This is a genomic window from Streptomyces sp. TG1A-8 (genome assembly GCF_030499535.1).
Lineage (GTDB): Bacteria > Actinomycetota > Actinomycetes > Streptomycetales > Streptomycetaceae > Streptomyces.
In genome coordinates, this window is record NZ_JASTLB010000001.1 from 6468726 (window position 1) to 6525303 (window position 56578).

General features: G+C 74.3%; 47 protein-coding genes, 1 tRNA gene and 5 pseudogenes (1 of these 53 running past the window's edge). 27 read left to right on the plus strand and 26 right to left on the minus strand.

Annotated elements, in window-relative coordinates; genetic code table 11:
- From glgB to QQY24_RS28670, 5 genes are all read right to left on the minus strand, one after another.
- Positions 1-371 carry the 5' end (the start) of a 1,4-alpha-glucan branching enzyme gene (gene glgB / locus QQY24_RS28650; protein WP_301975609.1) on the minus strand. It extends 1837 nt beyond the left edge of the window, so 371 of the gene's 2208 nt are visible here — the first part of the coding sequence; the start codon lies at positions 369-371; the stop codon falls past the left edge of the window.
- Positions 372-375: 4 nt separating this feature from the next.
- A complete protein-coding gene (locus tag QQY24_RS28655) occupies positions 376-1740 on the minus strand; it encodes a maltokinase (protein ID WP_301975610.1) in 1365 nt (454 codons plus the stop codon).
- A gap of 31 nt (positions 1741-1771) precedes the next feature.
- The gene (gene treS / locus QQY24_RS28660) at positions 1772-3490 is read right to left on the minus strand and encodes a maltose alpha-D-glucosyltransferase (protein WP_301975611.1); all 1719 of its coding nucleotides are present in this window, start codon (positions 3488-3490) and stop codon (positions 1772-1774) included.
- Complete coding sequence (locus tag QQY24_RS28665; RefSeq protein ID WP_301975612.1) at positions 3487-5478, minus strand: alpha-1,4-glucan--maltose-1-phosphate maltosyltransferase; 1992 nt, start codon at positions 5476-5478, stop codon at positions 3487-3489. The genes treS and QQY24_RS28665 overlap by 4 nt, the downstream gene beginning before the upstream one ends.
- Before the next feature lie 95 nt (positions 5479-5573).
- Positions 5574-5873 carry a DUF5133 domain-containing protein gene (locus QQY24_RS28670; protein ID WP_301975613.1) on the minus strand — a complete coding sequence of 100 codons (300 nt, stop codon included), beginning with the start codon at positions 5871-5873 and terminating at the stop codon, positions 5574-5576.
- A 303-nt stretch (positions 5874-6176) separates the two neighbouring features.
- Here QQY24_RS28670 and QQY24_RS28675 point away from each other — a divergent pair, with 303 nt between their 5' ends.
- The gene (locus QQY24_RS28675; RefSeq protein WP_301975614.1) at positions 6177-6692 is read left to right on the plus strand and encodes a pep a2; all 516 of its coding nucleotides are present in this window, start codon (positions 6177-6179) and stop codon (positions 6690-6692) included.
- Positions 6689-8833 (plus strand): glycogen debranching protein GlgX, encoded by a 2145-nt coding sequence (gene glgX / locus QQY24_RS28680; protein WP_301975615.1) that lies wholly within the window; start codon positions 6689-6691, stop codon positions 8831-8833. The genes QQY24_RS28675 and glgX overlap by 4 nt, the downstream gene beginning before the upstream one ends.
- A 96-nt stretch (positions 8834-8929) precedes the next feature.
- Here glgX and QQY24_RS28685 read toward each other — a convergent pair whose 3' ends face one another.
- Together QQY24_RS28685 and QQY24_RS28690 are read right to left on the minus strand one after the other, a co-directional pair.
- Positions 8930-9736, minus strand: a complete 807-nt coding sequence (locus tag QQY24_RS28685; RefSeq protein ID WP_301975616.1) for a VOC family protein — start codon at positions 9734-9736, stop codon at positions 8930-8932.
- Positions 9737-9942: 206 nt separating this feature from the next.
- The gene (locus tag QQY24_RS28690) at positions 9943-10734 is read right to left on the minus strand and encodes an RNA polymerase sigma factor SigF (RefSeq protein WP_301975617.1); all 792 of its coding nucleotides are present in this window, start codon (positions 10732-10734) and stop codon (positions 9943-9945) included.
- A 250-nt stretch (positions 10735-10984) separates the two neighbouring features.
- Between QQY24_RS28690 and QQY24_RS28695 the strand changes: the two genes are divergently transcribed.
- From QQY24_RS28695 to QQY24_RS28710, 4 genes are all read left to right on the plus strand, one after another.
- Positions 10985-11437, plus strand: coding sequence for a MarR family winged helix-turn-helix transcriptional regulator (locus QQY24_RS28695; RefSeq protein ID WP_301975618.1), 453 nt, complete (start codon positions 10985-10987; stop codon positions 11435-11437).
- Entirely contained in the window at positions 11434-12279 is an 846-nt protein-coding gene (locus QQY24_RS28700; RefSeq protein WP_301975619.1) for an ABC transporter ATP-binding protein, read from the plus strand. Before QQY24_RS28695 ends, QQY24_RS28700 begins: the two co-directional genes overlap by 4 nt.
- Positions 12239-13084, plus strand: a complete 846-nt coding sequence (locus QQY24_RS28705; RefSeq protein ID WP_301975620.1) for an ABC transporter permease — start codon at positions 12239-12241, stop codon at positions 13082-13084. Before QQY24_RS28700 ends, QQY24_RS28705 begins: the two co-directional genes overlap by 41 nt.
- Positions 13085-13274: 190 nt before the next feature.
- Positions 13275-13799, plus strand: a complete 525-nt coding sequence (locus tag QQY24_RS28710) for a hypothetical protein (protein WP_301975621.1) — start codon at positions 13275-13277, stop codon at positions 13797-13799.
- Positions 13800-13814: 15 nt separating this feature from the next.
- On the opposite strand, the gene hemC is transcribed toward QQY24_RS28710, so the two are convergent.
- Together hemC and QQY24_RS28720 are read right to left on the minus strand one after the other, a co-directional pair.
- A complete protein-coding gene (hemC, locus tag QQY24_RS28715) occupies positions 13815-14750 on the minus strand; it encodes a hydroxymethylbilane synthase (protein ID WP_301975622.1) in 936 nt (311 codons plus the stop codon).
- Between the two features lie 95 nt (positions 14751-14845).
- Positions 14846-15610, minus strand: coding sequence for an NPP1 family protein (locus tag QQY24_RS28720; RefSeq protein WP_301975623.1), 765 nt, complete (start codon positions 15608-15610; stop codon positions 14846-14848).
- Between the two features lie 258 nt (positions 15611-15868).
- Here QQY24_RS28720 and QQY24_RS28725 point away from each other — a divergent pair, with 258 nt between their 5' ends.
- From QQY24_RS28725 to QQY24_RS28745, 5 genes and pseudogenes are all read left to right on the plus strand, one after another.
- Positions 15869-16618 (plus strand): GntR family transcriptional regulator, encoded by a 750-nt coding sequence (locus QQY24_RS28725; protein WP_301975624.1) that lies wholly within the window; start codon positions 15869-15871, stop codon positions 16616-16618.
- A gap of 87 nt (positions 16619-16705) precedes the next feature.
- Positions 16706-17095, plus strand: a pseudogene (locus QQY24_RS28730) (PIG-L family deacetylase); the annotation flags it as partial.
- A 556-nt stretch (positions 17096-17651) separates the two neighbouring features.
- Positions 17652-18179, plus strand: a complete 528-nt coding sequence (locus QQY24_RS28735; RefSeq protein WP_301975625.1) for a MarR family winged helix-turn-helix transcriptional regulator — start codon at positions 17652-17654, stop codon at positions 18177-18179.
- Between the two features lie 70 nt (positions 18180-18249).
- Positions 18250-18630, plus strand: a complete 381-nt coding sequence (locus QQY24_RS28740; protein WP_301975626.1) for a hypothetical protein — start codon at positions 18250-18252, stop codon at positions 18628-18630.
- Complete coding sequence (locus QQY24_RS28745; protein WP_301975627.1) at positions 18627-19094, plus strand: peroxiredoxin; 468 nt, start codon at positions 18627-18629, stop codon at positions 19092-19094. The genes QQY24_RS28740 and QQY24_RS28745 overlap by 4 nt, the downstream gene beginning before the upstream one ends.
- Positions 19095-19187: 93 nt before the next feature.
- On the opposite strand, the pseudogene QQY24_RS28750 reads toward QQY24_RS28745, so the two are convergent.
- Positions 19188-20038, minus strand: a pseudogene (locus tag QQY24_RS28750) (oxidoreductase).
- Positions 20039-20195: 157 nt separating this feature from the next.
- On the opposite strand from QQY24_RS28750, the gene QQY24_RS28755 reads away from it, so the two are divergent.
- Entirely contained in the window at positions 20196-21071 is an 876-nt protein-coding gene (locus QQY24_RS28755; RefSeq protein ID WP_301975628.1) for a helix-turn-helix domain-containing protein, read from the plus strand.
- Positions 21072-21267: 196 nt separating this feature from the next.
- On the plus strand, positions 21268-22263 hold the full coding sequence (locus tag QQY24_RS28760; protein WP_301975629.1) for a TauD/TfdA family dioxygenase: 996 nt from the start codon (positions 21268-21270) through the stop codon (positions 22261-22263).
- 61 nt (positions 22264-22324) lie between these two features.
- Here the strand turns inward: QQY24_RS28760 and QQY24_RS28765 are convergent, their stop codons facing one another.
- Positions 22325-23362 carry an LLM class flavin-dependent oxidoreductase gene (locus QQY24_RS28765; RefSeq protein ID WP_301975630.1) on the minus strand — a complete coding sequence of 346 codons (1038 nt, stop codon included), beginning with the start codon at positions 23360-23362 and terminating at the stop codon, positions 22325-22327.
- Positions 23363-23608: 246 nt separating this feature from the next.
- Here QQY24_RS28765 and QQY24_RS28770 point away from each other — a divergent pair.
- Positions 23609-23842 (plus strand): annotated as a pseudogene (locus tag QQY24_RS28770) (hypothetical protein); the annotation flags it as partial.
- 80 nt (positions 23843-23922) lie between these two features.
- On the opposite strand, the gene QQY24_RS28775 reads toward QQY24_RS28770, so the two are convergent.
- The 4 genes and pseudogenes from QQY24_RS28775 to QQY24_RS28790 all read right to left on the minus strand — a co-directional run bounded on the left by QQY24_RS28775 (position 23923) and on the right by QQY24_RS28790 (position 28719).
- Entirely contained in the window at positions 23923-25119 is a 1197-nt protein-coding gene (locus QQY24_RS28775) for a glycoside hydrolase family 64 protein (RefSeq protein ID WP_301976380.1), read from the minus strand.
- A gap of 151 nt (positions 25120-25270) precedes the next feature.
- Complete coding sequence (locus QQY24_RS28780; protein ID WP_301975631.1) at positions 25271-26026, minus strand: dienelactone hydrolase family protein; 756 nt, start codon at positions 26024-26026, stop codon at positions 25271-25273.
- A gap of 108 nt (positions 26027-26134) precedes the next feature.
- Positions 26135-26756, minus strand: a pseudogene (locus tag QQY24_RS28785) (L-threonylcarbamoyladenylate synthase).
- An 856-nt stretch (positions 26757-27612) separates the two neighbouring features.
- Positions 27613-28719, minus strand: coding sequence for a PP2C family protein-serine/threonine phosphatase (locus QQY24_RS28790; RefSeq protein WP_301975632.1), 1107 nt, complete (start codon positions 28717-28719; stop codon positions 27613-27615).
- 242 nt (positions 28720-28961) lie between these two features.
- Here QQY24_RS28790 and QQY24_RS28795 point away from each other — a divergent pair, with 242 nt between their 5' ends.
- On the plus strand, positions 28962-29858 hold the full coding sequence (locus QQY24_RS28795) for a GNAT family N-acetyltransferase (protein WP_301975633.1): 897 nt from the start codon (positions 28962-28964) through the stop codon (positions 29856-29858).
- Here QQY24_RS28795 and QQY24_RS28800 read toward each other — a convergent pair.
- The 6 genes from QQY24_RS28800 to QQY24_RS28825 form a co-directional block, all read right to left on the minus strand.
- Complete coding sequence (locus QQY24_RS28800) at positions 29837-30745, minus strand: Gfo/Idh/MocA family protein (protein ID WP_301975634.1); 909 nt, start codon at positions 30743-30745, stop codon at positions 29837-29839. The genes QQY24_RS28795 and QQY24_RS28800 overlap by 22 nt on opposite strands.
- A 35-nt stretch (positions 30746-30780) precedes the next feature.
- Entirely contained in the window at positions 30781-31767 is a 987-nt protein-coding gene (gene tgmB, locus QQY24_RS28805) for an ATP-grasp ribosomal peptide maturase (protein WP_301975635.1), read from the minus strand.
- A 17-nt stretch (positions 31768-31784) separates the two neighbouring features.
- Complete coding sequence (gene tgmA, locus QQY24_RS28810) at positions 31785-31976, minus strand: putative ATP-grasp-modified RiPP (RefSeq protein ID WP_301975636.1); 192 nt, start codon at positions 31974-31976, stop codon at positions 31785-31787.
- Positions 31977-32149: 173 nt separating this feature from the next.
- Positions 32150-33016, minus strand: coding sequence for a fructosamine kinase family protein (locus tag QQY24_RS28815; RefSeq protein ID WP_301975637.1), 867 nt, complete (start codon positions 33014-33016; stop codon positions 32150-32152).
- Positions 33017-33147: 131 nt separating this feature from the next.
- Entirely contained in the window at positions 33148-33669 is a 522-nt protein-coding gene (locus QQY24_RS28820) for a hypothetical protein (RefSeq protein ID WP_301975638.1), read from the minus strand.
- Positions 33666-33914 carry a hypothetical protein gene (locus QQY24_RS28825; protein ID WP_301975639.1) on the minus strand — a complete coding sequence of 83 codons (249 nt, stop codon included), beginning with the start codon at positions 33912-33914 and terminating at the stop codon, positions 33666-33668. The genes QQY24_RS28820 and QQY24_RS28825 overlap by 4 nt, the downstream gene beginning before the upstream one ends.
- 358 nt (positions 33915-34272) lie before the next feature.
- On the opposite strand from QQY24_RS28825, the gene QQY24_RS28830 reads away from it, so the two are divergent.
- Together QQY24_RS28830 and QQY24_RS28835 are read left to right on the plus strand one after the other, a co-directional pair.
- Positions 34273-35319, plus strand: coding sequence for a hypothetical protein (locus tag QQY24_RS28830; RefSeq protein ID WP_301975640.1), 1047 nt, complete (start codon positions 34273-34275; stop codon positions 35317-35319).
- 110 nt (positions 35320-35429) lie between these two features.
- On the plus strand, positions 35430-36104 hold the full coding sequence (locus tag QQY24_RS28835; RefSeq protein WP_301975641.1) for a class F sortase: 675 nt from the start codon (positions 35430-35432) through the stop codon (positions 36102-36104).
- Positions 36105-36129: 25 nt separating this feature from the next.
- Here the strand turns inward: QQY24_RS28835 and QQY24_RS28840 are convergent, their stop codons facing one another.
- Both QQY24_RS28840 and QQY24_RS28845 read right to left on the minus strand, forming a co-directional pair.
- Complete coding sequence (locus QQY24_RS28840) at positions 36130-37317, minus strand: SGNH/GDSL hydrolase family protein (RefSeq protein WP_301975642.1); 1188 nt, start codon at positions 37315-37317, stop codon at positions 36130-36132.
- A 5-nt stretch (positions 37318-37322) separates the two neighbouring features.
- Positions 37323-37910 (minus strand): TetR/AcrR family transcriptional regulator, encoded by a 588-nt coding sequence (locus QQY24_RS28845; protein ID WP_301976381.1) that lies wholly within the window; start codon positions 37908-37910, stop codon positions 37323-37325.
- 216 nt (positions 37911-38126) lie between these two features.
- Between QQY24_RS28845 and QQY24_RS28850 the strand changes: the two genes are divergently transcribed.
- A complete protein-coding gene (locus QQY24_RS28850) occupies positions 38127-39080 on the plus strand; it encodes a LysR family transcriptional regulator (protein ID WP_301975643.1) in 954 nt (317 codons plus the stop codon).
- A gap of 95 nt (positions 39081-39175) precedes the next feature.
- Here QQY24_RS28850 and QQY24_RS28855 read toward each other — a convergent pair whose 3' ends face one another.
- Entirely contained in the window at positions 39176-40621 is a 1446-nt protein-coding gene (locus QQY24_RS28855; protein ID WP_301975644.1) for a glyceraldehyde-3-phosphate dehydrogenase, read from the minus strand.
- A gap of 278 nt (positions 40622-40899) precedes the next feature.
- On the opposite strand from QQY24_RS28855, the gene QQY24_RS28860 reads away from it, so the two are divergent.
- The 6 genes and pseudogenes from QQY24_RS28860 to QQY24_RS28885 all read left to right on the plus strand — a co-directional run.
- A complete protein-coding gene (locus QQY24_RS28860) occupies positions 40900-41592 on the plus strand; it encodes an alpha/beta fold hydrolase (protein WP_301975645.1) in 693 nt (230 codons plus the stop codon).
- 68 nt (positions 41593-41660) lie between these two features.
- A complete protein-coding gene (locus QQY24_RS28865; RefSeq protein WP_301975646.1) occupies positions 41661-41981 on the plus strand; it encodes a hypothetical protein in 321 nt (106 codons plus the stop codon).
- 129 nt (positions 41982-42110) lie between these two features.
- Complete coding sequence (locus QQY24_RS28870; RefSeq protein ID WP_301975647.1) at positions 42111-42965, plus strand: PP2C family protein-serine/threonine phosphatase; 855 nt, start codon at positions 42111-42113, stop codon at positions 42963-42965.
- Between the two features lie 50 nt (positions 42966-43015).
- The gene (locus QQY24_RS28875) at positions 43016-44029 is read left to right on the plus strand and encodes an MASE1 domain-containing protein (protein ID WP_301975648.1); all 1014 of its coding nucleotides are present in this window, start codon (positions 43016-43018) and stop codon (positions 44027-44029) included.
- A 551-nt stretch (positions 44030-44580) separates the two neighbouring features.
- Positions 44581-45966 (plus strand): L-seryl-tRNA(Sec) selenium transferase, encoded by a 1386-nt coding sequence (selA, locus tag QQY24_RS28880; RefSeq protein ID WP_301975649.1) that lies wholly within the window; start codon positions 44581-44583, stop codon positions 45964-45966.
- A 5-nt stretch (positions 45967-45971) separates the two neighbouring features.
- Positions 45972-47714, plus strand: a pseudogene (locus QQY24_RS28885) (SelB C-terminal domain-containing protein); the annotation flags it as partial.
- Between the two features lie 35 nt (positions 47715-47749).
- Here the strand turns inward: QQY24_RS28885 and QQY24_RS28890 are convergent.
- Positions 47750-47842 (minus strand) — tRNA-Sec (locus QQY24_RS28890).
- Between the two features lie 34 nt (positions 47843-47876).
- Between QQY24_RS28890 and selD the strand changes: the two genes are divergently transcribed.
- From selD to QQY24_RS28905, 3 genes are all read left to right on the plus strand, one after another.
- Complete coding sequence (gene selD / locus QQY24_RS28895; protein ID WP_301975650.1) at positions 47877-48890, plus strand: selenide, water dikinase SelD; 1014 nt, start codon at positions 47877-47879, stop codon at positions 48888-48890.
- A 268-nt stretch (positions 48891-49158) separates the two neighbouring features.
- Positions 49159-53427: a HAMP domain-containing protein gene (locus QQY24_RS28900; RefSeq protein ID WP_301975651.1), complete on the plus strand. Its 4269-nt coding sequence runs from the start codon at positions 49159-49161 to the stop codon at positions 53425-53427.
- A 310-nt stretch (positions 53428-53737) separates the two neighbouring features.
- A complete protein-coding gene (locus QQY24_RS28905; RefSeq protein ID WP_301976382.1) occupies positions 53738-56074 on the plus strand; it encodes a SpoIIE family protein phosphatase in 2337 nt (778 codons plus the stop codon).
- Between the two features lie 26 nt (positions 56075-56100).
- Here the strand turns inward: QQY24_RS28905 and QQY24_RS28910 are convergent, their stop codons facing one another.
- Complete coding sequence (locus tag QQY24_RS28910) at positions 56101-56535, minus strand: ATP-binding protein (protein ID WP_301975652.1); 435 nt, start codon at positions 56533-56535, stop codon at positions 56101-56103.
- Positions 56536-56578: the final 43 nt, after the last annotated feature.

Genomic DNA, 56578 nt, shown 5'->3' on the forward strand with positions numbered 1-56578 from the left:
AGGTGGAGGTCCAGCTCGCCGAGGGCGGGCAGGAACCGGTACGGGTCCTCCACCTCCAGCTCGCCGTCGTCGTAGGACGCCACCAGCGTGTACGGCGGGACCCGCGGGTGGGGCAGGAGGGCGGCAAAGAGCCCGCCGCCCTCGGGCGCGAGGCGGTGGCGCGTGCCGTCGACGAGGACGTCCACCGCACGGGCGTTCGGCCGCAGCGCCCGCACTAGGGTGCCGCCCGGCGCCGGGTGGGCGCCCAGCAGGGCGTGCGGGTCGTGGTGGGCGCCGGCGAGCAGCCGGTCGCGGTCGGCGGGGTCGAGGGGCCCGGCCGGGGGCGGGAGGGGACCCGCCGGCTCGGGCGGTGACGTGTCGCGCAGTGCCACGACCTCAGCCTCCCCACACGGCGAGCCGCTCGATCGCGGCCATCGGGACCGGCAGCCAGTCCGGCCGGTGCCTCGCCTCGTACAGCACCTCGTACACCGCCCTGTCCGTCTCGTGCGCGCGCAGCAGCGCGTGCTTCTTGCGCGGGTCCCAGCCGGCCCGGGCCGCGTAGCCCGCGCAGAACGCCTCCCGGCAGCGGCGGGCCCACTCCGGCCGCCAGGGGCGGCGCTGCCGGGCCGCGTAGTCGAAGGAGCGCAGCATCCCGGCCACGTCCCGCACCGGTGACTGCGCGGCCCGCCGCTCGGCGAGCGGCCGGGAGGGCTCGCCCTCGAAGTCGATGACGAACCAGTCCCGCCCGGCCCGCAGCACCTGCCCGAGGTGCAGGTCGCCGTGGATGCGCTGGGCGGGCGGCCCGGTGTCGCAGGTGGCCAGCGCCCCGAACGCGGCGCGCAGCCCGGGGGCGAAGGGCCGCAGTGCGGGGACGGCGTGCACGGCCGCGTCCAGCCGCGCGCACATCGCCTCCGCCGTACGGCCGTTCCGGCCCTGTCCGGCTGGCGGGAACGCCTCGGCCAGCGCGAGGTGCACCTCGGCCGTGGTCCGGCCCAGTTCGCGGGCCTCGGCGGTGAAGTCGTCGCCCGCCGCGAGCGCCCGCAGCGCCAGCGTCCAGCCGTCGGCGGCGTCGGGCAGGAACGGCTGCAGGACGCCCAGGGTGGCCGGGCGCGGCGCGGCCGTGCTGAACCAGGCCACCGGCGCCGGCACCCGGGTGCAGCCCTGCGCGGCCAGTGCTCCCGGCACCTCCAGGTCCGGGTTGACGCCGGACTGGATGCGGCGGAACACCTTCAGGATGTACGCGTCGCCGTAGACGATCGAGGAGTTGGACTGTTCGGCGTCCAGCAGCCGCGGCGGCAGTCCGCCGGGCACGTGGGCGGCCGGGTCGGCCCCGAAGCGCAGCGGGCCCGCCGTGCCCGGCTGCCGCAGCCGTTCCAACAGCAGATGGGCCGAGCGCGGGTCCTGCAGGGCGTCGTAGACCGCGAGGCCGGCCAGCGGGCCCTCCTGCGCGCGGCCGAGGAACGCCCGCTCCAGCCGCGGCGCGGACCGCTCGCGCAGACCGAGCAGCAGCTGGTAGCAGTCGCCGGGCGGGGGAGCGCCGCCGGGGGCGGGCACCGGCGCGTGCCCGGCGTGGACCAGCAGGTGCAGACAGCCCGGGAACAGCTCCGTCACGGACAGCACCGACAGGTCCGTGACGGGCCGGTCCTTGCCCGCGAACCAGCGCTGCCGGGGCAGCCAGTCGCGCAGCAGCCCGCCCAGCGAGGCCAGGGGCCGGTCGACGCCGGCCGCGGCTCTCGGGCGGAGGGTGATGGTCTTCGGCATGGTGACGCGTCCTTCCCTCGGTGCCGGGCGCTCAGCGGCGGCGGCCGGTGCGGGATGCGACTCGGGTGAGCCGGAACCAGTAGAAGCCGTGGCCCGCGAGGGTCAGCAGGTAGGGCAGCTCGCCGATGGCGGGGAAGCGCACCCCGCCGATCAGCTCGACCGGGTGCCGGCCGTCGTAGGCCCGCAGATCGAGTTCGGTGGGCTGTGCGAAGCGTGAGAAGTTGTGCACGCACAGCACCAGGTCGTCGCCGTGCTCGCGCAGGAAGGCGATCACCGCGGGGTTGGAGGACTGCAGTTCGGTGTAGGAGCCCAGGCCGAAGGCGGGGTTCTGCTTGCGGATCTCGATCATGCGCCGTGTCCAGTGCAGGAGGCTGGAGGGGGAGGCCATGGAGGCCTCGACGTTGGTGACCTGGTAGCCGTAGACCGGGTCCATGATCGCGGGGAGGAAGAGGCGTCCGGGGTCGCAGGAGGAGAAGCCGGCGTTGCGGTCGGGCGTCCACTGCATGGGGGTGCGCACGGCGTCGCGGTCGCCGAGCCAGATGTTGTCGCCCATGCCGATCTCGTCGCCGTAGTAGAGGATCGGCGAGCCGGGCAGGGACAGCAGCAGGGCGGTGAACAGCTCGATCTGGTTGCGGTCGTTGTCCAGCAGGGGGGCGAGGCGGCGGCGGATGCCGATGTTGGCGCGCATCCGCGGGTCCTTGGCGTACTCGGCCCACATGTAGTCGCGTTCTTCGTCGGTGACCATTTCGAGGGTCAGCTCGTCGTGGTTGCGCAGGAAGATGCCCCACTGGCAGCTGGAGGGGATCGCGGGGGTCTTGGCGAGGATCTCCGAGACGGGGTAGCGGGACTCGCGGCGCACGGCCATGAAGATGCGCGGCATGACGGGGAAGTGGAAGGCCATGTGGCACTCGTCGCCGCCGGAGCGGTAGTCGCCGAAGTAGTCGACCACGTCCTCCGGCCACTGGTTGGCCTCCGCCAGCAGCACGGTGTCCGGGTACATCGCGTCGATCTCGCGGCGGACGCGTTTGAGGAAGGCGTGCGTGGCGGGCAGGTTCTCGCAGTTGGTGCCCTCCTGCGCGTAGAGGTAGGGGACCGCGTCGAGCCGGAACCCGTCGATGCCGAGGTCCAGCCAGAACCGCAGGGCGGCCAGGACCTCCTCCTGCACGGCCGGGTTCTCGTAGTTCAGGTCCGGCTGGTGGGAGAAGAAGCGGTGCCAGAAGTACTGCTTGCGCACCGGGTCGTACGTCCAGTTGGAGACCTCGGTGTCGACGAAGATGATCCGTGCGTCCTGGTACTGCTTGTCGTCGTCGGCCCAGACGTAGTAGTCGCCGTAGGGGCCCTCCGGGTCGCGCCGGGACTCCTGGAACCACGGGTGCTGGTCGCTGGTGTGGTTCATGACGAAGTCGATGATCACGCGCATGCCGCGCTGGTGGGCGGCGTCGACGAACTCCACGAAGTCGGCGAGGTCGCCGAACTCGGGCAGGACGGCGGTGTAGTCGGAGACGTCGTAGCCGCCGTCGCGCAGGGGGGACTGGAAGAAGGGCGGCAGCCACAGGCAGTCCACGCCCAGCCACTGCAGGTAGTCCAGCTTGGCGGTCAGGCCCCTGAGGTCGCCGACGCCGTCGCCGTCGCTGTCCTGGAAGGAGCGCACCAGGACCTCGTAGAAGACGGCGCGCTTGAACCAATCCGGGTCCCGGTCCTTGACGGGGGTGTCCTCGAACGTGTCCGGCACGGGGTCGTTGACAGTCATGGCGCTGAGGGCCCTCCGATCTGCGGCGTCGATCGCCGGACGTGGAGCACGTGCGCCGGCGCCCTGCCCGGGGTGAGGCGCACGTAATTGGTCCTGCCCCAGCGGTAGGTCTCACCGGTCAGTCCGTCGTGCACGGACAGGGCGGCGTCCGGGCCGAGGCCGAGCTGCGGCATGTCCAACGAGACCCAGGCTTCCCGGGTGTGGTGCGGGTCGAGGTTGACGACCACGATGACCGTGTCCGCTCCCGTGCTCTTGCTGTAGGCGAGCACGGCGTCGTTGTCGGTCGGGTGGAAACGGAGGTTCCGCAGGCGCTGCAGCGCCGGGTGCTGCCGGCGCAGGGCGTTGAGCCGGGTGATGAGGGGGGCGATGGTGCGGCCCTCGCGGGCGGCGGCTTCCCAGTCGCGGGGTTTGAGCTGGTACTTCTCGGAGTCGAGGTATTCCTCGCTGCCCTCGCGCAGCGGGGTGTTCTCGCACAGTTCGTAGCCGCTGTAGATGCCCCAGGCCGGGGAGAGGGTGGCGGCCAGTACGGCGCGGACCTCGAAGGCGGGCCGGCCGCCGTGCTGGAGGTAGGCGTGCAGGATGTCGGGGGTGTTGGGGAAGAGGTTCGGCCGCATGTAGGCCGCCGCCTCCCCGGACAGCTCGGTGAGGTACTCCGTCAGTTCCTGCTTGGTGTTGCGCCAGGTGAAGTAGGTGTAGGACTGCTGGAAGCCGATCTGGGCCAGGGTGTGCATCATCGCGGGCCGGGTGAAGGCCTCGGCCAGGAAGATCACGTCCGGGTCGGTGCGGTTGACCTCGCCGATGACCCGTTCCCAGAAGACCACCGGCTTGGTGTGGGGGTTGTCCACGCGGAAGATCCGCACCCCGTGCGCCATCCAGTGGCGCAGGATCCGCACCGTCTCGCGCACCAGGCCGTCCATGTCGGCGTCGAAGGCGACGGGGTAGATGTCCTGGTACTTCTTGGGCGGGTTCTCGGCGTGGGCGATGGTGCCGTCGCAGCGGTGGTGGAACCACTGGGGGTGCTTGTCCACCCAGGGGTGGTCGGGGGAGCACTGCAGGGCGAAGTCCAGGGCGATCTCCAGGCCCAGCTCGCGGGCGCGGGCGACGAAGCGGTCGAAGTCCTCCAGCGTGCCCAGCGCGGGGTGGACGGCGTCGTGGCCGCCCTCGGGGGAGCCGATCGCCCAGGGCACGCCGACGTCGTCGGGGCCGGCGGTGAGGGTGTTGTTCGGGCCCTTGCGGAAGGTGGTGCCGATGGGGTGGACGGGGGGCAGGTAGACGACGTCGAAGCCCATCCCGGCGATGGCCGGCAGCCGGCGGGCGGCGGTGCGGAAGGTGCCGTGGGGCTGCTCGGCGGTGCCCTCGGAACGGGGGAAGAACTCGTACCACGAGCCGTACAGCGCCCGCTCGCGCTCGACCAGCAGCGGCATCGGGTCGGAGGCGGTGACCAGCTCCCGCAGCGGGTGACGGGCCAGCACCTCCACCACCCCCGGCGCCAGCGCCGCCGCGAAACGCGCCGGCACCGGCAGCCGGTCGTCGCCGAGCGTCCGCGCGGCGGTGAGGACCAGGTCCCGTCCGGGCCCCTTCGGCACGCCGGCGGCCGCGCGCTCGTGGAGTTCGGCGCCCTCCTCCAGGACCAGGCCGGTGCCGGTCCCGGCCGGGACCTTGACCTCCGCGCGGTGCCGCCAGGTGGTGACCGGGTCCGACCACGCCTCCACCCGGAAGGTCCAGCGGCCGGTGGTGTCCGCGGTGACCTCCGCGCCCCAGACGTCGCTGCCCGGGGACAGCTCCCGCATCGGCGTCCAGGGGCCGCGCCGGCCCCCGGGATCCCGCAGGACGACGTTCGCGCCCACCGCGTCGTGCCCCTCCCGGAACACCGTGGCGGTGACCTGGAAGGCCTCCCCGGCCACCGCCTTCGCCGGACGCCTGCCGCACTCCACGGCGGGCCGGACGTCGCGTACCGGTACGCGTCCGATGGCCGGGGTCCTGCGCATGGATCTCACCTCCACCGTGCGCGGAGCCCGGCTCCGCGATCCGAGTGCACGGGCGGCGGCTGCCGTCCCGTGGGAAACGCGAGTGCGGTGCCGGGTCAGGGACTCGGCGCCGCGGACCGCCGTTCGGGTGGCGGGGCCCGCCTGGCCCTGCGGCTCGGCTGCGGCCGTCCGTCCTGCTCGCGCAGGTAGGTGACCGGGTTGGTACGCAGGTACCGCTCGGCGGCGTCGGCCGCCTCCCGGGCGCATCGCTTTCCCATCAGCACGCACAAGGTGTAGCCCGAGTCCTCGAAGGCGGCCCGGACCGTGCGGTCGCGGGGCGAGGCGAGCATCACGCGCTCCCACGCCCGGTAACGCCGCAACTGCCGGGCCACTTCGGCCTTGGCGGGGAGCAGCATGACCCTCTTCACCTTCCACGCTCTCGACTGGGCGCGTTCCCGACGGTCGGGTGGCGTCCGCGCACGGAAGGGCGCGGAACCGTTACGGCGATCGAGGCTTTCACCCATGGTGCACGGACGGCGACGCAACGTCCTGTTAGACCTTCAACCACCCGGCCATCCGGGTCCTCGTGTTGCACGAATGGCGTAGCTCCCGCACCGTGGAAGTGACGCAGAAGCGATCGACGCTCACGCTCGGTGTCCGGGATCCCTCCTGGACGGGGCGAGGGGAGCGGGAGCTTCGCCGGTGAGGAGCAAGCGACGATGAAGACCGCAGTGCCCTGCTGCTACCACCTCGACGTGGAAGTCAGTCCGGAACGGGTGGTACAGGTCAGCCGCATCCTGGGCGCCCACCTCCGCCACTGGGACCTCGACAGCCTCGTGGCCCCCGTCTGCCGCGGCGCCGAACTGCTGCTGCGAGCCATCGACCGGCACGCCACGGACAAGGCCACCTCGATCGAGATGTGGTGGAACGGCCAGCACCTCATCACCGCCGTCGGCGGGTGGGACCGCGACCTGCGCCCCGACCAGGACCTGCGGGCCTGTCTGGCGGACATCGCCGCCACGAGCGACGGCTGGGGGTGCTGCGCCTCGGAGACCGGCAGTAAGATCATCTGGTTCTCCCAGCGCGCCCGGGCCGGCCAGCGCGTCCCGCTGGTCCCGACCGTCCCGGAGCCGAGCCTGCGCACGGTGCTGCAGGTGCCGCGCACGGTGCGCGCGGCCTGCCTGGCCGCCTCCGCGGCCGCCGCGCACGGCGGCGTCCCGGAGGACGCCCGGTGACGGCCCGCACGTCCCGGCCGGGGGAGCCCGTGTGGAGCGGGCACCCCTATCCGCTGGGTGCCTCGTTCGACGGGCAGGGCACCAACTTCGCCCTGTTCAGCGAGGTCGCCGAGCGCGTCGAACTGATCCTCGTCGACGACGCCGGCACCGGGACCCCCGTCCGGCTGCACGAGGTCGACGGGTTCGTCTGGCACGCCCACCTGCCCGGTGTGGGCCCCGGGCAGCGCTACGGCTACCGCGTGCACGGCCCCTGGCAGCCCGCCGCCGGCCACCGGTGCAATCCGGCGAAGCTGCTGCTGGACCCCTACGCCCGGGCGGTGGACGGCCGGGTCGACAACGACGCCTCCCTCTACGAACGCGCGCCGGACGGACCGTCGCCCCTCGACAGCGCCGGGCACTGCATGCTCGGCGTCGTCACCGACCCCTACTTCGACTGGGGCGACGACCGCCCACCGCGGCGCCCGTACGCCGACTCGGTCGTCTACGAGGCCCACGTGCGCGGACTGACCCGCACCCACCCGGACGTCCCCGAGCAACTGCGCGGCACCTACGCGGGTCTCGCCCACCCCGCGGTCGTCGGCCACCTGACCTCGCTCGGGGTCACCGCCGTGGAGCTGATGCCGGTGCACCAGTTCGCGCAGGACGGCGTCCTGCAGGACCGGGGCCTGTCCAACTACTGGGGCTACAACACCATCGGCTTCTTCGCCCCGCACAACGCCTACGCCGCCCTCGGCTCGCGGGGCCAGCAGGTCAACGAGTTCAGGACCATGGTGAAGGCGCTGCACGCGGCCGGCCTCGAAGTGATCCTCGACGTCGTCTACAACCACACCGCCGAGGGCAACGAGAAGGGTCCCACCCTGTCGTTCCGGGGCATCGACAACGCCTCCTACTACCGGCTCGTCGACGGCGACTGGTCGCACTACTACGACACCACCGGCACCGGCAACAGCCTGCTGATGCGCCACCCCCACGTGCTGCAGCTCATCATGGACTCGCTGCGGTACTGGGTCACCGAGATGCACGTCGACGGCTTCCGTTTCGACCTCGCCGCCACCCTCGCCCGGCAGTTCCACGAGGTGGACCGGCTCTCGGCGTTCTTCGACCTGATCCAGCAGGACCCGGTGATCAGCCGGGTCAAGCTGATCGCCGAGCCCTGGGACGTGGGGGAGGGCGGTTACCAGGTGGGCAACTTCCCGCCGCTGTGGTCGGAGTGGAACGGCCCCTACCGGGACGCCGTACGGGACTTCTGGCGGGCCGGGCCCGGCTCCCTCGGCGAGTTCGCCTCCCGGCTGACCGGCTCCTCCGACCTGTACGGGCACAGCCGGCGCCGGCCGCGCGCCAGCGTCAACTTCGTCACCGCGCACGACGGCTTCACGCTGCGCGACCTCGTGTCGTACAACGACAAGCACAACGAGGCCAACGGCGAGGACAACCGGGACGGCGAGAGCCACAACCGGTCCTGGAACTGCGGCGCGGAGGGCGACACCGACGACCCGGCCGTGCTCGGACTGCGCGCCCGCCAGCAGCGCAACCTGCTGGCCACGCTGCTGCTGTCGCAGGGCATCCCCATGCTCTGCCACGGCGACGAACTCGGCCGCACCCAGCGCGGCAACAACAACGCCTACTGCCAGGACAACGAGGTCTCCTGGGTGGACTGGGAGCCGACCGGCGAGCGGCGGGCCCTCACGGACTTCACCCGCCGCCTCATCGCCCTGCGCGCCGCCCATCCCGTACTGCGCCGGCGCCGCTTCTTCCGCGGTGAGGACCCGACCAACGCCGGACAGCCGCTGCCCGACCTGATGTGGCTGCGGCCCGACGCCCGCGAGATGACCGACCGCGACTGGCGGCGCGACGACGCGCACTCGGTCGGGGTGTTCCTCAACGGCGACGCCATCGCCGAACGCGACTCCCGCGGGCGGCGCGTGGTCGACGACTCGTTCCTGCTGCTCCTCAACGGCTGCTGGGAACCGGTCGGCTTCCGGCTGCCCGACGGCTCCTTCGGCGAGCACTGGACGGTCCTGGTCGACACCGCCGACCCGGAGGGCACCCCCGACGAACGCGAACGCAAGGCCGGCACCCGGCTGCCCGTGGAGTCCCGCAGCCTCGTCCTGCTGTCCCGGCCCTCGCGGAGCACGGGGTAAGCGCCGCGGGAAGGCGGTGCCGCGGCGCCGCACGGGGTCCGCCGTGCGGCGCCCCGCGCGTCACGGTGCCGGCGGACCGGTCCCGGCGGGCCGCCGTCAGCGGTTCCGGCGGGAGGTCACCGTGAACTGGGCCCCGTCCGGGTCCCGCAGGATCGCCTCCGACTCGTTCTCGCTCAGCACGCTGCCGCCGTGTTTCTCGGCGGTGCGGGCGCAGCCGGCCACGTCGGCCACCGCGAAGTGGACCTGCCAGTGCGGCCGCACCGAGGGGTCGGGGGCCGCCTCCACCGCGCCGGAGTCGATCCGTGCCACCACGTCGCCCCGGCTGCGCAGCACCACCTCGCCGCCCTCGTACTGCACCTCGCAGCAGCCGGGCGTCCGGGAGGCCCAGTCGAGGATCTCCCCGTAGAAGATCGCGGCGTCGAAGGCGTCGCGGGTGTGCAGCCGGACGAAGGTCGGGGACGCCCGCCGCCACGCCTCCCAGTTGACGACCAGCTCGCCCTGCCAGATGCCGAAGGTGGCCCCGTCGCGATCGGCGAGCAGGGCGGCCCGCCCCGGCGGGAAGGACAGCGGCCCGACCGCCGCCGTGCCGCCGCGCTCCCGGACGCGGGAGACCGCCACGTCGGCGTCCGGGACCGCGAAGTACGGCGTCCAGGCCACCGCCATCTGCCACATGGCGGCCACGGCGGCGATCCCGGCGACCGGCACTCCGCCCGCCAGGGCGACGCGGAAGTGCTCGCCGAGCCTGGCGCCGCGCCACCGCCAGCCCAGCACGGCGGCGTAGAAGTCCTGGGTCGTGCCCAGGTCGCGGCTGGTCAGGCTCACCCAGCAGGGCGCGCCGAAGACGGAGTGCGTGGAGACGACGTCTCCCGTCCGTGTGGTGCCGCCGGCGGACATGTGGTTCATGGCAGTCGCGTCCCGGTCTCGGTGCCCGGCGGTCACCCGGTCGCACCGGTGCCCGGCCGGAGAAAAGGTCGAATGGTTGCCCCCTACCCAGTCGGCGCGGATTCAAGGGGGGTGAGCGCGGTGGATGCGCGGCATCCGGGCGGCCGGTGGTCCGACCGGTCCGCGCACACCGTGCGGTTCGCCCGGGCCGCCGGACGCGGTGCCGTTCAGGGGACGTCCGCGAGGAGTTCCTCGCGCAGCCGGTCGAAGCAGCCGCTGAGCAGCCGGGAGACGTGCATCTGTGAGATGCCGAGCTGCCGGGCGATGCAGCTCTGCGTCATCCCGCCGAAGAACCGCAGGTAGAGAATGGTGCGCTCGCGCTCGGGCAGCGCCGCCAGGCACGGCTTGACCGCGGCCCGGTCGATGACCAGGTCGTAGCCCGGGTCCGGCTCGCCGAGCGAGTCCCCGAGGGCGTAGCCCTCCGTACCGGCCACCTCGGCGTCCAGGGACAGCGCGGTGAAGCACTCCAGTGCCTCCATGCCGGTGCGGACCTCGTCCTCGCCCATCCCGGTGAACTCGGCGATCTCGGCGACGGTGGGCCCGCGCCCGGGGGTGGTCTGCGCCAGTTCCTTCACGGCGCCGCGGACCCGGTTGCGCAGGTCCTGCACCCGGCGCGGCACGTGCAGGGTCCACATGTGGTCGCGGAAGTGGCGCTTGATCTCACCGGTGATGGTGGGCACCGCGTACGCCTCGAAGGCGCGGCCGCGCTCGGGGTCGTAGTGGTCGACGGCCTTGACCAGGCCCAGCGCGGCCACCTGGTACAGGTCCTCCAGGGCTTCCCCGCGCCCGCGGAACCGTACGGCGATCCGCTCGGCCATGGGCAGCCAGAGCCGGACCAGTTCGTCCCGGAGCGCCCGGCGCTCGGGGCCGTCGGGCAGCTTGGCGAGCCGCTCGAAGGATTCGCCCGTGTCCGGCGCGTCGTCATGGGGATGGGGCTTGGTGCTGGCAGTGACAGGCATCGCGCGCACCTCTCTCGGCAGGTGCTGGATCGACAGACACCGTGGGAGGAGCGCTCGGACCGTGGAGAGGACACCGGGGCGTCCGGCCGGAGTCGGCTCCCACGGACGTGCCTCCTGTCCGAAGCACTGACGTTCAGATTCCCGTGGGGGATTTACCAAATCAATTATGGGCATACAGGGACGTTTAGGCATCTTCTCTTGACCGCTTCTTGGTGCGCGACACCTCTGTGACAGAGGTAATCTCCGGTGCGTGGAACCCGATCTCCCCGAGGAACTGGCCGACGCCCTGGTGCGGATCCACCGGCTGGTCCGCCGCCGGCTGCGCGGCGGACCGACCGCGCCGCGGCTGCGCGGCGCCGAGGTGGAACTGCTGCGGCTGGTCGAGGGCCGGCCCGGCATCGGCATCTCCGAGGCCGCCAGGACCCTGCACCTGGCGGACAACTCGGTGTCGACCCTGGTCAACCAGCTCGTCCGGGACGGACACCTGCTCCGGGAGACCGACCCCGCCGACCGGCGCGCCGCCCGCCTGCTGCTCACCGACGCCGCCGGGAAGCGGCTCGCGGACTGGCGGCGCCGGCGCACCGAGCTGGTCGGCCGGCAGGTCTCCCGGCTCGACGAAGCCGACCGGGAGGCCCTGCGCGCGGCGCTCCCGGCCCTGCGCGCACTGGCCGTCGCCCTGCACGAGGAGGCCGAGGAAACATGACCGGCGACACCCCCGCCGAACCCGCCGAGGCGGTCGCCTGCACCGGGCTGGTCCATGCCTTCGGCGACACCCGCGCCGTCGACGGGCTCGACCTCGCCGTCCGCGAGGGCGAGGTGTTCGGCCTGCTCGGCCCCAACGGCGCCGGCAAGACCACCGCCATCCGCTGCATCACCACCCTGCTGCCGGTACCGGCCGGCACGGTCCGCGTCTTCGGGCACGACGCCGCCGGGGACCGCATGGCCGTACGCCGCCTGCTCGGCTACGTCCCGCAGCAGCTGTCCGCCGACAGCGGGCTGACCGGCCGGGAGAACGTCGCCCTGTTCGCCCGCGTCTTCGACGTCCCGCGCCGCGAACGCGCCGGACGCGTCGCCCGGGCGCTGGCCGCCGTCGACCTCGCCGACGCCGCCGACCGGCTGGCCGGCACCTACTCCGGCGGCATGGTCCGCCGGCTCGAACTCGCCCAGGCGCTGGTCAGCGCGCCCCGGCTGCTGATCCTCGACGAGCCCACCATCGGCCTGGACCCGATCGCCCGCACCGGCGTCTGGGAGCACATCAACGCCGTCCGCGCCGCGACCGGCATGACCGTCCTGGTCACCACGCACTACATGGACGAGGCCGACCAGTACTGCGACCGGGTCGCTCTGATGCACCGCGGCCGCATCCGCGCCCTGGGCACCCCGGCCGAGCTGCGCGAGGGGCTCGCCCAACGCCTGGGCACCGACGCCCTGCCCACGCTGGAGGACGTCTTCCGGGACGTCGCCGGCAGTGGCCTGGACGCCCCGTCAGGAGGAGGTTTCCGCGATGTCCGAAGCACCCGGCGCACCGCGCGCCGTGTCGGCTGACGGCGCCGCCCTGCTGCTCGGCCCGCCCGTGCCGCGCGCGGGCTGGCGGCTGCTGCCCGCCCGCGTCGGCGCGATGTGCGCCGTCGAACTGCAGAAGCTGCGCCACGACCGCACCGAGCTGTACACCCGGGCGGTCCAGCCCGCCCTGTGGTTGCTGATCTTCGGTCAGACCTTCACCCGGATCCGGGCGATCCCCACCGGTGGCATCCCCTACATCGACTACATGGCGCCCGGCATCATCGCCCAGTCCGCGATGTTCATCGCCATCTTCTACGGCATCCAGATCATCTGGGAGCGGGACGCGGGCGTCCTCAACAAGCTGCTGGTCACCCCGACCCCGCGTTCGGCCCTGGTCACCGGCAAGGCGTTCGCGGCCGGGGTGAAGTCGCTGGTCCAGGCGATCGTCGTGGTCGTCATCGCGGCGGTGCTCGGCGTCGCCCTCACCTGGAACCCGCTGAAGCTGCTCGGTGTCGCCGCGGCCGTGGTCCTCGCCTCCGCGTTCTTCTCCTGCCTGTCGATGACCATCGCCGGCGTCGTCCTCAGCCGCGACCGGCTGATGGGCTTCGGACAGGCGATCACCATGCCGCTGTTCTTCGGTTCCAACGCCCTGTACCCCGTCTCGGTGATGCCGGGCTGGCTCCAGGCCGTCAGCAGGGTCAACCCGCTCAGCTACCAGGTCGACGCCCTGCGCGGACTGCTGCTGGGCACTCCCGCGCACCTCGGTGCCGACTTCGGCGTGCTGGCGGTGGCCGCGGTCCTGGGCGTCGCCGCGGCCTCCTCGCTGCTCGGCCGGCTGGCCCGCTGACCCGTCCGGCGGACGTGATGTGCGGCACGCGCCCGCGCGGCGTTCCCGGGGCGGGGGAGGGATTTCTCCTGCGTAACGCTTGATCGACGATCAAAGCGGGCGAAGCCCCTGGCCACGGCGCATTCCACTCATTTGACAGTGCGCTGAGCACACAGATAGACAGCAGTTCTGGGAGGTCGAGAGGGGCACCGTGTACGAGCCGAACGTGATCGGGGACTGGCACGAGTACGACGAGCACGCCGGTCTGCGGGTCCGCGTCCACCGTCTGGAGGCGGCCGAGCCGCCGCGCGGCCGCGACGACGCCGCCGCCGGGCTGACGTACTTCAGCGTCCGGGTGACGGTCGAGAACCGCGGCACGCGGCACTACGGCATCCACCTGGAGGACGGCCAGATCGACGTCCGGGTCGGCCCGGACGGGGAGGGCGCCTTCATCGACTGGCGCAACTCCCAGTTCATCGAGGGTTTCGACGTCCACCCGCTGCGCCGGGCCACCGCCGTGCTGTACGCCGCCGCCCCCGAGTCCGCCCTGACCCACGTGGACGTGCAGGTGCAGTTGCGGGTGGACGAGGAGTGGACCGACCGCCGCCTGTGGGCCGGCGGCACGGGCGTCCTGGAGGCGCCCGCGGCGGCCGCCGCGGGCGGTGCCGGACCGGGCAGCCTGGCCCACCAGCTCAGCGCGTACCTGAAGGACCGGACGGAGCCGGGCGGCGCCTGAGGCGGGCGCCGGGGGTCAGTGCGGGATGCCGTCGATGATCTCCCGTGCCCCCTGCCGCAGCAGCGCCACCGCGACGGAGGTGCCGAGCGTGGCCGGGTCGAGCCGGCCCGCCCACTCGTGGGCGTTCAGCCGGGTCTTGCCGTCCGGGGTGAACACACAGGCGCGCAGGGAGAGCTCCCCGCCGCGGTCCACGCGCGCGCAACCCGCGATGGGGCTGTTGCAGTGGCCCTGCAGGACGTGCAGGAACATCCGCTCGGCCGTGGCCTCCCGGTGGGTGTCCGGGTCGCCCAGCGTGCTGACGGCGTCGATCAGGGCGGTGTCGTCCTCCCGGCACTGCAGCGCGAGGATGCCCGCGCCGATCGGCGGCATCATCGTCTCCGGGGACAGCACCTCGCTGATCACGTCGGACCGGCCGATCCGCTCCAGACCGGCCACCGCCAGCAGCAGCGCCTCCGCCTCGCCGGCGGCCAGCTTCTCCAGCCGCCGGTTGGCGTTACCGCGGAACGGCACGCACTCCAGGTGCGGATGGGTGGCCGCGAGCTGGGCCACCCGGCGCACCGAGGAGGTGCCGATCCGGGTGCCCTCGGGCAGTTCGTCCAGGGTGAGCCCGCCCGGGTGCACCAGCGCGTCACGGATGTCGTCCCGCTTCAGGAACGCGGCGAACACCGTCCCGGCGGGCAGCGGCCGGTCGGCGGGCACGTCCTTGACGCAGTGCACCGCCAGGTCCGCCCGGCCGGCCAGCAGGGCCGCGTCCACCTCCTTGGTGAACGCCCCCTTGCCCTCCACCGCGGACAGGTCGCCCAGCCACTTGTCGCCCGTGGTCCGCACGGGCACGACCTCGGTGCGCACCTGCGGATACAGCGCGCTCAACTCCTGACGCACACGGGCCACTTGGGCGAGGGCCATCGGGGAGTCGCGGGAGACGACACGGATGAGTTCCGGCAGGGGCATGCGGGCAACGATAGACCCTCGCGCGGGCCCGGGGCGCCGTGGTGTGCCGTTCGGCGCAAACCCCGGCCCCGGGCCCGCACCCGTCGCGGCCCGGATCAGGCCGCCGGGTCGAAGGGAATGCCGGACGGCTTCGCCGAGGCCAGGTGGGAGGCGAAACTGGCGTCCTTCAGACCGAAGTTGGCGCTGCCGAAGTCGTAGGAGCTCAACTTGTCGCGCAGGCCCGCCGGATAGCCGTTCCAGCCGACCAGCGGCGGGTACTGCCAGGTGTGCTCGTGGTTCTCCGGCGGCTCGTCGTTGCCGTTGGCGAGGCGGAAGCAGTGCGTGCTGATGCCGTCCTTGTGGTAGACGACCTTCGGGTGGCCGCCCTCGAAGCGGACCTCGGAGGCGGGGTGCACGGTGAACGAGCCGTGGTTGGACGTCGACACGTACCGTATCTGCCCGTCCTGCACCCACACCGCCACGTGCTCCCAGTCGTGGCGGTGGCCGCCGATGCTGCTGCCCGCGAGCGCCTGGTCCTTCTCGAAGTACAGGCCGTACAGGTAGGCGCACCAGCCGTTGTTGCACGTGGAGCGGGAGTAGCTGTTGGTGTTGTCGAGGTCGGAGGCGTCGCGGCAGTTGCCGTTGAGGGCGCCCGTCGGGTTCAGGCCGCTGTTGATCGTGCCGTCGGGACCGATGGCGGGTGTCGGGTAGCAGCCGTCGGTGTCGTAGTCGAAGGCCGGCTGGTAGGCCGCTTCGGCGGCCTCGGCGTTGCCGGGCAGGGCCAGGGGCGGGGCCGCGTAGGCGGCGGTGGGGACGGCGAGGACGAGAGCGGCGGCGCCGGCGAGGGGGGCGAGCCATCTGCCGCGCCGGACACGCGTCATGAGCGATACCACAGGGAACCTCCAACAGCGGTGGGGCGCAAGGGAGTTGAATCCGCCCCATGATCCCCGCCGAGTGCCCCGCTGCCAAGACGTCCCGAGCGTCCACCGGGTGAAGCCCCGTCGAACAGGTGCCGCGCGTCCGGCCGGGGCCCCTGGGAGGGGGCGATGGTTCCCGCGGCGGAAGGCCGGCCGCCGGTGCGGCGCGGGCGGCCGCCGGTGCCCCGGCGCCGCGCCCGGTCACGGGGCCGGTGTGGACCGGTGCGCCACGGCCGGGCCAGCCCGGCCGTCCGGGACCGGCGCCTCGCCGCCCGGGACGGCGGACGTGAGGCCCGGGAGGGCGGAGGTGCGGCCCGGGGCGGTGGGAATGTCGACGGTCCGACCACCGGGGAACAGGCCAAGCAGCACGCGCTCGCGCTGTTGCGGCAGGCGATCCTGCACGGCGAGACGGCACCGGCCCAGCGGCTGGTGGAGAACGAGCTCGCCGAGCAGTTCGGTGTGACGCGGGCCAGCATCCGGGCGGCGCTGATCGATCTGGAGGCCCGGGGACTGGCCGAACGGATCCGCAACCGCGGCTCGCGGGTGCGGGTGGTGACCGTGCAGGAGGCGGTCGCGATCACGGAGTGCCGCATGGTCCTGGAGGGACTGTGCGCCGCGAAGGCGGCCGTCGCGGCCGGCGACGAGCAGCTCACCGAGCCGACCGACCTGGGCACGGCGATGCAGAAGGCCGTGGCCGACGGGGAGCCGGTGACGTACTCCGCGCTCAACCACCGGCTCCACGACCGGATCCGGGAGATCTCGGGCCAGCAGACGGCGGTGGAGCTGCTGGAGCGGCTGAACGCCCAACTGGTGCGCCACCGCTTCCAGCTGGCGCTCAGGCCGGGGCGCCCGCAGCAATCCCTGAAGGAGCACCTGGCGATGATCGAGGCGATCAGGGCCAGGGACCCGCAGGCGGCCGGAGCGGCCGTCCGCGCCCACCTTGTCAGCGTGATCGAGGCGCTCAGCGACTGACGCGCCGCGGCACGGGACACGGGGCGGGCACGCACCTGTCCATCGAGGCGGGGGACCACCGGGGGACACCCCGGCCGTGAACCGCGCCTGAAGGGGAGATTTCCGCAATGGCGCACGCCGACGCGCCCGCCCGCCCGCCCACCACGTTCGACCCTGGCCGTCACCGCCCGCGCCGGGGACTTCGTGTGGCGCGCGGGCGGAGCCATCGCCCTGGCCGCGTCCCGGGGCGAGAAGGTCACCACCGCCTGCCTGACCTTCGGCGAGCGCGGTGAGTCCGCCAAGGCGTGGCGCGAGGGGAGGACGCTGGAGGAGATCAAGGCGATCCGCAGGCAGGAGGCGGAGCAGGCCGCCGCCGCCCTCGGCGCCGAGGGCCGCTTCTTCGACGCCGGGGACTACCCGCTCATCGCCACCGCCGAGCTGACCGACCGGCTCGTCGCCCTCTACCGGGAGACGCGGCCCGACGTCGTCCTGACCCATTCCGCCCTGGCCGGCGTCTCCTCGAGGGTCTTCACCGGGGCCGCCGCCCTGCGCGCGCCCCGGCAGCCGCAACCCCGCGGCGCCGAACAGCGGCTGGTCACGACCGGCTGATCCCCGCGGACCCCGATGCCGCGCCCGGCCACCGGGTGCGGCATCCGCCTTTCCGGCCCCGCTTCCGTATCCGCCGCCGGCCCCGCGTCCCGCGTCCTCGCGGCCGGTGGCACCCGGCGGGACGCACTGCTCGTCCCCGGCCCGGCGGCCCAGGGACCCGGACGCCCCCACGACCGCGGTCCGCGACATCCCGGTCGCCCGGGAGCCCGCCGGTCACCGGTCGCCGGCGCCGCCCACGGACGCGCTGCGCCCCACCGGCGGAGCGCAGCGCGTCCGTGGCCGGGAGCCGGGGACGAGGGGATGCCGGTGGGGCGCGAGCGGACCGGGCCCGTCCAGGTGCCGGGCGCCACGCCGCCGGCCGTGTGACGCCGGCCGCCCCGGCGGAGCGGCCGGACGCGGTCCACGACTTACTTGAGTTACGCAACGAGGCGCTAAAGTGGCCGGTATGTCCACAGAGCCGCCGCCCGCCGTCCCCGCCTCCTCGTCCGAGGTCTCCGAGATCGAGCGCGCCCTCACGCGCATCACCTACCTCAGCACCCGGGCCCGGCAGCACGACCGGCTGATGGCGCTGGCCGGCGTGCCGCTCGACCGGGCGGCGGTGGCGCTGCTGCGGCAGGTGGCCGACTCCGAGCCGCAGCGGCCGGGGGAGCTGGCGCACCGGCTGGGCGTGGAGGCCTCCCACGTGACGCGGACCGTGCGGCAGCTGGAGAAGGCCGGCTACGTCACCCGCGTGCCCGACCCCGACGACCGCCGGGCCCAGCGGATCCAGCTCACCGGCACCGGCCGGGAGGCCGTGCTCCGGGTCCGGGCGGCCGGGGTGCGCGGCATGCAGCTCGCCCTCGCCGGGTGGCGGCCGGAGGAGCTGCGGCAGCTGGCCACCCTCTTCCACCGCATGGTCGACGACTTCCTCGCCTACGCGGCCGACGACGAACCCGGCCCGGAGCCGGACGCCTCCGCGGCGCCGTCCGCCTGATCGGGCACAGCCGGCGCGCACGTCGCTACTGTCGAGTAATATCCGGCGTCAGGCCACCAGAGGAGGAACCGTGCCCCGGTCCGAACGCTCGCCCCTGCTGCTCGCCGGCCTGCTGGCCGCGGCCGGGGCCGCCCACTTCGCCGCCCCGCGGCGGTTCGACGCCACGGTCCCCCGGCTGCTGCCGGGTTCACCGCGGGCATGGACGTACGGCAGCGGGGCCGTGGAGCTGGCCCTGGCGGCCGGGATCGCCGCGCCCCCGACGCGCGCGGTGGCCGCGAAGGCGGCGGCGGCCTTCTTCGTCGGCGTGTTCCCCGCCAACGTGCAGATGGCCGTGGACTGGCGTCGTCGGCCCGCCCGGCAGCGCAACGCCGCCCTGGCCCGGCTGCCCCTGCAGGTGCCGCTGGTGCTGTGGGCCCGCGGTGTCGCCCGGAGCGGGGAGGGACGGTCATGACGGCCCGGACCGGGATCGGTGACAGGGTCGAGGACTTCGCACTGCCGGACGAGACCGGCACCGTCCGCGGGCTGACCGAACTGCTGGCCGACGGCCCCGTGGTGCTGTTCTTCTACCCGGCGGCCCTGACCCCCGGCTGCACCGCGGAGGCCTGCCACTTCCGCGACCTCGCCGCGGAGTTCGCCGCCGTCGGTGCCCGGCCGGTCGGGATCAGCGGCGACGGCGTGGACAGGCAGCGGGAGTTCGCCGGACGGCACACCCTCGGCATGCCGCTGCTCTCCGACGCCGACGGCACGGTCCGCGAACGGTTCGGGGTCGGGCGGGGCTTCTCGCTCGCGCCCACCAAACGGGTCACCTTCGTCATCGCGCCGGACCGCACGGTCATCGAGGTCGTCCGCAGCGAACTGCGCATGAACTCCCACGCCGACCGGGCCCTGGCCGCGCTGCGCGCCCACCGGGGCTGAGGCGGTCGCGGCACGGGCCGGCAGCCGGTCCGCGCCGCGCACGGCTCCCTTCCGGCACCGTCCCACGCGGCCCGGGCACCCCGTGCGGCCCGTTCAGCCCGCGATGCCGTCCAGTTCGGCGACCGCGTCCTCGGGCAGGGCCAGGGCGGCGGCGGCGATGTTCTCGCGCAGGTGGTCGGGGGAGGAGGTGCCGGGGATGAGTGCGATGTTCGGCGACCTGCCCAGCAGCCAGGCCAGCGCGACCTGCTGCGGCGAGGCCCCCAGGCGGGCGGCGACCCGCGTCAGCGTCCCGGACTGCAGCGGGGAGAACCCGCCGAGCGGGAAGTAGGGCACGAACGCGATGCCCGCCGCGGCGGTGTGCTCCACCAGCGCGTCGTCCCGGCGGAGGGCGAGGTTGTACAGGTTCTGCACGCTCACCACGGGGGCGATCGCCCGCGCCTCCTCCACCTGCGCGTCGGAGACGGCGCTGAGTCCCAGGTGCCGGATCAGACCCCGCTGCCGCAGCTCCGCCAGGGCGCCGAACTGGTCGGCCAGGGAGTCCTCGTTGGGGGTGTCCATGTCGCCGAGCCGCAGATTGACCACGTCCAGGGTGTCCACGCCCAGGTTCCGCAGGTTGTCGTACACCTGTGCCTTCAGGTCCTCGGGGTGCCGGGACATGATCCAGCCGCCGTCGGCCCCCCGCCGGGCGCCGACCTTAGTGACGATGTGCAGGTCGTCCGGATAGGGGTGCAGGGCCTCCCGGATGATCTCGTTGACCACCACCGGGCCGTAGAAGTCGGCGGTGTCGATGTGGGTGATGCCCGCCTCCACCGCCGCGCGGAGCACCGCCACGGCCCGGGCGGGCCGAAGACGTGCGGCCCGGCCAGTTGCATGGCGCCGTAGCCCATCCGGGTCAGGGTCAGACCGTCGGCCGGGGTGACGGTGCCGCCGAGCTGTGCAGTCATGTCGTACCTCTCACGTGCGCGGGGGAGCCGCCGCTGCGTCCGGCGGCCCGTCCTTCCCCTCCACCTTGCGCCGCCCGTCCGCCCCGCGGCAGAGTCCCCGCACTCCTGGGAGTGACAGGGCCAGCCACCGCCCTGGGCCGGGCCGTACGGTGGTGCCATGGACGGTACGAACGCGCTCGGCGATTTCCTGCGCGCCCGCCGGGCGCTGGTCACGCCCCAGGACGTCGGACTGCCCGGCGGCGGAGTGCGCCGGGTGCCGGGGCTGCGCCGCGAGGAGGTCGCGATGCTCTCCGGCATCAGCTCCGACTACTACCTGCGCCTGGAACAGGGCCGCGACCGCAATCCCTCCGTACAGGTCCTGGAGGCGATCGCCCGGGTGCTGCAGCTGGACGCGGACGCCACCGCCCACCTCGCCGGTCTCGCCCGGGAGCGGACCGCCGGCGCCCGGCAGGCGTCCCGGAGCCGGGGGGCGCCTCGCCCGCAGCAGGCGCCGGTGAGTCTGCTGCAGCTCATCGACGGCTGGCCCCGCAACCCCGCCTACCTGCAGAACCGGTACACCGACTGCCTGGCCGCCAACGCCCTCGCCACGGCCCTCACCCCGAACTACACCGCCGGGGTCAACCTGCTGCGGGCCGTCTTCCTCGACCCGGCCGAGCGCGCGCTGCGCCGCGACTGGGCGGACCTCACCGAGGAGGGCGTGGCCGCCCTGCGCGCGAACGCCGGCCCCGACCCGGACGACCCGCGCCTGCGCGACCTCGTCGGCGACCTGTCCCTGCGCAGCGAACGCTTCCGCACCCTGTGGGCCCGGCACGACGTGCGGCCCCGGCGCGGCCGGGTGAGCCACCTCAGCCATCCGCAGGTCGGCGATCTCGACCTGCACTCGACCAAGCTGGCCGTGGAGGGCACCGACGGACTGGTCCTGGTGGTCTTCCACGCCGAGCCCGGCAGCCGCAGCGCCGAACTCCTCGACATCCTCGGCAGCCTCAGCGCCCCCCGGCCGGACGCACGGCCGCAGCACGTCGAGGAGCAGTGACCCCGGGCCCCCGCGGGTCCGCGGACACCGCCGGGCCGGGGCGGCACGTGGCAGCCGGTCACGACCGTCCCGCCGGCTCCGGCCCGGCCCCGGGGACGCCCCGGCCGGCGCGCCGCCGGGTCAGGGCCCTGTCGCCAGGCGGCGCCGTCACTGTCACGATCTGCGGGAGCGGCCACGGACGACCAACGGAGCGCGCATGACGACGCACAGGGACACGGTGCACCACGCGGAGCAGGGACGGCGGGCGGCGGAGCCGGCCGGGGGCGTGGAGGTGCGGCCGGTGGCCGGGCACATCGGTGCCGAGATCACCGGGATCGACCTCGCCGAACCGCTCGACGACGCCACGGCCGGCCTGGTGCGGGAGGCGGTGCTGCGCTGGAAGGTGGTGTTCTTCCGCGGACAGCGCCTCGACCACGCCGGACACGTGGCCTTCGCCCGCCGCTTCGGCCGACCGGTGGTCCCCGGCCGGCGCGGCAGCGCCTCACCGGCCGGCTTCCCCGAGGTGGAGACCACCGCCGACCGGCTGGAACTGGGCGGACGCTTCGGCATGGAGCACCAGGAGTGGCTGCGCCGCCGCCGGCACAGCCTGCTGCGCGGCTGGCACTGCGACCACGGCGCCCGCCTCGATCCCCCGGCCGCGACCATCCTGCGCGCCGAGACCGTCCCGCCGTACGGCGGCGACACCACGTGGTCCAACCTGGCCGCCGCCTACGCCGGACTCTCCGCGCCGGTACGCGCCTTCGCCGACGGGCTGCGCGCCGAGCACCGGCTCGGGGTCGGCTACCAGCCGCGGCCCGGCGACGACGCCTACGTCCGCCACCTGCTGGAGCACCAGGTCGCCTCGGAGCATCCGCTGGTGCGCGTGCACCCGGAGACGGGGGAGCGGGTGCTGTTCGTCAACGGCTACTACGTGGAGCAGATCGCCGGCGTCTCCCGCCCCGAGAGCGCCGCGCTGCTGGAGATGCTGCTGGAGCAGGCGGTCCGGCCGGAGTACACGGTCCGCTTCCGCTGGGAGCCCGGGAGCGTCGCCTTCTGGGACAACCGGGCCACCATCCACCTGGCCCCCGGCGACAACGTCCATCCGGGCCACGAGCGGATCATGCACCGGGTGATGCTGGCGGGCGACGTGCCGGTGGGGGTGGACGGAAGGCCGTCGACACCGGTCACCGGCACGGAGGCCGGCCGCTGGTGAGCCGCGGCCGGCCGCGGGCCGGCCGCCGGGAACCCGTGGGCGCGGGCCGGCCGCCGGCGGGTCAGGCGGCCGGCCGCCAGCCCAGCGCGGGCCCCAGCCTCGTCGCCATGTCCGTGAGGATCTGCACGTAGTCCTCGTGCGCGAAGCTGAACGGCAGGGCGAAGGCGACCTCGTCGACCTCGCGGAACGCGGCGTGGGCGTGCAGCCGTTCGGCCAGTTCGGCGGAGGTGCCGACCAGGTCCGGTGCGAACAGCAGCCGGGCCGGGCCCTGCGGGGAGGTCGTGCGCCGCAGCCGCTGGGCGGCGTACGCCTCGTACCGGGCGCGCTGTTCGGGGCTCGCGGAGTCGGTGGGGATCACCACGAGGCCCTGGGAGACCCGGGCGGCGTCCCCGTCGGGGTGGTGGGCGCGGAAGGCGCGGATGTGGGACAGCTGGATCGCGGCGAAGTCCGGTGCCCCGTCCGCACCGTCGGCGCCCTCGGCCTTGACGACGCTGCTGGTCAGGAAGTGCATGCCGTGCTCGCCCGCCCGGCGCGCCGAGCCGAGGCTGCCGCCGCCGTACCACAGCCGCCGGCCGAGCCCCGGTGAGTGCGGCTGGACCAGGTCCGAGAACACCTCGATCCCCTCCACCCCGCTGAAGTCCGTGGCGGGCTCGCCCCGCACGAACCCCAGCAGCCGGCGCACCCGTGCGAAGCCGAAGTCCTCGGCGTCGGCGGTGTCCGGGTACAGCGCCCCCCTGACCCGCTCGTAGTGCATCGGCGGCCCCGCACTGACCCCCGGGTTCAGCCGGCCGCCGGAGAGGACGTCCACGGTCGCCAGGTCCTCGGCCAGCCGCAGCGGATTCTCCCAGCCGAGCGGGATCACCGCGGTGCCCAGCGCGATGCGCCGGGTGCGCTGCGAGGCCGCCGCCAGCACCGCGACCGGGGACGAGATGCCGTACTGCAGGTGCCGGTGGCGGACCCAGGCGCTGTCGAATCCCAGGTGCTCACCCAGCTCGATGATCCGCAGCGTGGACTCGTGGCCCCGGCCGGGGTCCGCCGCGTCGAACAGCCCGATGGTGAGGAAGCCCAGCTTGCGCAGCGGGCGGGGGGTGGACGGCACGGTCTCCTCCAGCGGTCGCCTGTCGTGCTGCCCCGATTCTGGCAGGCGAGTGTGACAGCCGTGTGATCACTCCGGTGGCCGGCCCGGCGGTCCCGGGGGCGGGGCGGCCGGCGCGGCGCCCGCCCCGCCCCGCCCCGCCCCGCCCGTAGGGAAAACCCTCGATCGGCCCCGACGGAATGACATGCCCCGGTCAAGGCCGTCCTTCTCCCGGCGCACACAGGCCCTCCCCGCACGGTTCACGGTCCCGTCGACACCGCGGAGACCACCACCGGCTCCCAGTACGACAAGCTGACGGTGACCGCCGGTTCGAAGCCCCTGGCGACCTGCTCGAACCTCAACGCGGCCTCCGGCTACACCCAGAAGTCCTTCGACCTGTCCCCGCTGGCGGGTTCGACGGTCACGCTGGAGTTCAACGGCGTGGAGGACTCCTCGCTGCAGACCGGCTTCGTCGTGGACGACACCGCCCTGGCGACAGGCTGATCCCCGTCCCGCACACCACGTGGTCCCGCACGCGGACACCTCCGCGTGCGGGACCACGTGCGTCACGTGCGTCACGTGCGTCAGCTCAGCGGATCCAGCGTCAGGTACGCCTGCTGCGGGTTGCCGTCGTTGACCAGCGCCTCCTGGTGGCCGACGTCGTCGAAGGCGAAGGCGTACGCCTTGCCGTCGGCCATCTGCGCGTGGACGTTGCGCGCGTACTGGTTGGTCACCGCGTCCTTGTAGAAGTCCGCCGACGTCGAGTCCGGCTGGTTGGGGTTGCTCAGCAGCGTGGAGCGGTTGAAACCGGCGCACAGCGTGCGGGAGATGGGCCCGCGCACGGCGTCGTTCGGTGCGTCCAGCAGCTTGTGGCAGCCGAAGATGCTGGAGGCGTCCGGCTTCTGGAAGCTCGTGACCACCGCGCCGGAGGAGTTGGTGAAGTTCATGACGTTGCCCGAGACCCGGCCGTAGTACTTGGTGTTCGGCTGGTCGGCGAACGGTGTGACCGTCAGGGTGGTCGTCGTGTACTTCTGCCACACCCGGTTGACGTAGTCGTCCATCACGTTGGCCGGCAGGGCGCCGGTCTCCACGCCGTACAGCGGGGACAGGGCACGCAGCACGGTGCCGTCGGAGCGGGTCTGGATCAGACCGGACCAGCCGCCCGACTGGGCGCGCAGCGCGTTGAAGAAGCCCGTGTAGCCGCCGGACTTCAGGTGCCCGGTGGTGCTCACGCTGCCGTCGGGCCGCTGCACGCCGACCGCGTACGGCGCCGAGAACATGTCCACCTGGGTGCTGTTGAGCCACAGACCGGCGTCGTTGAGCGTGTACTCCGACCAGTTGAACAGGATGTTCCGGTTCGGGTCGGAGGGGTTCTGCACGGCCGGCTGGACCAGTCCGCCGGTGGTGAGCCGGAAGTCGAGCTTCTGGCCGTAGGAGAAGTAGATCCGGCCGGAGAACTTCGGGATCCGGATCGTCTTCGACTGCCCGGAGGCCGGTCCGGCGATGGACGCGTCGGGCGCGGGGGTCGGCGGGTTGCCGCCCGCCGGCCAGGCGTGGAAGGCGCCGTCCGCGTCGGCCCAGCCCTGTCGCCCGGTGGACAGTTGCGTGCCGAGGTCGTAGACGTACACCGGGTCGCTGCGGCCCGAGCTGTTGGTGATCCTCAGGGGGATGGTGTCCGGCACCGCGGCACTGGCGCGTTCCGGTACGCCGAGCGCCAGGAGGCCGCCGACCAGGGCCGCCGCGGCGGCCAGGGGCAGCGCGGGGCGCGTGAGTCTGTGCAGCACTCTCCACCTCCGTGTGGGGGATCGGGGTCGTACGGAGTGCATCCGTACCTCTTGAGAGCGCTCTCAGATTGCTGCTGGAGCCGCGTCCATGTCAATGACTCGAACGCAACACATCGGCGCCCGCCGCGCGGCGGGCGCCGATGTGTCCTCAGAAGGTGCGGTTGAGCAGATCGAGCAGTGCCGACCAGTGCCGTTCGTCGGCCGCGCGGTCATAGGCGGTGGTGTCCGCCTGGGTGTAGCCGTGGTGGGCGCCGGCGTAGACCTCGCAGGTGTGCCGCACCCCGGCTGCGGTGAGCGCCTCCTCCAGCCGCCGGATCTGCTCCTCGGGCAGGGAACGGTCCTGGTCGGCGTGGCCGAAGTACAGCTCCGCGGTGATGTGCCGGGCGCCCAGGTGCGGGCTGTCCGGCGCGTCCGTCGCCAGCCCGCCGCCGTGGAAGCCGGCGGCGGCCGCGACCCGGTCGGCGTGGGTGGCCGCCGTGCGCAGGGCCAGCCGGGCGCCCATGCAGTAGCCGACCAGCGCCACGGGGCCGTCGGCGACCAGCGGACTGCCGGCCAGCCAGCCCAGGTAGGCGTCCGCGTCCCGCCCGGCCTGCTCCGGCGTCACCGACGACACCAGCGGGCCGAGCCGCTCCCAGACCGCCGGGGCGGCGGAGGGGTCGATGAACTCCGGCAACTCCACCACCGGGGCCCGGCCCTCGCGGTAGAACACGTTGGGCACCAGGACCGTGTACCCGGCGCCGGCGAGCCGGTCCGCCATCGCCCTCAGGTGCGGGCGCAGGCCGTAGGCGTCCTGGTAGAGCAGGACGCCCGGGCGCGGTGCGCCGTCGGCGGGGTGGGCGACGTAGGCGTCGGCGACGCCGTCCCCGGTCCGGATGTCGACGGCTGTTCCCTGTACGGCGGTCATGGTGGAGCCTCCTGAGGAATCAGGCGGGAGGCGGATGCCTTCCGGTGGTGCGTGCGCACCTTCATGCTGCCACGCAAGATCCACCCGGCCGCGGCCGGTCTCCCGCCGTCACTCGAACCGCGCCGGGTCCCCGGCGCCGCGGCGCACGATCTCCGCCTCGCCGCCGGAGAAGTCGACGACCGTGGTCGGCTCGGTGCCGCAGTCCCCGGAGTCGACCACCGCGTCCACCGCGTGGTTCGAGCCGGTCCTTGATCTCCCAGCCCTGGGTCATCGGCTCCTCCTCGTCCGGCAGCAGCAGCGTGCTGGACAGCAGCGGCTCGCCCAGCTCGGCCAGCAGCGCCTGGGCGACCAGGTGGTCGGGGATGCGCACGCCCACGGTCTTCTTCCGGGGGTGCAGCAGCTTGCGCGGCACCTCGCGGGTGGCCGGCAGGATGAAGGTGTAACTGCCGGGCGTCGAGGACTTCACCGCCCGGAACACGTCGTTGTCGACGCGGACGAACTGGCCGAGCTGCGCGAAGTCCCGGCACATCAGCGTGAAGTGGTGCCGGTCGTCGAGTCGCCGGATCGACCGGATCCGGTCCATGCCGTCCCGGCTGCCCAGCCGGCAGCCCAGCGCGTAACAGGAGTCGGTGGGGTATGCGATGAGGGCCCCCGACCGCACCGCGTCGGCGACCTGGGCGATGCTGCGCGGCTGCGGGTTCTCGGGGTGCACGTCGAAGTACTTCGCCATCCGCCGAGCTTATGCCGTCACCGCGCGCCGCACGCGCGGCCCCCTCGTCCCGCGGGCCGTGGCCGCGCGGCCGGGGCCGGGGGACGCGACGCCCTTCTCCGGAACCGTGCCGGGCCGGCTCGGGACCGCCGCCGTGGAGGGGCGGCGGCGCGTCCGTGAACGGCCCGCACGCCTCCGCCGTGGTCACCGGCGCACCCCGCCCGCCGGACGCGGTCCTCCCGTGACCGGCGCGTGTCCCGGCACGGCCGCGGACACCGGGTGGGACGCGGTCGGCGCCCTCCCCGGAACCGGGGGGTGTACCGCGCCGAATCCGGGGCAGTCGACCGTCGAGCCACTCGGAGCCTCCCCCCGCTCCGGGTCGCGGCGCCTCCGCCGGCGGTCCCACCCCCCCCGGGCCGCCGGCGGAGCCGTGTCCGCCGACCCTCGGGCAGCGCGGTCCGGGTCGGGTAACGCCCCCCTGCGTATGCCGAGGTCAACGCGACGACGAGGAGACAGCCGACGTGGCCGGCCGAGCCGACGAGGGCCCCCGCACCGCCCAGCGGTGCGCCGACTGGGCGGAACAACTGCTCGACCAGTCGGCGCCCCGCCGACCGCGACCCGCGCCGGGTCGTCGCCTGGCTGGGCCGGGCCGTCGGCGCTGCGGTCCGCCCGGAGCGCGGGCCCGGCGGACCGAGGACGTGGCCGGGCGGGACGACCCTCGTGACCGCCTCGCCGGACAGCGCGCCGGGCTCCCGGCCGCGGTGGCCGGCGCCGGTGCCGAGGAGGACGGCGAGCGCCGTCCGCGCCGACGGCAGGCAGGCGGTCGGCCACTCGCGGCCCGGCAGCGAGCCGGTGCGGTCGCCCGGCGGGACCGCGGTCAGCCGAGCGGCGGTGCCGCGGTCAGCACCAGCATCGTGGCGTCGTCGCGGACCTCGTACCGGTGCCGCAGGAGGTCCGCCCACACCGCGCCGGGCAGTGCGGCGGGCGCGGTGCGGGCGAGGGCGGCCAGCCGCTCGGGCAGCGGGTAGAACGCGCCCGAGGCGTCCCGCGCCTCCCAGACCCCGTCCGACGCCAGCAGCAGCCGGTCGCGCGGACCCAGCGCCACCGTGACCTCCTTCGGCGGTCCGGCGCCGGCCAGCCCGATCCCCAGCGGCGGACCCGCCGCCACCCCCACCTCCCGGGCGTGCCCCCCGCGCAGCAGCACGGGCGGCGGATGACCGCAGGCCACCAGCCGCACCGTCCGCGCGTCGGTGGAGAACTCCAGCAGCACCGCCGTGGCGAACAGTTCCGCGTGCCGGACCCCGGAGGAGTCCACCTCCAGCCTGCGGTCCATCCGGGCCGCGACCGACCCCAGGTCCGGCTGGTCCAGCACGGCCTCCCGGAACGCGCCCAGCAGCGCCACCACCGTCGTGAGCGCCGCCAGCCCGTGCCCCTGCACGTCCCCGACCACCGCCCGTACGCCGTACGGTCCGCCGCGCACGTCGAGGAAGTCGCCGCCCACCAGCGTCCCGTGCTGCGCGGCCCGGCTGAAGCCCGCGCACGCGACCCGCCCGACGCGCCGCGGCAACGGCGGCATCACGGCCCGCTGCACGGCCTCGCCGATCGCGCGCTCCGTGTCCAGCTGGGCATCCCGGTGGCTGCGCACGAACGACACGAACACGCTCAGCAGGGCGATGAACGCGACGGTGAGCAGATCGGTGTCGCCGGGCCGGTTCACGTGCGTGGCCGGCACGTTCAGCACCACGACCACCGCGCCCCCGAGGACGGCGGTCGCCCAGGGCCCGTACGACAGGACCGCGAGCGGCGGGATCGCGCCGAGCAGGAAACCGAGGTCGTGCGCGTCGGCGGTGGCGAGCGTCGCCCCGGTCACCACCGCGAGCAGCAGTACCGGCAGCACCCGGACCCAGCGCGGCGGCGGCGCGCCCCGCAGCCAGCCGCGCTCATCCCGGTCCCGCCGCGACGACCAGCCGCGCACCGATCCCACACCCCCACGCTACGCCGCCACCCGGCCACGGGCCCGTTCCGCGCACCCGGCCGGGGCCGGGGGAAAAGCCGTGGCCGCCCGCCCGGCCGCCCGGTTAGCGTGTGACGGCACGCCCGAGACGGACGGAAGGAGGCGAGCGCCGTGTCCACAGTCATCCAGCGCTCCCTTCCCGCCGTCGCCCGGGTGTGCCACGTCTGAGCCCGACCGGGAGCGCTCCACGCAGCACGCACCCCGGAGGAACCGTGACCGCTTCGGTCGTCCGCACGCTCGGCGCGAGCAGTGCGCACCTTTTCGACACCCTTCCCGACCCGCTGGGCTTCCACGAGACGCACCGGCTGACCCGCCACCGCCCCGACTGGAAGCGCGTCGCCCTGCGCGACGGACGCGTCGTGGCCCGCGCCGCCTGGTGGGGCGGGCCCAAGGACACCCGTCCGCTCCTGATCGACTGGTTCGACGTGGCCGAGGGCGAGGAGGAGGCGGGCGCCGACCTCCTGCGCACCGCGCCCTGGCCGGCGGCGGAACTGGAGATCGACGTGCCCGCCGCCCGGCGCGGCACCCCCGCCGTGCGGGCGGCCGTCGCCACCCGCGCCGAAGCGGCCCGCAGGGCCGGCTACGCCCCCCTGGTCGAACGCTTCCTGTACCGCTGGACCCCGGACCGGGGCCTGCCCGCGCGTCCCGGACGCCTCGTCTTCCGCACCGAGGCGGACGACGGGGTGTTCTTCGACGCCCTGCGCCGCATCCACTCCGTCACCCTGGACGCCCACGCCCGCCGCGCCGTCGCCCTGGGCGGGGCGGACCGGGCCGCGCAGGAGGGACTCGACTTCCTCCGGTGGCTGCCCTCACCGCGCGCGTGGTGGCAGGTCGCCCGCACGCCCGGGGGCGCGACGGCCGGCATCCACATCCCCGCGCACAACCCGTCCGGCCCCTGCGTCGCCTTCATCGGCGTCCTGCCCGAGCACCGCGGCCACGGCTACGCCTACGACCTGCTCGCCGAGTGCACCCACTTCCTCGCCGAACGCGGCGCGCCGGCCATCGGCGGGGCCACCGACCAGGGCAACTTCCCGATGGCCGCGCACTTCGCCGAGGCCGGGTACCCCGTCGTGCGGGAACGCCTCGTCTATGCGGTGACGCCCGGCTGACCGGGCCGGTCCCCGGTCAGCCGGGCCTCCGCCGCCGCCAGGATCCCGGTGATGCGCGCGCCGAACGCGGCGTCGCAGGCGTGCGGGCGGCCCGTGCGGGCGGCGGTCAGCAGGGCGTCCGCGGCCCGGACGAGGGCGGGGACCGCTCCTTCGGAACTCCCCGGCAGGAGCGTCACCCCGGCCTCGCCGCGCAGCTCCACCTCGGCGCCCGCCGCCGCGGGGGGTGCCGTCAGGCTCAGCGTGAGGGTGCTGGACGCACCGGTGGCGTGGTCGAGGACCAGGTGCACGGTGTCCGCCGGTCCGTGCACCGCGGCCAGGACCCGCCGCACGTCACCGAGGACCGGGAGCAGCACGGACAGGGCGTGCGGGCCCACGTCCCACAGCGCGCCCTTCTCCCGCCGCCACGGCGAGGCCGCGAAGGGGCTGTCGGAGGTGAACACCGCCCCCAGCCACTGTGCCCGCGCCGTGAACCAGCCCGCCGTGGACGCCTGCTCGCCGATCCAGGCCTCCGGCTCCCGCTGGAAGCGGGTGGTGAAGAACACCACCGAGGCCACCGAGGCCCGCTCCGCCGCCTCGGCCACCGCGCGGGCCTCGGCGGTCCCGAGCGCGAGCGGCTTGTCCAACAGCAGGTGGCGGCCGGCCCGTGCCGCCCGCACCGCCACCCCGGCCTGCACGGACGGGGGCAGCGCCACCGCCACCGCGTCCACGTCGGCCAGCAGGGCGTCCACGTCGTCGTACGCCCGGACGCCGTGCCGGCCGGCCAGGGCGCCGGCCTCCTCCGGCCGCCGGCCCCACACCCCGGCGAAGTCCAGGCCGGGATGCCCGGCGAGGGCGGGGGCGTGGGTGGCCCGGGCCCACGGGCCCGTCCCCAGCAGTCCGATGCGCATGTCGCGTTCCTCTCGTCTCACCGGGCCCCATGGCGTCAGGAAGCCGCGTCCCGGTCGTCATCGCCGCCGTACGGCCGTGCCGGGTTCCCGTCCCGCGCCAGCCACCGGGCGATGGCCGCGGCGATCGGCTGGCCGGTGTCCATCTCGATGAACCCGAACTGGCCCGACTGGTTGCACTCCAGGAACCACCAGTGGCCGTCCGCGTCCTCCACGAAGTCGAAGGCCCCGTACGCCAGTCCGGCGCCCCCCAGATACCGGTGGACGGCCCCGGCGACGCGCGGGGGCACCTGTGCCGGAAGCCAGGGGTGGGGGGACGGGGCGAAGCGGACGTCCACGTCGTCGGGGCCGGCGTCCGGATCGGCCGGCTTGCGCGCGGCCAGCAGCTCGCCGCCGACGGCCGTGAGACGGACGTCGGCCCGCTTGGCGATGCGGCGCTGCAGCAGCGTCGGGCCGTAGGCGACCGCCGTGAAGTCGGCGTCCGGTGCGACCCGGCTGGTGGGCACCGCGCGCGGCGGCTCCTGCGGGTGGGCGCCGGAGACGGGCTTGACCACCAGGTCGGGGAAGCGTTCGGCGAACTCCCGGGCCGCCTGCGGGAACGTCGTGATCAGCGTGGCCGGCACCGCCAGTCCGCTGCGCTGGGCGAGCCGCAGCTGCCAGGGTTTGTGACGGGCGCGCCGGGCCGCGTCGGGATGGTTCATCCAGCGGGCGTCGGTGCAGCGCAGCATGCCGTACAGGGCCTGGGAGGACTCCTGGGTCAGCCAGGCCGACGGCTGGGCGGCGCGGGCGGCCGCGTCCCCCGGTCTGCGCACCCAGATCGAGCGCAGGCCGTCCACGCCGACCAGGCGCCCGCCGACGGACAGGTGTCCGCGGCAGGCGCCCTGCACGTACTCGCCCGACAGCGCCACGCCGTTGGTGAGGTCGGCGGGGTCGAGCCGGACGACGGGCACGCCGGCCTCGTTCAGCCGGAGCACCACCATGTCCGCCGTCACGTCCTGTTCGCTGGTCAGGATGAGTACGGTCATCGTCGCCGGGTCCGCGGTCAGTCGTCGAAGTGCGTCTTGGAACCGGCCGTGGAGGCGGTGGTTCCCAGTGCTCTCAGGGTGGCGTGGTCGGTGGCGGCGATCCGACCGTCCGGGAGAACGTTCAACTGCATTCCGGAGTCGTACGCGTACGGAGTGGTGACGTCCAACTGCACAGCCGGACGTGCGTAGTTGAGCGTGAACGGTTGCATGGGTCTCTCCCTGATTCGGCTTCCACGTCCTTATACGAATCGAACGGGTGATTGGTTTCCTCACGCTCCGTGACCGCACTCCGGAGGAGTGCCGTTCGGGGCGTCAGACAGGAAGACGCACGTTCGGGCCGCAAGGCTGCGCGGGATCCGCAGCCGGTGCGCACCGGTGCCGCTCATGCCGCCAGGGCGCCGCGCGCCGCCGCGAGGGCCTGCTCGGCGTAACCGCGGCCGAACAGCACCGTGTGCACGAGCAGCGGGAAGAGCTGGTGCAGGCCGACCCGCTCACGCCATCCGTCGGCCGGCGGCGCCACCTCCCGGTATCCCGCCAGCACCCGGTCCAGACGGGGGCAGCCGAACAGCCGGAGCATCGCCAGGTCGGTCTCCCGGTGCCCGCCGTGCGCGGCCGGGTCGATGAGCCGGACCTCGCCGTCGGCACCCCACAGCACGTTGCCGTTCCACAGGTCGCCGTGCAGCCGGGCGGGCGGCTCGGCCGGGCCCGCCAGGTCCGGCAGCCGCTCGCAGACCCGCTCGACCACGGCGGCCTCCGCGGGCCGGAGGGTGCCCGCGTCGACCGCGGCGCGCAGATACGGCAGCACCCGCTGCCCGGCGTACCAGGCCGGCCAGTCCGTCCCCGGCGCGTTGCGCATCGGCGCGAGCCCGATGTACGCCTCCTCGGGGCCGTCCGGCGGCGGTGCCCCGAACGCGGGCGCCCCGGCGGAGTGCAGTGCGGCCAGGGCGCGGCCGAAACGCAGCGCGGCCTCGGGGCCGGCGTGACCGGTCGTCACCCGCTCGGTCACCATCCACCGTTCGTCGTGGCCGAGCACCGCGGGCACCCGCACCGCGCCCGCCTCGCCGAGCCAGCGCAGTCCGGCCACCTCGGCGCGGACGGCTCCGGGCGCGTCACCGCGCTTGACCATCACCGCGGTCCCGTCGTCGAGCGTGACCTCGACGGGCGATCCGGACGGCACCCGGGCACTCGTGGCCCGGCGCCCGGTGAGCCGGGACACCACCTGTCCCGGACCTTCCTCTCGGTTGTCCACGGCCTCAGGGTACGGCTCGGACCTGTGCCCCGGCCGGGTGAATTCCGGCGCTTCCCCGGCGCTTCCCCGGCGCCTCCCCCGCTCCTTCCCGGCCGGGTCCCACCGGCGTGCGGCGGGCGCCGCGGCGCCGGTCACGGCCGGCCCGGAGCGCGCTCCCCACGGGTCAGGCCCACCGGATTGCCCATCGGCAGCAGCCCCGACCGCTCGACGGTGCGGGCGGGCGGCTCCAGGGGGCCGGCGAGGCGCGCGGTGCGCCCGGCGCCGAGCGCGGCCCAGGGGCGCTCGGCCGCGGCGTCCGTCCGCGCATCGACGGCGGCGCGCGCGGCCCCGCCCGCCGCCCGGTCCGCCCGCTCCCACTTGCGGGTCTCCCGCAGGAGCGGCCCGTCGGACTCCCCGCAGGCGGCCTTGAGGACCATGGCCTCGACCGGTCCGAGTCCCGCGCCCACCAGGGCGGCGCCATGCCCGTCGCCCCGGTGCTCGCGCAGTGTCGTCACGGCCTGCCGGAGCCGTTCGGCGGGCCGCCGCGGGCGTCGCAGCGCCTGGTCGGCCCCGGCCGGCACCCGGCCCACCGTGTCCGCCGCCTTCCAGGACAGGTCCGCCGCCTCCGCGAACGCGGCGGAACCCGTCACGCCGGTTCCGAACGGCCTGGTCATCGCGGCCTCCATGGCCGCCGCGCGGGCCGCAGCACGTCCTCGAGAGCGGTGTGGTCCCACGCGTCGGGCGGCGCGCGGCCCACCCGGGCGGGGTGGAAGACGTAGAAGCAACTCGTCACCACGGAAGGGGGCACCGCGCCGAGCGGCGCCGCCCGCAGCGCGAAGTACCCCATCCAGAAACCGCACAGGCCCGGCTCGGCCGCCGCCCGGCGCGCCTCCGGCGCGAAGTACACCAGGTCGTGCACCGGTTCGAACCGTTCCCACGTCCCCCCGCCGCTCCGTCCGCTACCGCCGCCTCCCTCGGTCCGCCGTCCCGTCGGCACCAGCCTGCGTTATGACGAATGTCATAACAAGGCGGAGCGCGGAGCCCGTCCGCCGGACCCGGTTCGCGGACGCCGGGGCGACGGCCGCCGGGGGGACGCCGGACTGGTCCGTCCGTGCTGTCCGACGGCGTGTCACTGGGGCAGACGGGTGGCGCCGTTACCCGGCTGGACGGTCCGAATGGTGCGGGGTGGCGGGCTGGCTGACGGTGGTTCATGTCGAGGCCGGGTCTCTACAGCTGATGAGGTATCGGCTGCCTGGTCACGGCGGAAGGACACCGATATGCGCTCTGCCCGCATTCTTCTCGCCACGGCGGCCGCCTCCGCCGCCCTTGCCTTCGCCACACCCGGTGCCGCGTTCGCCGCGCTCACCGGTGATGACGGAGGCCGGGACGACTCCTCGTACAGCAAGGAGAACGACAGCGACCACGGCAAGGACTCCGGCAAGGAGCAGGACAAGGGCTCGGACAAGGAGTACGACAAGGGTTCCGAGAAGGGCTCGGACAAGGAGTACGACAAGGAGTACGACAAGGGTTCCGAGAAGGGCTCGGACAAGGAGTACGACAAGGAGTACGACAAGGGTTCCGAGAAGGGCTCGGACAAGGAGTACGACAAGGACGACGAGGGGTCGGACCACGGCAAGGGCGGTGGCCACGGCCGGCCGCACGGTGGCGTGCACACCGGTGGCGGTGCCCTCGCCGCGGTGAAGGGCGACGACTGGGGCTCGGACAAGGAGCAGGACAAGGGTTCCGACAAGGAGTACGACAAGGGCTCGGACAAGGAGCAGGACAAGGGTTCCGACAAGGAGTACGACAAGGGTTCCGACAAGGAGTACGACAAGGGCTCGGACAAGGAGTACGACAAGGGTTCCGACAAGGAGTACGACAAGGGTTCCGACAAGGAGTACGACAAGGGCTCGGACAAGGAGCAGGACAAGGGTTCCGACAAGGAGTACGACAAGGGCTCGGACAAGGACGACGAGGGGTCGGACCACGGCAAGGGCGGTGACCACGGCCGGCCGCACGGTGGCGTGCACACCGGTGGCGGTGCCCTCGCCGCGGTGAAGGGCGACGACTGGGGCTCGGACAAGGACGACAGCCGGTTCGACCCCGACAGCTACAAGGACAAGGGCAAGGGCGGCGACAGCGGCCACGGCAAGGACGAGTGGGGCGGCGGCGAGGAGCACGACAAGCCGCGCGGCGGCATGCACACCGGTGGCGGCGCCCTCGCCGCGCCCGGTGCCACCGCGGGCGGCCTGGCCGTGCTGGCCGTAGGCGCCACCGGGATGTACGCGCTGCGCCGCAAGAAGGCCGGTACGCCCACGGCCTGACCGACCGCGCACCCCAGGGGCCGCGGTGCCGCCGACACACCCCGTGTCGGCGGCCCGCGCCCCCCGCGTCCCGATCCCTGTGCTTCCGTGCCCGAGTGAGGTGGTGTCCGATGGCAGCAGATCCCCCTTCCCCGCCCCCCGCCGAAACGGCGTCCGACGACCGGGACACCGGCCGCGGCGGCCGTCTGGCACTGTGGGGCGTGGCGATCGTCGTCCTCCTCCTCAGCGTGCTGGGCGGCCACCGCGGGGCGGACGACACCGTGCAGGTGCCCCGTGCCTCGGGTGCGACCGCGACCGCGAGGGTTCCGGCCGACGCACGCCCCGGCCGCGTGCTGCCCCGGTCCGCGCCGACCCGTCTGTACATTCCGAAGATTTCCGTGGACGCCCCCTTCACGGAACTGTCCCTCGCCCCCTCGGGCCAGCTCCGGCCCCCGCCGGCGGACGACACCAACCTGGTCGGCTGGTACGCCAACGGCGTCGCGCCCGGTGAGAGGGGGACCTCGATCATCGCCGGACACGTCGACACGAAGACGTCCGCGGCCGTCTTCGCCAACCTGGACGAACTGAAGGAGGGCGACCGGTTCTCCGTGGAGCGGGCCGACGGCCGCACGGCGACCTTCGTCGTGGACGGAGCGGACACCTACGCGAAGGACGACTTCCCCAGCGAACGCGTGTACGCCGACACGTCCCGCGCCGAGGTGCGGCTCATCACCTGCGCGGGCGACTACGACCACGCGGCGAAGGACTACACCGACAACCTGGTGGTCTTCGCCCACCTCGTGTGACGCCCCGGCCCGTCCGTCCGCGCGGTCAGCCGGTGCCGTCCGCGAAGGGGCCGCCCGGGGCGAAGACCAGCGAGGCGAAGCGCTCCGCGATCCGCCGGTGCGCGGCGGCGTCGGGGTGCAGCGCGTCGGGCAGCGGGAGTTCGGCGAAGTCGGCCTCTCCGTACAGGTGCCGTCCGTCCAGGTGGGAGAGGTGGGGATCCTCGGCGGTCCGCTGCCGCACGATGCCGGCCAGTTCCTCGCGGATCACGCCGAGGGTGAGTCTGCCGAGGGCCCGTTCCGCCGGGTCCCCGGTGGCCCGGAACCGCATCCGCCCCTCGCCCAGGGCGGTGAGGTCGGGGGCACTGGGACCCGGCGTGTCCTCGTGGAGGGGGCACAGGATCGGCGAGACGACGAGCAGGGGGACGTCCGGGTGGCCCTCGCGGACGGTGTCGAGGAAGCCGTGGACGGCGGGTCCGAGGGCCCGCAGCCGCATCAGGTCGGTGTTGACCAGGTTGATGCCGAGCTTGACGCTGATCAGGTCGGCCGGGGTGTCGCGCAGCGCCCGGGCGGTGAACGGGTCCAGGAGCGCGCTGCCGCCGAGGCCCAGGTTGATCAGCTCCACCCCGCCGTGCGAGGCGGCGAGCGCCGGCCAGGTGGTGGTGGGACTCGCGGCGTCGGAGCCGTGGCTGATCGAACTGCCGTGGTGCAGCCAGACCCTGCGGCCCCGGTCCGGTACGGCTTCGACGGGCGCGTCGGTGCGCAGGGCGACCAGTTCGGTGGTCTCGTTGTGCGGCAGCCAGATCTCGACGTCCTTGACCCCGCCGGGCAGGCCGGTGAACCGCACGGTGCCGACCGGGCCGGGCCGGTGCTCGGCGGTGCCGGTGGCCATGTCGACCATGAGGGTGTTGCCGCCGGTGACGCGGGCGCTGCTGGCCGGGCGTCCGTCCACCAGCAGGTCGTACACGCCGTCCGGGCGCGGCGGGGCGCCGGCGTACACCCGCTTCGTCGGTAGCGTGTCGAGTTCGACCACGGTCGCGCGGGTCCGCAGGGCCAGGCGCACGCCGGAGGGCTGGGACTCCGCCATGTGCAGTTGCGGGTCGGCGCACTGGGCGCGGGCCCGGGCGGGCAGCCGGTGCGGGAGCAGCCCGTGCCCGGTGCGCTCCAGTTCCAGGGCACCGCGGACGAGGTCCGCGGTGAGGGGAGTGGTGATCAGGTCGTCCGGGGTGGGGGGCACGGGTGTCAGCCTGCGTTTCGGGAGTGGGGGGCCGGCCAGGTGCGCAGCAGGGTGTCGAGGGCGTCCAGGATGCGGGCCCACGACTCCTGCGGGTCGGGGGCGCTGTGGCTGAACCCGCCGGCGCTCTCCAGGCTGACGTAGCCGTGGAAGACGCTGCCCAGCAGCCGGACGGCGTGGGTCTGGTCGGGTTCGGCCAGGTCGTAGCCGCGCAGGACGGCCCGGGTCATCCGGGCGTGCCGGACGCCCGCGCTCGCCGCGGCGGTCTCCGGGTCCAGCCGGAACCGGGCCGCCTCGTAGCGGCCGGGGTGTTGCCGGGCGTAGTCGCGGTAGACGTTCGCGTACGCGTCGAGGGCGTCCCGGCCGGCCCGGCCGGCCAGTGCTTCGGCGGCGCGGTCGGCCAGTTCCTCCAGCGCGAGCAGGGCGATCCGGGTCCTGAGGTCGTGGGAGTTCCTCAGGTGCGAGTACAGGCTCGCGACCTTGACGTCGAACCGCCGGGCCAGTGCGGACACCGTCACCTGCCCGAAACCGACCTCGTCGGCCAGTTCCGCCCCCGCCCGGACCAGCCGCTCGGCGGTCAGACCCGCACGCACCATGAGCATCCTCCCGATGACCTTCGTCGACAGCATCTCAGCCTAAGACATTTAGGAAGATGGGAAAAGTGTGTAGGAGAGCCCACCGGTGCGGCGGCCGACCGGGCCGTCGCCCCCGGAGTGCGGAGCCCTTCGTGACGACCACCGCCGTGCGCGCCCACCCGCGCGGCCGGGGGACAATCCCGGGGAGCGGCCGTGGAGGGAAACGGAAGGGGACCGATGGAGCTGGAGCTCCGGCACCTGCGGGTGCTGTGCGCGCTGGCCGACGCGGGCAGCGTGGGTCGCGCCGCCGCGCGGCTGGGGTACTCGCAGCCCGCCGTCAGCACCCAGCTCAGGCGCATCGAGCGGCACCTGGGCGAACCGATCTTCGAGCGGGGTCCGGGCGGTGTGCGGCCGACCCCCTACGGCGCCGAGGTGGTCGCCCAGGCCCGCGACGTCCTGGCCAGGGCCGGCGCCATCGGCCGCCGGCCGGCCTCCGCCCGCCCCCGGCGGACCCTGCGGGTGGCCGCGACCAACTCGCCCATGCTCTCCGGCACGGTCTCCCGCGTGCGCACCCGGCTGCCGGCCGTGTCCCTCTCGGTGACCAGCGTCTACGCCTCCTCCCGGATCGTGGAGCTGCTGGAGGAGGGTGCCGTGGACGCGGCCATCGCCGCCGACTACCCGAACCGGGAACTGCGCCACTCGGCCGCCGTGCGGCACCGGGGCATCGTCACCGAACCGACGTTCGTCGCCCTGCCGGCCCGGCACCGGCTCCGGCACTGCGCCCAGGTGCAGCTCGCCGACCTCGCCGAGGACGCGTGGTTCGTCACCCCCGACGACGGTGCCGGCTGGCCGGGGCTGTTCTACGACGCCTGCGCCGCGGCCGGGTTCACCCCCGTCGCCGTGCACGAGTTCCTGGGCGACCAGACCCAGCTGCAGAGCATGATCGCGGACGGCCTCGGGGTATCCCTGGTGCAGCCGACGCTGCGCCCGATCCCGCACGTCGTGGTCAGGCCGCTGGCCGGCTCCCCGCTGTGGTGCCGCTACGTGCTGGCCTGGCGGCCCGGCACGGTCACCGACGACATCGCGGAGGCGGTGTTCGACTCGGCCACCGCCGCCTACCGCGAACTGGCGGCGAGGGCGCCGCACCTGGGCGACTGGGCCGCGCGCACCTGGAGCGGAACCGGGGCCTGAGGGCGGCCCCGCGCGCTGCGGCCGGACGCGCGCCCGGCGGGACGGCCGCCGGCCGGAACCCCGGTCGGCGGCCGTGCGTGTACCGGCGGGAGGCGTCAGACCGCCGGTGCCGGGTAGGTCGGGTACTCCACGCCCGTGACGTGCTGGACGACCCGGACGACCTGGCAGGAGTAGCCGAACTCGTTGTCGTACCACAGGTAGAGGATCGCGTTGTCCCCGTCGACCTTGAGCGCGCCGGCGTCCACGATCGACGCGTGCCGCGAGCCGATGAAGTCGCTGGAGACCGCGTCGGGGGCCGTGGTGAAGTCGATCTGGCGCTTCAGCGGCGAGGTCAGCGACACGTTCCGCAGGTAGTCGTGGACGTCCTCGCGGGTGGTCTCACGGGCCAGCCGGAGGTTCAGGATGGCGATGGACACGTCCGGCACCGGGACGCGGATCGAGCTGCCGGTGATCGTCGCCCCGAGGCCGGGCAGCGCCTTGGCGACGGCGGAGGCGGCACCGGTCTCGGTGATCACCATGTTGAGCGGCGCGGAGCGGCCGCGCCGCTCGGACCTGTGGTAGTTGTCCAGCAGGTTCTGGTCGTTGGTGAAGGAGTGGACGGTCTCCACGTGGCCGCGCAGCACGCCGTACTCGTCGTCCATCGCCTTCAGCGGCGGGACGATGGCATTGGTCGTGCAGGAGGCGCAGGACAGGATCCGCTCGTCCGGCTTGATCGTGTCGTGGTTGACGCCGTGCACGATGTTCGGGACGTCGCCCTTGCCCGGTGCGGTCAGGACGACCTTGTCGATGCCGGGCCGCAGGTGCCTCGACAGGCCCTCGCGGTCGCGCCACCTGCCGGTGTTGTCGATGAGGACGGCGTTGCGGATGCCGTACTCGGTGTAGTCCACGGACGCCGGGTCGTCGGCGTGGATCACCTTGATCACGTTGCCGTTGGCCACGATCGCGCCGGCCTCCTCGTCCACCGTGATCGTGCCCTGGAACTGGCCGTGGATGGAGTCGCGGCGCAGCAGCGAGGCACGCTTGACGATGTCCTGGGCACCGCCCCCGCGGACCACGACGGCCCGCAGTCGCAGGCCGTTGCCGGAGCCGGCCTTCTCGATGAGCAGGCGGGCGACCAGCCGGCCGATGCGGCCGAAGCCGTACAGGACGACGTCGCGCGGCTCCCGGCGCCCGGCCCTGCCGGCGCCCGTGGCGCCGGCGACGGCCTCGGCGGTGAACTCCGCCACGCTCAGGCCGCGGTCGTCGGCCTTGTGGGCGGTGGCGAGCATGCCGAGGTCGATCTGGGACGGCCCGAGGTCCAGGGCGGTCAGTGCCTGCAGGAACGGCATGGTCTCGGTGACCGACAGTTCCTCGCCGGCGATCTGCCGGGCGAAGCGGTGCGTCTTGAGGATGCTGACCACCGACTTGTTCACCAGGGAGCGGCTGTGCAGCAGGACCGTCACGTCCCGCTCGCGGTGCAGCTTCCCGATGATCGGGATCATCGACTCCGCGATCTCCTCGCGGTTCTTCCAGTTGGTGAACGAGTCGTCGTAGACAGTCACGGATCCATCTTTCGAGCTAGGCGGCGCTCATATGATAGGCACACCCTATGATGATCCCTTCGGGGCCCGGGCCGCGGCGTGGAGCGGGAGCCGTTCGTCCGGGTTCCTGAATCAGGGTGGAACTCCGGGGGAAACCCGGGTCGCGCATTGCACGCCCGGAGCGGGCTGCCCAGGGTCGGGGCGTGAGCACCCCCCGCTGTGACGGTGCTCCCCGCCGTGCTCCCGCCTGCGGCGCGGTGGGAAGATCAGGTGCAGTCGTGGCCGAGGGAGGCGTGTCCATGAAACTTCACACCCACGAGTGGGGGGCCGGGGACCGGATCGCCGTCCTGGTCCACGGGATCATGTCCGACCACCGGACCTGGGGGCGGGTCGCCCCCGTCCTGGCCGGCAAGGGCTACCGGGTCATCGGGGTGGACCTGCGCGGGCACGGCGCCAGCGGCCGGGGGGAGTACGGCGCCGAAATCTGGGCGGAGGACCTCATCGAGACCCTGCCGCACGCACCGGAGATGGTGATCGGCCACTCGCTCGGCGCCATGGCGCTGGCCCTGGCCGTCGAACGCCTCGCCCCGGCCCGCGCCGTCTACTGCGACCCGGCGTGGGAGCTGGAGGGGAGCATGGCCGCGGCGGCCCCCTACTTCGCGCACTTCAAGCACGTGTCCAAAGCGGTGATCGCGGCCCTCAACCCGCGCTGGGAACCCGCCGACGTCGAGGTGGAGCTGGCCGCCCTCGCCGCCTGGGACCCGGACACGGCCCAGGTCCTGCCCGCCGCCTACGCGGTGAGCCGGATGCCCGCGCGCCCCGTCGTGCCCTCCCTGGTGGTCCTGGCCGACCCCAGCGGCCTGGTGCCCCCGCACCGGGCGGCCGAGCTGGCCCGGCGCGGTTTCGAGGTGCGCACGGTCGCGCGCACCGGGCACACCGTCTACCGGGACGACCACGACGGTTTCATGGCGGCGCTGGACGGCTGGATCTGAGGATCGGACCCGCGGGGGTCGAGGGCCGGGAATCGGGGTAGACGGGTACGCCCGAGGAAAGGACCGTCATGACGACCTACGTCATCACCGTGCCCGGCACCTTCACCGCGGGAGCCGGGGCCGACACCCGGGCCCGGCTGAGCCGGTCGCTGCGGCCGGCCGATCCGCACGGCACCCGGATGGGCAGCAGCGAGGACCTCGACGTGCTCAACGTGAACGAGGACAACACCTTCACCCTCCGCCTCAGCGTCGAGGCCGACACCGCCCCGCACGCCGAGCGGGAGGCCCGCCGGCTCGCCGACTCCGCGCTGCGGGAGGCGGGCCTGGACGAGCGGACGGCACCGCTGGGACCCGCGGTCGTCACCGGCATCGATTCCGACATCCGCTGACGCGGGGCGGCGCGAGCCGGCTCCCGGGGACGGAGCCGGCGGAACGCCGCATCCCGGGGCAGGATCACCCTGAAAAGGTAAAATGGTGGAGTGCGTCCCGAAAGGTCACCGTCCAGCCGGAAGTGATCGATGCCCCGCAAGCGCTCCACGGACGACGGCGACGAGCTGCTGGCCAGACTCGGGTCGCTGACCGCCCAGGCGCGCGAGCGCGCGGAGCTGCAGCGCAGCCAGGTCGAGCTGGCCGTCGCCCTCCAGCGCGGCATGCTGCCCCGGGACCTGCCCGCCGCCGACGGGCTGCACCTGGCCGTGCGGTACGCGCCCGCCTGCCACGGCCTCAACGTGGGCGGCGACTGGTACGACGCCTTCGCCCTGCCCGACGGCCGCATCGGACTGTGCATCGGCGACGTGCAGGGCCACAACATCGAGGCCGCCGCCCTCATGGGCCAGGTCCGCGCCGGGCTGCGGGCCCTGGCCTCCGTCACCGGCGAGCCGGGCGAACTGCTCGGCCGGACCAACGACCTGCTCCTCGCCCTGGGCAGCGACCTGTTCGCCACCTGCACCTTCATGCGGCTCGACCCGGCCACGGGCGTGCTGGAGAGCGCGCGGGCCGGGCACATCCCCTTCGTCTGGGCCACGGCCGACGGCAGGTCCGGCGTCGTCGACGACGAGGGAGGGCCCCCGCTCGGCGTCCAGGAGGGCACGGACTACCCCGTCGCCCGGCACCGGCTCACCACCGGCGGGGTGTTCGTGCTGCTCACCGACGGCGTGGTGGAGGGCCCCTCGCTGAGCGTCGAGGAAGGCCTGCGGCAGGTGGTGCGGCTCGCCGGCATCGCGGCCGTCGCGGGTCTGGAGGTGCACGCGCTGGCCGCGGCCGTGATCGGGGGCGCCGAGAACGTGGGTCACGAGGACGACGCCGCCGTCCTCGTCGTCGGCCTCGACGGCCTCCGCGCGGCGCACGCCGCGGGGTCCGGCGTTCAGCCATAGGGCGGGACGGAACCGCTCCCGCCTCGCCGTCCGGACGCCGACGGTGTCAGATGACTGCTGTGGTGGGTACACGGGATCTGCGCCGGCCGGCCGGTCACGCCGTCCGGGTCCTGGCCGTCGCGGCCTGCTACTACGGGGCCGGCCGGCTGGGACTGCTGCGCCGGCTCGTGGTCGAGGGCGCCGTGGTCACCCCCGTCTGGCCGCCCACCGGCGTCGCCGTCGCCGCCCTGCTGGTCCTCGGACTGCGCTGCTGGCCCGGCATCACCCTCGGGGCCTTCTTCTCGGTCCTGTCCCTGTCCGCCCCCGCCCCCGGCCTGGTCGTCGTCCTCTTCGGGCAGACGGCCGCCCCCGTGTGCGCGGTGCTGCTGCTGCGCCGGGCCCGCTTCCGCACCGACCTGAGCCGGTTGCGCGACGGCCTCGCCCTGGTGTTCCTCGGCGCCCTGACCTCCATGCTCATCGGCGCCACCTTCGGGGTGGGCCTGCCGCTGCTCATGGACGAGCTGCCCCCGCACGCCTTCTGGGCCGCCTGGCTGGCCTGGTGGGTGGGCGACGCCATGGGCGTCCTGATCGTCACCCCGCTCCTGCTCCTGCTGCACCGGGCGCGGTGGCCCCCGCGCCCGGTGCGCTGGAAGGAGGCGACCGCGCTGACCGTCGTCGCCTGCTGCCTCGTGCCCCTGGCCACCTACAGCCCGGCCAGCGTGCTCTTCCTGGTCTACCCGCTGCTCATCTGGGCCGCGTTGCGCTTCGAGCTGGCGGGCAGCGCCCTGTGCGCGCTGCTGATGTCCGTGCTGGCCACCGTCGCCGCGACGGACGGGGCGGGCTCCTTCGCGGGCCTGAGCCGGGTCCAGGTCCTGGTCAAGCTCCAGGCGTTCAACGGCGCGACGGCCCTGACCGCGCTGCTGCTGTCCGCCGTGATCACCGAGCAGCGCAACACCCGGCGCTCCGTCGAACGCGCCTGCCAGGAACTGGTGGAGGTACTGGAGCACCTCACCGCGGGAGAGGCCCCGCCGCCCCGCCCGGCCCCGGACACCGACGCCCGGCCGGGGCCGGGCGGCACCCCGTGACCCGGCCGGCCGCCGGAGACCGGCCGGGTCCGCAGCCCGCGCGGTGGCCGGAGCCGGCCCGGGACCGGTTCACCGGCCCTGTTCGTCGCCGTCCGGCTCCGGCGGGGCCGCGCGCCCGGCGTCGTCGCGCCCGCCCGCCGGCCGACGGGCGGGCGGGCCGTGCCCGTGCCGCCCGGCTGTCCGCCGCCGGTCGTGCCGTATCCGCCGGGACGCCCGACGGCATGTCGGCGTCGGCCTGCTCCTCACTGACGTGCCGCCTGGCCCGTACGCTCGCCCGGCGCTCGGGGTAGGGGTAGTCGAACGGGCGGGAGGCGGCGCGTCCGTCCTCCGCCCCGCGCTGCCGCCGGGCGGCGTCCGACGCGGCGGTGCCGGCCTCGTCCTGGTGCGTGCGGTCGTCCCGGTGCGTGCGGTCCCCGTCGTCCAGCCGGTGCCGAGTACCCGCCCACCGGCACCCGGCAACGTCGGTCACGGCGTGTCGAACGGCCGCCCGGGGGCACTGGGAGACGATGGGCGGTGCCCGGCACGGAGCCGGGCGGAGGGACAAGGACGGCATGGGACAGCGGGTGGCACCGGGAAGGGCGGCCGGGCCGGGCGCGGCGGCCGGGCCCGGCGGCCCGGCACCGTACCCGGACGGCACCGACGCACGGCGCCGCATCCCGCGCACCGACGCCCTGCTGCGCGACCCGCGGCTGGCCGCCGCGGTGGACCGGCTGGGGGAGCGGGTCGTGAAGGGGGCGGTGCGGCAGGCACAGCAGCGGGCCCGCGCCGGCGGCATCGCGCCCGAGCACGTGCCCGAAACCGCCCTCGCCCTGCTGCCCGGCACGGCCGGCGGGCTGCGCCCCGTGATCAACGCCACCGGCGTGCTGCTGCACACCAACCTGGGCCGCGCCCCGCTGTCGACGGCGGCCCGCGAGGCCGTGGCGGCCGCAGCCGGACCCACGGACGTCGAACTGGACCTGGCCACCGGGGTACGGGCCCGCCGCGGCCGCTCCGCCCTGGCCGCGCTACGCGAGCGCGTGCCGTCCGCCGGCGCGGCGCACGTCGTCAACAACGGCGCCGCCGCGCTGGTCCTGGCCGCCACCGCGCTCGCGGCCGGCAAGGAGATCGTCATCAGCCGCGGGGAGATGGTGGAGATCGGCGACGGCTTCCGCCTGCCCGACCTGCTGGTCTCCACCGGGGCCCGGCTGCGCGAGGTCGGCACGACCAACCGGACCGGCACCGCCGACTACGCCGCCGCGATCGGCCCCCGGACCGGCTTCGTCCTCAAGGTCCACCCCTCCAACTTCCGCATCACCGGGTTCACCCGCGCCGCCGGAACCGGCGAACTGGCCGAGCTGGGCGTCCCGGTGGTCGTCGACATCGGCTCCGGGCTGCTCGCCCCGCACCCCGCGCTGCCCGAGGAGCCCGACGCCGACACCCAGTTGCGTGCCGGAGCCGCCCTCGTCACCGCCAGCGGGGACAAACTGCTCGGCGGCCCCCAGTGCGGTCTGCTGCTGGGCCGGGACGACGTCGTGCGCGCGCTCGCCCGGCACCCGCTGGCCCGCGCCCTGCGCGTCGACAAGCTGACCCTGGCCGCGCTGGAGGCCACCCTCACCGGCCCGCCCACCCCGACCGCCACCGCCCTCACCACCGACCCGGCCCGGCTCAGGGCCCGTGCCGACCGGCTCGCCGCCGCGCTCGGCGCCGACGGCATCGACGCACGGGCCGTCGGCAGCACCGCCACGGTGGGCGGGGGAGGCGCGCCCGGCGTCACCCTGCCCAGCGCCGCGCTGTCCCTGCCCGAGCCCTACGCCCCCGCGCTGCGCACCGGTCCGCTCCCCGTGGCCGGACGCCTGGAGGCGGGCCGCTGCCTGCTGGACCTGCGGGCGGTGCCGGCCGAGGACGACGAACGGCTGGCCGAGGCCGTGCGGCAGGCGCGGCCCCCCGCGGAAAGGTGACCGCGATGCGGGTCCTCGCCACCGCCGGTCACGTCGACCACGGCAAGTCCGCCCTGGTCCGGGCGCTCACCGGAATGGAGCCCGACCGGTACGCCGAGGAGCACCGCCGGGGCCTCACCCTCGATCTCGGCTTCGTGTGGACCAGGCTCGGCCCGGACGGCGAGCACCTGGCCTTCGTGGACGTACCCGGGCACGAGCGGTTCGTCGCCACCATGCTGGCCGGCGTCGGACCCGTGCCCGCCGTGCTGTTCGTGGTCGCCGCCGACCGGGGCTGGCAGCCGCAGTCCGAGGAGCACCTCGCCCTGCTGGACGCGCTCGGCGTGCGGCACGCCGTCCTCGCGGTGACCCGCAGCGACCTCGCCGACCCCGGGCCCGCGCGCGCGGACGCCGTGGAGCGGCTGGCCGCGACCTCGCTGGGCGAGGTGCCCTCCGTCGCGGTGAGCTCCGTCACCGGCGCCGGACTCGGCGAACTGCGCGGGGAGCTGGCCCGGCTGGCCGCCGCGCTGCCGGACCCCGACCCCGGTGCCGACGTACGGCTGTGGCTGGACCGGGCGTTCGGCGTGCGCGGCCGCGGCACCGTCGTCACCGGCACGCTCGCCGCGGGCACCCTGCGGGTCGGCGACCGGCTCGTCACGGGGGACGGCTCGGCCGTGCTGCGCGTGCGCGGGCTGCAGAGCCTGCAGCAGGAGCGGACGGCGGTCGCCGGGGTGGCCCGCGTGGCCGTCAACGTGCACGGGCCGGGCGACGCGGACCTGCGGCGCGGGCACGTGCTGCTGACCCCGGACCGCTGGCTGTCCACCGGGGTGACCGACGTGCGCGTCACCGGCGGGCCGGCCGCCGGCCTGCCCCGCTCGCTCACCCTGCACATCGGCACCGCCGCCGTCCCGGCGACCGTCCGCCCGCTGGGCGAGGACACCGCCCGGCTCACCCTGCACCGGGCCCTGCCCCTGCGCGTCGGCGACCGCGCGGTGCTGCGCGAACCCGGCGGCAGCCGGCCGCCGTGCGCCGCCACCGTCCTCGACGTACGGCCGCCGCGGCTGACCCGGCGCGGCGCCGGCCGGGCCCGCGCGGCCGAACTCGCCCTCCTGACCGGCCGCCCCGACGGCGCCGCCGAACTGCGCCGCCGCCGGCTCGTGCGCCGCACCGACCTGCTGGCCATGGGCGTCCGGCCCCCGGCCGCACCCGTCGCCGGGGACTGGCTGGCCGACGGCGCGCACTGGGCGGCCCTGCGGGACCGGCTGGCCGCCGAGGTCGACCGCCACGCCCGCACGCACCCGCTGGAGCCCGGCCTGCCCACCGAGGCGGCCCGCCGCGTGCTCGGCCTGCCCGACCGCGCCCTGGTCGACGCCCTTGCCCGCACCGCGCCCGGCCTCCTCGGCCGCGACGGCCGGCTGTACCCCGCCGGCCGCTCGCGGCCCACCCTGCCCCCGCCCGTCCGGGCCGCCGCGGACGCCGTGCGCCGGGACCTGGCCCGTACGCCGTTCCGCGCGCCCGAGGCCGGCCGGCTGGCCGAACTGGGACTGACGGGGAAGGCGCTGGCCGCGGCCGTGGCCGCGGGCGCCCTGCTGCGCATCGCCGACGGGATCGTGCTGCTGCCCGGCGCCGACGCCGAGGCCGCCGCCGTACTGCGCCGGCTGCCGCAGCCGTTCACCCTGACCGAGGCGCGGCGCGCGCTGGGCACCACGCGCCGGGTGGCCGTACCGCTGCTGGAGTTCCTGGACGCCCAGGGCCGCACCGAACGCGTCGACGACCAGCGCCGGCGCTGCCGGCCGGACGCGGGGAGCGGAGGCGGACGGGAATCGAACCCGCCTGCCCGAGATCCTCGGACACCTCGGTTTTGAAGACCGGGAGGGCCACCAGGCACCCACACGCCTCCACCGCCCGTCAGGCTAACGCCCCAGGAGACCGGCATGAAACCGACCCGCCAAGCACCCGTACGCCTCACGCAGTTCGCCCACGGCGGCGGCTGCGCCTGCAAGATCCCGCCCGGTGAGCTGGAGGAGGTGGTCAGCGGTCTGGGCGCCCCGCTGACCGGGGGCGAGACGTCGCTCCTGGTCGGACTGGACACCGGCGACGACGCGGCCGTCGTCACGCTCCCCGGCCGCCGGGACACCGCCGTGGTGTGCACCGCCGACTTCTTCACGCCCGTCGTGGACGACCCCTACGACTGGGGCCGCATCGCCGCCGCCAACGCCCTGTCCGACGTGTACGCGATGGGCGGCCGGCCCGTCCTCGCCGTCAACCTGCTCGCCTGGCCCCGCGACCGGCTGCCCTTCGACCTGGCCCGCGAGGTGCTGCGCGGCGGCCTGGACATCGCCGCCGAGGCGGGCTGCCACGTCGGCGGGGGGCACAGCGTCGACGACCCCGAACCCAAGTACGGCATGGCGGTCACCGGCCTGGCCGACCCCTCCCGGCTGCTGCGCAACGACACCGGCCGGCCGGGCCTGCCCCTGTCGCTGACCAAACCGCTCGGACTGGGCGTGCTGAACAACCGCCACAAGGCCACGGGGGAGCGCTTCGAGCAGGCGGTCGCCACGATGGCGGCCCTCAACCGGGACGCCTCCGCCGCCGCCCTGGCCGCCGGCGCCGACTGCGCCACCGACGTCACCGGCTTCGGACTGCTCGGCCACCTGCACAAGCTGGCCCGGGCCTCCGGGGTGACCGCGGTGCTCGACACCGCCGCCGTGCCCTACCTGGACGGCGCCCGGGAGGCCGTCCGGGACGGGTACGTCAGCGGCGGCACCCGGCGCAACCTGGAGTGGGTCGCCCCCCGCACCGACTTCGGCACCACGGACGAGGACACGCGGCTGCTCCTCGCCGACGCCCAGACGTCCGGCGGCCTCCTCGTGGCGGGGGAGGTGCCCGGGGCGCCCGTGGTGGGCGAGCTGGTGCCGCGCGGTGCCCACTCGATCGTGCTCGGGTAACCGCCCCCACCGGAGGTGCGAACCCCCTCGCATACCCCGCTTCGCCGCCCTCACACCCGGTGGCCGGTGTGAATTCCCCCTGGGGCAAAAAGGCCGACGAGCGCTTTGTACGGAGCCGGGAACATGGGTTAGCCTGCGGCGTATTTTCTCATCATGCACCTCCGTGAACAGCGGAAATGCGTGCACCAGGGCCGGGCCGCGCTGTGCTCCCGGCAGGGGTTCCGAGCCCTTCGCGCGAGGGCTCCAGGGGAGCGGAACGAGGGTACCCATGGGCGGCAAGGCGACCGGGACGACCGACACGGTCCCGGGCGATCAGGAACTGAGAAGACTCCTCGCGGGTCTGACCGCCGTGCGTGACGGAGACTTCGGCACACGGCTGCCCGACGACTCCAGCGGACTGATGGGCGACATCGCCACCGTCTTCAACGGCATGGTCGACCAGCTGTCCGTGTTCACCTCCGAGGTCACCCGCGTGGCCCGCGAGGTCGGCACGGAGGGCACCCTCGGCGGCCAGGCCGAGGTGCCGGGCGTCTCCGGCACCTGGGCCGACCTCACCGACTCCGTCAACGCCATGGCGGGCAACCTCACGACCCAGGTCCGCGACATCGCCCAGGTGGCCACCGCCGTGGCCAAGGGCGACCTGTCCCAGAAGATCGACGTACCCGCGCGTGGCGAGGTCCTCCAGCTGAAGGAGACCGTCAACACGATGGTGGACCAGCTGTCGGCCTTCGCCGACGAGGTCACCCGCGTGGCGCGCGAGGTGGGCACCGAGGGCCGCCTCGGCGGCCAGGCGCAGGTGCCCGGCGTCGCCGGTGTGTGGCGGGACCTGACGGACTCGGTCAACTTCATGGCCGGGAACCTGACCGCCCAGGTGCGCAACGTCGCCCAGGTGACGACGGCGGTGGCCCAGGGCGACCTGTCGCAGAAGATCACGGTGGACGCGCGAGGCGAGATCCTGGAGCTGAAGAGCACCATCAACACGATGGTGGACCAGCTGTCCGCGTTCGCCGACGAGGTCACCCGCGTGGCGCGCGAGGTGGGCACCGAGGGCCGCCTCGGCGGCCAGGCGGACGTCAAGGGCGTCAAGGGAACCTGGCGGGACCTGACGGACTCGGTCAACTTCATGGCCGGGAACCTCACCGCCCAGGTGCGCAACGTCGCCCAGGTGGCCACGGCGGTGGCCCAGGGCGACCTGTCGCAGAAGATCACGGTGGACGCGCGAGGCGAGATCCTGGAGCTGAAGAACACCATCAACACGATGGTGGACCAGCTGTCCGCGTTCGCCGACGAGGTCACCCGCGTGGCCCGCGAGGTCGGCACCGCCGGCAACCTCGGCGGCCAGGCGACCGTGCGCGGCGTCTCGGGCACCTGGAAGGACCTTACGGACAACGTCAACGTGATGGCCTCCAACCTCACGCACCAGGTCCGCTCCATCGCCCAGGTCGCCACCGCCGTGGCCAAGGGCGACCTCTCGCAGAAGATCACCGTCGAGGCCAAGGGCGAGGTCGCCGCGCTCGCCGACGTGATCAACACCATGGTCGACACGCTCTCCGCGTTCGCCGACGAGGTCACCCGCGTGGCGCGCGAGGTGGGCACCGAGGGCCGCCTGGGCGGCCAGGCGCACGTGCCCAACGTGGCCGGCACCTGGAAGGACCTCACCGACAACGTCAACTCCATGGCCAACAACCTCACCGGCCAGGTGCGCAACATCGCGCTGGTGACCACCGCCGTGGCCAAGGGCGACCTGTCGAAGAAGATCGACGTCGACGCCCGGGGCGAGATCCTCGAACTGAAGACGACCATCAACACGATGGTGGACCAGCTGTCCGCGTTCGCCGACGAGGTCACCCGCGTGGCGCGCGAGGTGGGCACCGAGGGCCGCCTGGGCGGCCAGGCCGAGGTCGAGGGCGTCTCCGGCACCTGGAAGCGCCTGACGGAGAACGTCAACGAGCTCGCCGGCAACCTCACCCGGCAGGTCCGTGCCATCGCCGACGTGACCAGCGCCGTCGCCGAGGGCGACCTGACCCGCTCCATCACCGTCGACGCCTCCGGCGAGGTCGCCGACCTCAAGGACAACATCAACTCCATGGTGGAGTCCCTGCGCGAGACCACCCGGGCCAACCAGGAACAGGACTGGCTCAAGACCAACCTGGCCCGGATCTCCGGCCTCATGCAGGGCCACCGCGACCTGCCCGTCGTCGCCGAACTGATCATGGACGAGCTGGTGCCGCAGGTCTCCGCGCAGTACGGAGCCTTCTACCTCGCCGAGGAGAGCGCGTCCGGGCCCGAGCTGCGGCTCGTCGGCTCCTACGGAAGACCGGAGGCGGACTTCCGGCCCACGCGGATCCCGTTCGGCCGCTCCCTGGTCGGGCAGGCCGCGCGCAGCCGCCGCACGATCGCCGTCGAGCAGCTGCCGCCGGGCTACGTCACCATCTCCTCCGGGCTCGGGCAGGTCGAGCCCAGCACCCTGCTGCTGCTGCCCATCGTCTTCGAGGACCAGGTCCTCGGCGTCATCGAACTGGCCTCCGTCACCACCTTCACCGAGATCCAGCGGGACTTCCTGGAACAGCTGGTGGAGACGATCGGGGTCAACGTCAACACGATCGTCGCCAACGCCCGCACCGACGAACTGCTGGAGGAGTCCCAGCGCCTGACCAGCGAACTGCAGTCCCGCTCCGCCGAGCTGCAGGCGCGGCAGGAGGAACTGCAGCGGTCCAACGCGGAACTGGAGGAGAAGGCCTCGCTGCTGGCCGAGCAGAACCGGGACATCGAGGCGAAGAACCTGCAGATCGAGCAGGCCCGGCAGGAACTGGAGGCGCGCGCCCAGCAGCTGTCGCTCGCCTCGAAGTACAAGTCCGAGTTCCTCGCGAACATGAGCCACGAGCTGCGCACCCCGCTCAACAGCCTGCTCATCCTCGCCCAGCTGCTGGCCCAGAACCCCTCCCGCAACCTCACGCCGAAGCAGGTGGAGTACGCGGGCATCATCCACTCCGCCGGCTCGGACCTGCTCCAGCTCATCAACGACATCCTCGACCTGTCCAAGGTCGAGGCCGGCAAGATGGACGTCACGCCCGAACGGGTCCCGCTGCGGCAGCTCATCGAGTACGTCGAGGCCACCTTCCGGCCGATGACCTCGCAGAAGAGCCTGGAGTTCACCGTCAGCACGGCGGCCGGCGCCCCCGCAGACCTGTTGACCGACGACTCCCGGCTGCGGCAGATCCTGCGCAACCTGCTGTCCAACGCCGTCAAGTTCACCGAACAGGGCAGCGTCGAACTGCGCATCGAGCCCGCCTCCGACAGCGAGGTGCCCGAGGGCGTGGTGCGCGGCGGCACCATCGTGGCCTTCCGCGTGAAGGACACCGGCATCGGCATCCCGGAACAGCAGCGGGAGGCGATCTTCGGCGCCTTCCAGCAGGCGGACGGCACCACGAGCCGCAAGTACGGCGGCACCGGTCTCGGCCTGTCCATCACCCGGGAGATCGCCCACCTGCTCGGCGGCGCCGTCACCGTGAACAGCACGCCCGGCAAGGGCAGCACGTTCACCCTCTTCCTGCCCGTCGCCCGGACCGACTTCGAAGAGCTCCTGGCGGGCGGCAGGCCCGTGCCCAGGGCGGTCGAGCCGTCCCCGGCCGGCGAGCCGCCCGCGCCGGTGCCCGCGGCGGGGGCCCGGCCGGGCACCGCGAGGAGGCAGCGCCCGCGCCGCCTGCTCGTCGTGGAGGAGCGCCCCCGCGGACTGCTCACGCTCGTCGCCGAGAGCGTGGTCGGCGACCTCGCGCACCACCGGGCCGACGGGTCGGACGACACCTCCGTGGACATCATCACCGCGGTCGGCGCCCAGGAGGCGGCCGGCGCCCTCGCCGCGGAGCCCTGCCACTGCGTCGTCGTGGAACTCGGCGCGCCGGACGGGGAGTCCGCGCGCTTCCTGGAGGCCCTGCACGGCGACTCGGCGCTGGCGAGCGTCCCGGTGCTGGTGCACAGCTCGCACCGCGCCGAGGGCGTTCCCGAGGAGCCGATGACCGGCTCCCTGGAGTACCTGTTCAGCCTGGACGAGCTGCGCGAGCGGATCGCCCTGCACCTGTCGACCGAGGAGCCCGGCGAGGTGCTCACCCTGGTCCGCGGCGACGACCCCCAGTTGACGGCGCCGCACCTGGTCGACGAGCAGACCCGGGGCCGTACCGTCCTGGTCGTGGACGACGACGCCCGCAACCTCTTCGCGCTGAGCGGCATCCTGGAACTGCACGGCTTCCGGGTCCTGCACGCGGAGAACGGCCGCAAGGGCATCGAGACGCTGGTGCACAACCCGGACGTGGAACTCGTCCTGATGGACGTGATGATGCCCGAGATGGACGGCTACACGGCCACGGCCGAGATCCGCAAGATCCCGCGGTACGCGGACCTCCCGGTGATCGCCGTGACCGCCAAGGCCATGCAGGGCGACCGGGAGAAGAGCCTCGCCTCCGGAGCCAGCGACTACGTCACGAAGCCCGTGGACACGCACGACCTCATCGCGTGCGTCCGGCGCTGGCTCCCCGCATGAGGACACCCCCGCCCGTCCCGCCGCCCGCCGGCCTAGGAGCACGCACACGGTGAACGTCCACGACCCGTCGCAGCAGCCCGCGGCAGCCGCCGCGGGCCCCGGCACCCCCGATGCCCCGGAGCCCGTCCGGGCCCGGGTCCCCGCGATCGCGGGCACGTACGGGACCGCGGTGCGCGCGCCGCAGGCGCCGGACCTGCCGGACCCGGCGGCCCCGGGGACGCCGGGTCCGGCAGGTCCGGAGACGGCCGTGCCCGGACCGGCGGGGCCGGAGGGGACCGAACCGGACACGGCCGCACTCGACCTGCCCAAGGTGCCCGCCACCTCGCCGGTCGGCCGGCTCGCCGCCACCGTGGAGCGGCTGCGCCAGGAGGTGCGGGCCGCGCAGGCGGAGGCCGAGGGCCGGGCACTGATCGAACTGGCGAAGGGCATCCTCGTGGAGCGGCTCGGCTGCGGCCCCGCCCAGGCCGCACGCCAGCTCGCCGAGCTGACCGAACGGGCCCGGACGACGACGCTGGAACTGGCGGTGGACGTCATCAACCAGGCCGCCCGGGACCGCGTCTCCGAGGTCACCGACGCCTTCCTGGCCACCACCGCGGAGCCGGACCGGACGGCCGAGGAGTCCGCCGCCGTGCGGCTGCGCGCCGCCGAGAGCGGGGCGCTGGCCGCGGACGACACCCAGGCGGTGGCCGACTCGCTGCTCCAGCACGCCCTGCGCCCGCTCGGCGCGGTGGCCGTCGCGATCTGGGCCGCGGGCTCCGACGGTTCACTGACCCTCGCCGGCAGCGCCGGCTTCCCGCCCGCCGAGGCGGCCCGCTGGCGCTACGTCCCGCCGGACGTGGCGACCGTCGCCCGGCGCGGCCTGACCGAACCCGAGGGGCAGTGGCTGCCCTCGCTCGCCGAGTCCGGGCTGCCCACCATCGGCCGGCACGACTTCCCGGACGGTGCGCGCGCGGCCGTGCCCGCCGGTGCGGGCGGCCGGATCCACGGCGTGCTGGAGATCGCCTGGCCCGGGCCGGAGGGAGCGCGGCCGCCCCAGGTGGTCCGCCAGATGGAAGCGCTCGCCGAGCTGTGCGCGCACACCCTGGAGGCCTACGCGCTCCCGTCCGGTGCCGCGCAGGAGCCCCGGATGCTGCCCGACGTGGTGGAGCTGATGGACCTCGCGGACGGACTGCACGACCCGGCGCTGGTGCTCGTCCCGCACCTGGACGACTCGGGGCAGCTGGTCGACTTCCGCATCCAGCACGTCAACAGCCACTTCCTCGACCCGGCGGGCCGGTCCCGGGCCGTCGTCAACGGCGCCCTGCTGCTGGAGGCCTACCCGATGGCCGCCGGGGCCAGCGAGCTGTTCCAGCGGGTCGAGCGGGTCTACGCCACCGGCGAGCCGTTCAGGGCCCACCGCATGCGGCTCACCGCGCTCGTCGACCAGGTGCCGCTGTCGGCCGTCGCCGACATCAGCGTCAGCCGGCACGGCTCCAGCGTGCTGCTGATCTGGCGCATCGAGGACGAGGCGGCCCGTCTGGCCAGCCTGCTCCAGCACGCCCAGCGGCTCGGCCGCATCGGCGGCTTCGAGGAGAACCTGCTCACCGGCGAGATCACCTGGAACGGCCAGCTGTTCAGCCTGTACGGCCGTCCGCCCACCAGCCTGCCGGTGCCGCTGGAGGACCTGCCCGCGCACGCCCACCCCGACGACGCCGTCACCATCCGCCGCTTCCTGCGCACCCTGCTGCACCACCGCCGGCCGGCCTCCGCCGCGTTCCGGCTGCTGCGGCCCGACCAGGTGACCCGGCACATCCGCGTGGTGGCCGAACCGGTCCTGGACACCGGCGGCCAGCTGTTCGTCGTCCGCGGCGCCTACCAGGACATCTCGGCCCAGCACTGGACCGAGGTCGCCCTCGCCGCCACCCGCGACCAGCTCGCCCACACCGAGCAGCAGGCCGACGAGCGCAACCGGCTGGCGCTCCAGCTCCAGCACGCCATCATGCCGCCGGCGCAGGCGCCGCTGAAGATGCCCGACCTCCAGGTCGCGGTGCGCTACCGGCCCGCCGAGACCGAGCAGCTGGTCGGCGGCGACTGGTACGACGCCGTCGTCCTGCCCTCCGGCATGGTGCTGCTGTGCGTCGGGGACGTCGCCGGACACGGCATCGAGGCGGCGACCAGCATGGTCGTGCTGCGCAACGCGCTGCGCGGACTGGCCGTCACCGGTGCCGGCCCGGGCCAGCTGCTGTCCTGGCTGAACATCGTCGCCCACCACCTGACCGGCGCGGTCACCGCGACCGCCGTGTGCGGTCTGTACGACGCCGAGCGGCGCACCCTGCGCTGGGCCCGCGCCGGCCACCTCCCGCCGGTCCTGGTGCGGGACGCCGAGGCGACCGCGCTACCCACCCTCAGGGGCCTGCTGCTGGGCGCGCTGCCGGAAGCCGTGTACGAGGAGACGGAGCTGCAGCTCGCCGAGGGCGACACCCTGCTGATGTACACCGACGGCCTGATCGAGCGCCGGGACCGCTCCGTCGAGGAGTCCCTGTCGCACCTGCTGGACACGGCGCGCTCGGCGCCCCGCACCCTGGACCAGCAGCTGGACCGGCTCCTCACCTACAGCAGGTCGGACACCGACGACGACACCTGCATCGTCGGCATCAGGGTCCTCTGAGCCCCGGGGCGGGGGAGCCGCCCGGGTCAGCCGAGGGCGACGGTGGCCGTCACCCGCTTGCCGTGGGGCAGCGGCGTGACCTCCAAGCCGTCGCAGAGCAGGTTCACCAGGTGCAGTCCGTGCCCCCCGACCCGCCGGGGATCGGGCGGACGCTGCCGGGGCGCCTGCGTGGAGGTGTCCGTGACGGTGATCCGCAGTGCGACGGCGTCGGGGGACACCTCCAGGCGCAGTCCGAGCGGACCGGGAGCGTGTTTGACGGCGTTGGTGACGAGTTCGCTGACCACGAGCTGGGCGTCCTGCAGCGCCCGCCGGCCCGGAGCGGGCCGGGCCCGGGCCAGGAGGGCGCCGACCGCCTCCCTGGAGTCGGCGATGCAGCTCGCCGCGGTGTCCCAGGTGCGGCTGTAGTGCAGGGGCGCCGGGCGGGTACGCGTCGTCGCGTGTGTCCTGAGGTGGGTGTCCATGCTTCGTCGCCCTTTGCGTCTGGGGTCAAGGGCCCTTCCTGTG

Bases quoted from the DNA above. Each gene is read 5' to 3' on its own strand.
- QQY24_RS28875 (WP_301975648.1), top strand. From the start codon at position 43,016: ATGACTGCTGTGGTGGGTACACGGGATCTGCGCCGGCCGGCCGGTCAC.
- QQY24_RS28670 (WP_301975613.1), bottom strand. From the start codon at position 5,873: ATGCTGCTCCCCGCCAAGGCCGAAGTGGCCCGGCAGTTGCGGCGTTAC.
- QQY24_RS28655 (WP_301975610.1), bottom strand. From the start codon at position 1,740: ATGCCGAAGACCATCACCCTCCGCCCGAGAGCCGCGGCCGGCGTCGAC.
- QQY24_RS28820 (WP_301975638.1), bottom strand. From the start codon at position 33,669: ATGACCAGGCCGTTCGGAACCGGCGTGACGGGTTCCGCCGCGTTCGCG.
- hemC (WP_301975622.1), bottom strand. From the start codon at position 14,750: ATGCCCCTGCCGGAACTCATCCGTGTCGTCTCCCGCGACTCCCCGATG.
- QQY24_RS28755 (WP_301975628.1), top strand. From the start codon at position 20,196: ATGGACGGTACGAACGCGCTCGGCGATTTCCTGCGCGCCCGCCGGGCG.
- QQY24_RS28705 (WP_301975620.1), top strand. From the start codon at position 12,239: ATGTCCGAAGCACCCGGCGCACCGCGCGCCGTGTCGGCTGACGGCGCC.
- QQY24_RS28850 (WP_301975643.1), top strand. From the start codon at position 38,127: ATGGAGCTGGAGCTCCGGCACCTGCGGGTGCTGTGCGCGCTGGCCGAC.
- QQY24_RS28665 (WP_301975612.1), bottom strand. From the start codon at position 5,478: ATGCGCAGGACCCCGGCCATCGGACGCGTACCGGTACGCGACGTCCGG.
- QQY24_RS28700 (WP_301975619.1), top strand. From the start codon at position 11,434: ATGACCGGCGACACCCCCGCCGAACCCGCCGAGGCGGTCGCCTGCACC.
- QQY24_RS28675 (WP_301975614.1), top strand. From the start codon at position 6,177: ATGAAGACCGCAGTGCCCTGCTGCTACCACCTCGACGTGGAAGTCAGT.
- QQY24_RS28685 (WP_301975616.1), bottom strand. From the start codon at position 9,736: ATGAACCACATGTCCGCCGGCGGCACCACACGGACGGGAGACGTCGTC.
- QQY24_RS28735 (WP_301975625.1), top strand. From the start codon at position 17,652: ATGTCCACAGAGCCGCCGCCCGCCGTCCCCGCCTCCTCGTCCGAGGTC.
- QQY24_RS28800 (WP_301975634.1), bottom strand. From the start codon at position 30,745: ATGCGCATCGGACTGCTGGGGACGGGCCCGTGGGCCCGGGCCACCCAC.
- QQY24_RS28780 (WP_301975631.1), bottom strand. From the start codon at position 26,026: ATGACCGCCGTACAGGGAACAGCCGTCGACATCCGGACCGGGGACGGC.
- tgmA (WP_301975636.1), bottom strand. From the start codon at position 31,976: ATGCAACCGTTCACGCTCAACTACGCACGTCCGGCTGTGCAGTTGGAC.
- QQY24_RS28760 (WP_301975629.1), top strand. From the start codon at position 21,268: ATGACGACGCACAGGGACACGGTGCACCACGCGGAGCAGGGACGGCGG.
- selA (WP_301975649.1), top strand. From the start codon at position 44,581: ATGGGACAGCGGGTGGCACCGGGAAGGGCGGCCGGGCCGGGCGCGGCG.
- QQY24_RS28835 (WP_301975641.1), top strand. From the start codon at position 35,430: ATGGCAGCAGATCCCCCTTCCCCGCCCCCCGCCGAAACGGCGTCCGAC.
- QQY24_RS28845 (WP_301976381.1), bottom strand. From the start codon at position 37,910: ATGGTGCGTGCGGGTCTGACCGCCGAGCGGCTGGTCCGGGCGGGGGCG.
- QQY24_RS28690 (WP_301975617.1), bottom strand. From the start codon at position 10,734: ATGCCTGTCACTGCCAGCACCAAGCCCCATCCCCATGACGACGCGCCG.
- QQY24_RS28830 (WP_301975640.1), top strand. From the start codon at position 34,273: ATGCGCTCTGCCCGCATTCTTCTCGCCACGGCGGCCGCCTCCGCCGCC.
- QQY24_RS28865 (WP_301975646.1), top strand. From the start codon at position 41,661: ATGACGACCTACGTCATCACCGTGCCCGGCACCTTCACCGCGGGAGCC.
- QQY24_RS28720 (WP_301975623.1), bottom strand. From the start codon at position 15,610: ATGACGCGTGTCCGGCGCGGCAGATGGCTCGCCCCCCTCGCCGGCGCC.
- QQY24_RS28860 (WP_301975645.1), top strand. From the start codon at position 40,900: ATGAAACTTCACACCCACGAGTGGGGGGCCGGGGACCGGATCGCCGTC.
- QQY24_RS28910 (WP_301975652.1), bottom strand. From the start codon at position 56,535: ATGGACACCCACCTCAGGACACACGCGACGACGCGTACCCGCCCGGCG.
- QQY24_RS28900 (WP_301975651.1), top strand. From the start codon at position 49,159: ATGGGCGGCAAGGCGACCGGGACGACCGACACGGTCCCGGGCGATCAG.
- selD (WP_301975650.1), top strand. From the start codon at position 47,877: ATGAAACCGACCCGCCAAGCACCCGTACGCCTCACGCAGTTCGCCCAC.
- tgmB (WP_301975635.1), bottom strand. From the start codon at position 31,767: ATGACCGTACTCATCCTGACCAGCGAACAGGACGTGACGGCGGACATG.
- treS (WP_301975611.1), bottom strand. From the start codon at position 3,490: ATGACTGTCAACGACCCCGTGCCGGACACGTTCGAGGACACCCCCGTC.
- QQY24_RS28745 (WP_301975627.1), top strand. From the start codon at position 18,627: ATGACGGCCCGGACCGGGATCGGTGACAGGGTCGAGGACTTCGCACTG.
- QQY24_RS28870 (WP_301975647.1), top strand. From the start codon at position 42,111: ATGCCCCGCAAGCGCTCCACGGACGACGGCGACGAGCTGCTGGCCAGA.